The 57,671-nt window shown below is 60.3% G+C and carries 41 protein-coding genes and 4 tRNA genes (2 of these 45 only partly in view); 23 read left to right on the top strand and 22 right to left on the bottom strand.

The window, feature by feature from the left end; all coding sequences use genetic code 11:
- The 3 genes from cycA to ACI7MX_RS14640 form a co-directional block, all read left to right on the top strand.
- On the top strand, positions 1-735 hold the 3' portion of the coding sequence (gene cycA, locus ACI7MX_RS14650; protein WP_405589330.1) for a D-serine/D-alanine/glycine transporter. It extends 675 nt beyond the left edge of the window; only the last 735 of its 1,410 coding nucleotides appear in the window; its start codon lies off the left edge, out of view; it ends in the stop codon at positions 733-735.
- A 91-nt stretch (positions 736-826) separates the two neighbouring features.
- Positions 827-2,233, top strand: coding sequence for an aspartate aminotransferase family protein (locus tag ACI7MX_RS14645; RefSeq protein WP_405589333.1), 1,407 nt, complete (start codon positions 827-829; stop codon positions 2,231-2,233).
- A 57-nt stretch (positions 2,234-2,290) separates the two neighbouring features.
- Complete coding sequence (locus ACI7MX_RS14640) at positions 2,291-2,512, top strand: MbtH family protein (protein ID WP_405589336.1); 222 nt, start codon at positions 2,291-2,293, stop codon at positions 2,510-2,512.
- 131 nt (positions 2,513-2,643) lie between these two features.
- On the opposite strand, the gene ACI7MX_RS14635 is transcribed toward ACI7MX_RS14640, so the two are convergent.
- The 9 genes from ACI7MX_RS14635 to ACI7MX_RS14595 form a co-directional block, all read right to left on the bottom strand.
- On the bottom strand, positions 2,644-3,534 hold the full coding sequence (locus ACI7MX_RS14635; RefSeq protein WP_405589340.1) for a metal ABC transporter solute-binding protein, Zn/Mn family: 891 nt from the start codon (positions 3,532-3,534) through the stop codon (positions 2,644-2,646).
- A complete protein-coding gene (locus ACI7MX_RS14630) occupies positions 3,535-4,434 on the bottom strand; it encodes a metal ABC transporter permease (protein WP_314483487.1) in 900 nt (299 codons plus the stop codon).
- Positions 4,431-5,186 carry a metal ABC transporter ATP-binding protein gene (locus ACI7MX_RS14625; RefSeq protein WP_314483488.1) on the bottom strand — a complete coding sequence of 252 codons (756 nt, stop codon included), beginning with the start codon at positions 5,184-5,186 and terminating at the stop codon, positions 4,431-4,433. The genes ACI7MX_RS14630 and ACI7MX_RS14625 overlap by 4 nt, the downstream gene beginning before the upstream one ends.
- A complete protein-coding gene (locus ACI7MX_RS14620; protein ID WP_405589343.1) occupies positions 5,183-6,121 on the bottom strand; it encodes a metal ABC transporter solute-binding protein, Zn/Mn family in 939 nt (312 codons plus the stop codon). Before ACI7MX_RS14620 ends, ACI7MX_RS14625 begins: the two co-directional genes overlap by 4 nt.
- Before the next feature lie 34 nt (positions 6,122-6,155).
- Positions 6,156-6,710: a DUF6162 family protein gene (locus tag ACI7MX_RS14615; RefSeq protein WP_314483490.1), complete on the bottom strand. Its 555-nt coding sequence runs from the start codon at positions 6,708-6,710 to the stop codon at positions 6,156-6,158.
- Positions 6,707-7,000 (bottom strand): hypothetical protein, encoded by a 294-nt coding sequence (locus ACI7MX_RS14610; RefSeq protein ID WP_208727526.1) that lies wholly within the window; start codon positions 6,998-7,000, stop codon positions 6,707-6,709. The genes ACI7MX_RS14615 and ACI7MX_RS14610 overlap by 4 nt, the downstream gene beginning before the upstream one ends.
- A 41-nt stretch (positions 7,001-7,041) precedes the next feature.
- A complete protein-coding gene (locus tag ACI7MX_RS14605; protein WP_146386528.1) occupies positions 7,042-7,581 on the bottom strand; it encodes a thiamine pyrophosphate-binding protein in 540 nt (179 codons plus the stop codon).
- A complete protein-coding gene (locus tag ACI7MX_RS14600) occupies positions 7,578-8,783 on the bottom strand; it encodes a PepSY-associated TM helix domain-containing protein (RefSeq protein WP_405589349.1) in 1,206 nt (401 codons plus the stop codon). The genes ACI7MX_RS14605 and ACI7MX_RS14600 overlap by 4 nt, the downstream gene beginning before the upstream one ends.
- Positions 8,784-8,911: 128 nt before the next feature.
- Entirely contained in the window at positions 8,912-9,862 is a 951-nt protein-coding gene (locus ACI7MX_RS14595; RefSeq protein WP_405589352.1) for a siderophore-interacting protein, read from the bottom strand.
- A 344-nt stretch (positions 9,863-10,206) separates the two neighbouring features.
- On the opposite strand from ACI7MX_RS14595, the gene ACI7MX_RS14590 reads away from it, so the two are divergent.
- The 3 genes from ACI7MX_RS14590 (at position 10,207) to ACI7MX_RS14580 (ending at position 34,351) form a co-directional block, all read left to right on the top strand.
- On the top strand, positions 10,207-21,252 hold the full coding sequence (locus ACI7MX_RS14590) for a non-ribosomal peptide synthase/polyketide synthase (RefSeq protein ID WP_405589355.1): 11,046 nt from the start codon (positions 10,207-10,209) through the stop codon (positions 21,250-21,252).
- Positions 21,252-32,966 carry an amino acid adenylation domain-containing protein gene (locus tag ACI7MX_RS14585; protein WP_405589358.1) on the top strand — a complete coding sequence of 3,905 codons (11,715 nt, stop codon included), beginning with the start codon at positions 21,252-21,254 and terminating at the stop codon, positions 32,964-32,966. Before ACI7MX_RS14590 ends, ACI7MX_RS14585 begins: the two co-directional genes overlap by 1 nt.
- Positions 32,967-33,388: 422 nt before the next feature.
- Positions 33,389-34,351 (top strand): alpha/beta hydrolase, encoded by a 963-nt coding sequence (locus tag ACI7MX_RS14580; RefSeq protein ID WP_405589498.1) that lies wholly within the window; start codon positions 33,389-33,391, stop codon positions 34,349-34,351.
- 63 nt (positions 34,352-34,414) lie between these two features.
- Here the strand turns inward: ACI7MX_RS14580 and ACI7MX_RS14575 are convergent, their stop codons facing one another.
- Together ACI7MX_RS14575 and ACI7MX_RS14570 are read right to left on the bottom strand one after the other, a co-directional pair.
- Positions 34,415-35,737 (bottom strand): Nramp family divalent metal transporter, encoded by a 1,323-nt coding sequence (locus ACI7MX_RS14575; RefSeq protein WP_405589361.1) that lies wholly within the window; start codon positions 35,735-35,737, stop codon positions 34,415-34,417.
- A 12-nt stretch (positions 35,738-35,749) separates the two neighbouring features.
- Entirely contained in the window at positions 35,750-36,700 is a 951-nt protein-coding gene (locus tag ACI7MX_RS14570) for a 2-hydroxyacid dehydrogenase (protein ID WP_405589364.1), read from the bottom strand.
- 202 nt (positions 36,701-36,902) lie between these two features.
- Here ACI7MX_RS14570 and gltX point away from each other — a divergent pair, with 202 nt between their 5' ends.
- The 9 genes from gltX to ACI7MX_RS14525 all read left to right on the top strand — a co-directional run bounded on the left by gltX (position 36,903) and on the right by ACI7MX_RS14525 (position 41,768).
- Positions 36,903-38,384, top strand: coding sequence for a glutamate--tRNA ligase (gltX, locus tag ACI7MX_RS14565; protein ID WP_122785636.1), 1,482 nt, complete (start codon positions 36,903-36,905; stop codon positions 38,382-38,384).
- A 311-nt stretch (positions 38,385-38,695) separates the two neighbouring features.
- A tRNA-Ala gene (locus ACI7MX_RS14560) sits at positions 38,696-38,771 on the top strand.
- Positions 38,772-38,846: 75 nt separating this feature from the next.
- A tRNA-Glu gene (locus ACI7MX_RS14555) sits at positions 38,847-38,922 on the top strand.
- Positions 38,923-38,972: 50 nt separating this feature from the next.
- Positions 38,973-39,048: transfer RNA gene (locus tag ACI7MX_RS14550), tRNA-Ala, on the top strand.
- Between the two features lie 77 nt (positions 39,049-39,125).
- Positions 39,126-39,201, top strand: a tRNA-Glu gene (locus ACI7MX_RS14545).
- Between the two features lie 207 nt (positions 39,202-39,408).
- The gene (locus tag ACI7MX_RS14540; protein ID WP_405589367.1) at positions 39,409-39,843 is read left to right on the top strand and encodes an acyl-CoA thioesterase; all 435 of its coding nucleotides are present in this window, start codon (positions 39,409-39,411) and stop codon (positions 39,841-39,843) included.
- Between the two features lie 72 nt (positions 39,844-39,915).
- Complete coding sequence (locus ACI7MX_RS14535) at positions 39,916-40,875, top strand: tRNA dihydrouridine synthase (RefSeq protein WP_405589370.1); 960 nt, start codon at positions 39,916-39,918, stop codon at positions 40,873-40,875.
- Positions 40,876-41,008: 133 nt separating this feature from the next.
- A complete protein-coding gene (locus tag ACI7MX_RS14530; RefSeq protein WP_314488356.1) occupies positions 41,009-41,461 on the top strand; it encodes an Hsp20 family protein in 453 nt (150 codons plus the stop codon).
- A 178-nt stretch (positions 41,462-41,639) separates the two neighbouring features.
- A complete protein-coding gene (locus ACI7MX_RS14525; protein WP_314488353.1) occupies positions 41,640-41,768 on the top strand; it encodes a hypothetical protein in 129 nt (42 codons plus the stop codon).
- A gap of 78 nt (positions 41,769-41,846) precedes the next feature.
- On the opposite strand, the gene pbpG is transcribed toward ACI7MX_RS14525, so the two are convergent.
- Entirely contained in the window at positions 41,847-42,773 is a 927-nt protein-coding gene (gene pbpG / locus ACI7MX_RS14520) for a D-alanyl-D-alanine endopeptidase (RefSeq protein WP_405589374.1), read from the bottom strand.
- Between the two features lie 301 nt (positions 42,774-43,074).
- Between pbpG and ACI7MX_RS14515 the strand changes: the two genes are divergently transcribed.
- Positions 43,075-44,016, top strand: a complete 942-nt coding sequence (locus tag ACI7MX_RS14515; protein ID WP_405589377.1) for a class I SAM-dependent methyltransferase — start codon at positions 43,075-43,077, stop codon at positions 44,014-44,016.
- A 164-nt stretch (positions 44,017-44,180) separates the two neighbouring features.
- Here the strand turns inward: ACI7MX_RS14515 and ACI7MX_RS14510 are convergent, their stop codons facing one another.
- Positions 44,181-44,699 carry a DNA starvation/stationary phase protection protein gene (locus tag ACI7MX_RS14510; RefSeq protein WP_314488345.1) on the bottom strand — a complete coding sequence of 173 codons (519 nt, stop codon included), beginning with the start codon at positions 44,697-44,699 and terminating at the stop codon, positions 44,181-44,183.
- Between the two features lie 203 nt (positions 44,700-44,902).
- Between ACI7MX_RS14510 and ACI7MX_RS14505 the strand changes: the two genes are divergently transcribed.
- Both ACI7MX_RS14505 and ACI7MX_RS14500 read left to right on the top strand, forming a co-directional pair.
- Positions 44,903-45,598: an AzlC family ABC transporter permease gene (locus ACI7MX_RS14505; protein WP_314488342.1), complete on the top strand. Its 696-nt coding sequence runs from the start codon at positions 44,903-44,905 to the stop codon at positions 45,596-45,598.
- Positions 45,595-45,906, top strand: coding sequence for an AzlD domain-containing protein (locus ACI7MX_RS14500; protein WP_314488340.1), 312 nt, complete (start codon positions 45,595-45,597; stop codon positions 45,904-45,906). The genes ACI7MX_RS14505 and ACI7MX_RS14500 overlap by 4 nt, the downstream gene beginning before the upstream one ends.
- Here ACI7MX_RS14500 and ACI7MX_RS14495 read toward each other — a convergent pair.
- The 3 genes from ACI7MX_RS14495 to ACI7MX_RS14485 form a co-directional block, all read right to left on the bottom strand.
- The gene (locus ACI7MX_RS14495) at positions 45,854-46,048 is read right to left on the bottom strand and encodes a hypothetical protein (protein WP_314488337.1); all 195 of its coding nucleotides are present in this window, start codon (positions 46,046-46,048) and stop codon (positions 45,854-45,856) included. The two genes, ACI7MX_RS14500 and ACI7MX_RS14495, sit on opposite strands and share 53 nt — an antisense overlap.
- Positions 46,049-46,145: 97 nt before the next feature.
- A complete protein-coding gene (locus ACI7MX_RS14490; protein WP_314488334.1) occupies positions 46,146-46,340 on the bottom strand; it encodes a hypothetical protein in 195 nt (64 codons plus the stop codon).
- Between the two features lie 149 nt (positions 46,341-46,489).
- The gene (locus ACI7MX_RS14485) at positions 46,490-46,843 is read right to left on the bottom strand and encodes a hypothetical protein (RefSeq protein WP_405589383.1); all 354 of its coding nucleotides are present in this window, start codon (positions 46,841-46,843) and stop codon (positions 46,490-46,492) included.
- A 191-nt stretch (positions 46,844-47,034) separates the two neighbouring features.
- Here ACI7MX_RS14485 and ACI7MX_RS14480 point away from each other — a divergent pair, with 191 nt between their 5' ends.
- The gene (locus tag ACI7MX_RS14480) at positions 47,035-47,853 is read left to right on the top strand and encodes a shikimate 5-dehydrogenase (RefSeq protein WP_405589385.1); all 819 of its coding nucleotides are present in this window, start codon (positions 47,035-47,037) and stop codon (positions 47,851-47,853) included.
- Between the two features lie 37 nt (positions 47,854-47,890).
- Here the strand turns inward: ACI7MX_RS14480 and ACI7MX_RS14475 are convergent, their stop codons facing one another.
- The 6 genes from ACI7MX_RS14475 to ACI7MX_RS14450 form a co-directional block, all read right to left on the bottom strand.
- A complete protein-coding gene (locus tag ACI7MX_RS14475; RefSeq protein WP_314488326.1) occupies positions 47,891-48,562 on the bottom strand; it encodes a DUF480 domain-containing protein in 672 nt (223 codons plus the stop codon).
- A 139-nt stretch (positions 48,563-48,701) separates the two neighbouring features.
- Positions 48,702-50,018 (bottom strand): MFS transporter, encoded by a 1,317-nt coding sequence (locus ACI7MX_RS14470; protein WP_405589388.1) that lies wholly within the window; start codon positions 50,016-50,018, stop codon positions 48,702-48,704.
- Between the two features lie 188 nt (positions 50,019-50,206).
- Complete coding sequence (locus ACI7MX_RS14465) at positions 50,207-50,845, bottom strand: N-carbamoylsarcosine amidohydrolase (protein WP_405589391.1); 639 nt, start codon at positions 50,843-50,845, stop codon at positions 50,207-50,209.
- A gap of 9 nt (positions 50,846-50,854) precedes the next feature.
- Positions 50,855-51,610, bottom strand: a complete 756-nt coding sequence (locus ACI7MX_RS14460) for an Asp/Glu racemase (RefSeq protein ID WP_405589394.1) — start codon at positions 51,608-51,610, stop codon at positions 50,855-50,857.
- Entirely contained in the window at positions 51,607-52,434 is an 828-nt protein-coding gene (locus ACI7MX_RS14455) for an alpha/beta hydrolase (protein ID WP_314488317.1), read from the bottom strand. The genes ACI7MX_RS14460 and ACI7MX_RS14455 overlap by 4 nt, the downstream gene beginning before the upstream one ends.
- The gene (locus tag ACI7MX_RS14450) at positions 52,431-53,579 is read right to left on the bottom strand and encodes an FAD-dependent monooxygenase (protein WP_314488314.1); all 1,149 of its coding nucleotides are present in this window, start codon (positions 53,577-53,579) and stop codon (positions 52,431-52,433) included. Before ACI7MX_RS14450 ends, ACI7MX_RS14455 begins: the two co-directional genes overlap by 4 nt.
- Positions 53,580-53,908: 329 nt before the next feature.
- Here ACI7MX_RS14450 and ACI7MX_RS14445 point away from each other — a divergent pair, with 329 nt between their 5' ends.
- The 4 genes from ACI7MX_RS14445 to ACI7MX_RS14430 form a co-directional block, all read left to right on the top strand.
- The gene (locus ACI7MX_RS14445; RefSeq protein ID WP_405589398.1) at positions 53,909-54,967 is read left to right on the top strand and encodes a 2,5-dihydroxypyridine 5,6-dioxygenase; all 1,059 of its coding nucleotides are present in this window, start codon (positions 53,909-53,911) and stop codon (positions 54,965-54,967) included.
- Between the two features lie 247 nt (positions 54,968-55,214).
- Complete coding sequence (locus ACI7MX_RS14440) at positions 55,215-55,643, top strand: MarR family winged helix-turn-helix transcriptional regulator (protein WP_314488308.1); 429 nt, start codon at positions 55,215-55,217, stop codon at positions 55,641-55,643.
- Between the two features lie 178 nt (positions 55,644-55,821).
- Positions 55,822-56,310, top strand: a complete 489-nt coding sequence (locus ACI7MX_RS14435) for a 2Fe-2S iron-sulfur cluster-binding protein (RefSeq protein WP_314488305.1) — start codon at positions 55,822-55,824, stop codon at positions 56,308-56,310.
- Between the two features lie 13 nt (positions 56,311-56,323).
- Positions 56,324-57,671 carry the 5' end (the start) of a molybdopterin cofactor-binding domain-containing protein gene (locus ACI7MX_RS14430; RefSeq protein WP_314488368.1) on the top strand. The gene runs 2,216 nt beyond the window's last position, so only the first 1,348 of its 3,564 coding nucleotides appear in the window; its start codon is at positions 56,324-56,326; its stop codon lies beyond the right edge, outside the window.

Raw genomic sequence — 57,671 nt, 5'->3', positions numbered from 1 at the left:
ATTGAGCTGGTGGGCACTACCGCCGCCGAAACCAAAAACCCGGAACGCAACCTGCCACGGGCGATTAATTCGATTCCGCTGCGCATCATCATTTTCTATGTGTGTGCGTTGATTGCGATTTTGGCCGTGACCCCTTGGCGCGACGTCGTGGCCAATAAAAGTCCTTTCGTTGAGTTGTTCATGCTGGCGGGTCTGCCAGCGGCGGCGGGCATCATCAATTTTGTCGTGCTGACTTCAGCGGCGTCCTCGGCCAACAGCGGAGTGTTTTCCACCAGCCGCATGCTGTTCGGGCTGGCGGTGGAGGGCGATGCCCCGCGTCAGTTCAAGCATCTGTCCAAACAGGCCGTGCCGTCCAACGGGTTGATTTTTTCCTGCATCTGCTTGTTGGCCGGTGCCCTGGTGATCTATCTGGTGCCCAACCTGATGGAAGCTTTCACCCTGATCACCACCGTCTCGGCCACCTTGTTTATGTTTGTGTGGACCATGATCCTGCTGTCCTACCTGGCGTATCGCAAAAAGAGCGATCACCTGCACCGCGCGTCGAAGTACAAAATGCCGGGTGGCAAGGTGATGGTCTGGGTTTGCCTGGGCTTTTTTGTGTTCATCCTGGCCTTGTTGGCGCTGGAGAACGACACCCGTGAAGCGCTGTACATGGTGCCGGTGTGGTTTGCGGTGCTGGGTCTGGCCTACCGTTCGGTGCGCAAGAGCAAGTTACAGGCCGAATCAGGGCGGTAATTGCCCGCAAGGCTAAATCCTCAGTGCGCTGATGCGTTTCCAAAGCAGGAAAGTTTTGGTCAATCTCATCAGCGTATTGAGGGTCCCGGGAATGTCAGTTGCCACCAGCCTTGTTGAAGATCAGCCGGTCAGGATCAGTCCGGCCGACACCCTGTATGAATTCGAAGAGTCCGCGCTGCTGGCCCGCCAGAGTCGTCAGGAGTCCAACGCCCGTAGCTACCCGCGACGTATCCCGCTGGCTTTGAAACGCGCCTCGGGCTTGTATGTCGAGGACGTAGAAGGCCGTCGTTTCATCGACTGTCTGGCCGGCGCCGGCACCCTGGCGCTGGGGCACAACCACCCGGTAGTGATCCAGGCGATCCAGCAGGTATTGGCGGACGGCTTGCCGCTGCACACCCTCGACCTGACCACGCCGGTCAAAGATCAATTCGTGCAAGACCTGTTTGGCCTGTTGCCCGAAGCGTTGGCTCGCGAGGCGAAAATCCAGTTCTGCGGCCCTACCGGCACCGACGCGGTGGAAGCGGCGCTAAAGCTGGTGCGCACCGCCACAGGGCGTACCACCGTGGTGTCGTTCTCGGGCGGTTACCACGGCATGAGCCAAGGGGCCTTGAGCCTGATGGGCAGCCTGGGGCCGAAAAAGCCCCTCGCCGCGTTGCTCAACAACGGCGTGCAGTTCATGCCATACCCCTACGATTACCGCTGCCCGTTCGGGCTGGGCGGCAAGGCGGGCGTGCAGGCCAACCTGCATTACCTTGAAACCCTGTTCAACGACCCGGAAGCGGGCGTGCAATTGCCCGCCGCGGTGATTGTCGAAGTGGTGCAGGGCGAGGGCGGTGTTATTCCGGCCAATCTGGACTGGCTGCGCGGCCTGCGCCGCATCACCGAACAGGCCGGTGTGGCCTTGATAGTCGATGAAATCCAGAGCGGTTTTGCCCGCACCGGCAAAATGTTTGCCTTTGAACATGCGGGCATTATTCCTGACGTCGTGGTGTTGTCCAAAGCCATCGGCGGCAGCCTGCCGTTGGCGGTGGTGGTGTACCGCGACTGGCTCGACACTTGGTTGCCGGGCGCCCATGCCGGCACCTTCCGTGGCAATCAGATGGCGATGGCGGCAGGTTCTGCGGTGATGCGCTACCTCAAGGAACACCATGTGGCTGACCACGCGGCAGCCATGGGCGAGCGCCTGAGTGAGCACCTGCGCATCTTGCAGCGTGACTTCCCGCAGTTGGGTGATATTCGCGGGCGCGGTTTGATGGTGGGTGTTGAACTGGTTGATCCGGCAGGCACGCCTGACAGTCTGGGCCATCCCCCGGTGTTTGCGCGTCTGGCACCGTTGGTGCAACGCGAATGCCTTAAGCGCGGACTGATTCTGGAGCTGGGCGGCCGACAAGGCGCGGTGGTGCGCTTCTTGCCGCCACTGATCATCACGTCAGGCGAAATCGACGAGGTCGCGGCCATTTTTGGCAACGCGCTGTCCGCGGCGCTTGCTCGCCTGTAATTCCAAGCCCTGACCAAACGTTAGTTGTATATCCCTTTCTGCGACGGAGACCCGCACATGAGTTCAGTATTTGACCGCGATGACATCCTCTTTCAAGTGGTGGTTAACCACGAGGACCAATACTCGATCTGGCCGGATTACAAGGCCATTCCAGAAGGCTGGCGCGCGGTGGGCAAGAGTGGTTTGAAGGCGGAGTGCCTGGCGTATATCGAGGAGGTGTGGACGGACATGCGGCCGTTGAGCCTGCGCCAGAAGATGGACGCGATGGTTGCGCATTAAGCCTGTTGCCCTCACCCCAACCCTCTCCCAAAGGGAGAGGGAGCCGATTTGCGTTAGTACATAAATCTGAGACTTCACCAAAATCAGTCCCCTCTCCCTCTGGGAGAGGGTTAGGGTGAGGGTTTTCAAGCTCAACCCTGACTCAACACCCTGACGATTGAATCAATCGTGCCCTGCAATTCAGCCACCGGATCTTCCCCCTCCGCGCCAACCACCACCAGCTGAGCACCGCCCTCGGCAATCGCAGCCTTCACCTCGGCACTCGGCTGACGATGATCCAGCACCAACCCCACCTCATTGTCTTTCAGCGTCCGGGTCAACGCTTCAAGCGCTTGCGGCGTCCACGGCTCATCGCCAGTGTGTTGCACCTCAACCCGCTCCAGATTCAACCCGCCAATCAAATAATCCAGCCGATCAGACAAACTGACCACGCTCAGGTTATCGGCCTGGGCTAGACGCGCCTCACTGTCGGCCGTGAGCTTGAGCAAGCGTTGCTTGAGGGCCGCCAGATTGGCCTCGATTTTGGGTTTTGCATCCGGCGCCAAGCGCACCAGATCCGCCGCAATTACATCCGCCATGCGCCCCATATTGTTACTGGCCAGCCACGGCTGACTGTTCAGGCCGTCGCGGTTGGCACCCGGTTGCACGGCGATACCCGGCAAGCTGCCATCTACCGGGCGGGCGGCGTCGATTTCAACAATACGGATATTGCTGCGCCGCGCCATCGGGTACAGCGGGTCGTCACTCCATAGCGAACGCACGCCCACCACCGCATCGGCGTTTTGCGCCAGCGGGTGCAGGGCTGATGCGCCGCGACCGCTGAAATAGGCGCTCTGGCGGCTGCCCGGCAGGTTGGCCGGTACGGCACGTTGCAGCTTCACGCCGCTGTCTTTGAGCAGCAGGTCACTCAAGCCATAGGTAATCGGCAGGCTGGCGAGGAGGGTGGTTTCGGCTGCCTGCAACGGTGTGCTTAACAGGCCTGTGATGACCAGAGCGAGGGTCAACTTGCGCAGAGTAATCATTTATCCAATATTTCCTTTCAGGCTGGGCACCACGCCACGGGCGATGGCAGCAAAGGCGAAGGCGATACCCGCCATCAAAATGATTGCCGCACCGGACGGAATCGGCAGGTCGAAGACGATGGGCAGCAAGATCCCGCACAGGGTGCTGACCGTGGCGATGAGCACCGACAACCAGAAAAACCCTTTCAATGACTGACTGAGCAAACGGGCCGCCGCCGCGGGAATGACCAGCAATGCACCCACCAGAATCGCCCCGATGACCTTTACGGCGGCCACGGTAATCAGCGTGACCAGAATCACAAACAGATAGTCCAGAGTCTTCACCGCCACCCCGCGCACCGCCGCCAGTTGCGGATTGAAACTGGCCAGCATGATGCGGTTGTACAGCGGCAGGCTCAGGCCCAGCACCAATGCGCCGACAATCGCCAACACCAGCAAGTCGTTGCCGTTGACCGTCAACACCGAGCCGAACAGCACGTTTTCAAGAATGTGCACGTTGATCTTGCCCGCCAAAATCAGCAGCAGGCTGGCACCCAGCGCCAGCGACACTGACAGAAACACGCCGATCAAGGTGTCCGGCGACAGGCCGGTGCGATTGCGCAGGTAGTTGAGCAAGATGCCGAACAGCAGACAGTAACCAAACAGGCTGCCATAAGGCCCGGTGTAGGGTTCGCCCAGCAGGATGCCGATGGCCACGCCCGTCAACGCGGCATGGCCCACGGCTTCGGAGAAAAACGCGAAGCGTTTGACCACCACCAGCGTGCCCAGCCCGCCCAGCACCGGGCCGATCATCAAACCTGCGATCAGCGCATTGACCACAAAGCCATAGGCCAGAATCTCGGGCAGATACCCGGCGCTGGCCCAGCCCTGAATCATCAAACGAAAGGCTTCATAACTCATGGGTAAACACCTGCGAGGGCCTTGGGATGGGTTGAGAACAGGCTGAGCAAGCGCTCGGGGCTAAGGGTCTGCTCAGGTGAACCATCGAACAAGACTTTGCGGTTAAGCCCGGTGACGCGCTCGGCCAGACGTTTGACCGCCGCCAGATCATGCTCGATCCACACCACGGTCACGCCTGCCTTATGCCAGTCAATCAACAAGCGCTCGAACACCTGTGCCCCGGCTTCATCCAGCGCCGACATGGGCTCATCCAGCACCAGCAATTGCGGGGCCGGGATCAGACCCTGGGCCAGCAGCACACGCTGGCGTTCACCGCCGGACAAAGCGCCCATGCGCCGCTTGCGCTTGTCTTGCATGCCCACGCGTTCCAATGCCTCGCCGATGGCCGGGGCCACCTTGCGCGACACGCCCATAAAGGCCGGGAGACGCTGGCACATGGCGGCCATAAAGTCGTCGACTGTCATTGGCAACCCGCGATCAAACTCCAGCGCTTGGGGCACATACCCGATCAGCCCGGGTTCGCCCGGCCAGTCCAGGCTCAGGCGGCCCTGATGCGGCATTTGCCCCAGCAGGGTCTTGATCAGTGAGCTTTTACCACCGCCGTTCGGGCCGACCAGCGCATGCACCGTGCCGGGGGCAATGCTGAAACTGACCTGATCCAGAATGAGCGTGCGCCCCAGCGTCAGCGTCACCTGATCGAACTCGACAGCGGGGCCGCAGGCTTTCACACACAGCGATTCGGCAGCGGTCATGCGCCGGACTCCTGAATCGCCTTGACCACGGTATTGAGGTTGTTGGTCATCTCTTTTTCGTATTTGTCGGCGCTGTAGTCGCCATAGGAGATATGCGACAGCGGGTACAACTTGACCCCTGACTCGCGCTGAATGGTCTCCACATAAGTCGAAGGGAAGTCCATCTCCGAAAAAATCACCTTCACATCCAGTGCGCGCAGTTGGTCGATGGTTTTTTTCAACTGACTGGGGCTGGGTTCGATGCCGTGCGCCGGTTCCACCACGGCGGTGACTTCCAGGCCGAACTCGCGCAGCAGGTAGTCATACGCAGCGTGCACAGTGGCGACACGCAAGTCAGCGTTGGGAGCTTGAGTCAGCTTGGCCAGGGCATCGGCGCGCATCTGGCGTAGACGTTTGCCGTAGGCGCGGGCATTGGAGGTGTAGGTTTTGGCATTGGCCGGGTCGAGCTTGCCCAGTTCACGGGCAATGTTGTTGACCTGGGCAATGGATGCGCTGATCGACAGAAAGGTGTGCGGGTTAACCACTTTGCCTGCGCCCCGGGCGGCGGTGCCGGTGGCGGCCAGCAGCGGCACATTCTGATTGGCTTCGATCACAGCAATATCAGGTTTTTCACTGGCTTCGATCATGCGGTCGGCAAAATCGTCATGGCCGACGCCATTGAGCACGATGACGTTCAGCGTACCGATGCGTTTGATGTCTTCTGCGCGCGGTTCGTAGGCATGCGGGTTAAAGCCTGCGGGGATCAGCGGCACCACTTCGGCCTTGTCGCCGACGATGTTTTTCACATAGCTGTAATAGGGGTGCAAGGTGATACCAATGCGCAGCGGCTTGGCCAGTGCGGGTGGGGTGTCGGCCAATGCGAGGGGGGAGAGGCAGGCGCAGAGCAGGGCGGCCAGCAACAGGGTGCGGCGGCGCACAACAGATGAAATCGACATGGCGAGCAGTCTTCTCTCAGGTCAAAAAAGGGGTTCAGTGCCGGTGCTGACGAGTCACTCCGGCATCGAATTGCGCGATCACTTGTTGCCAGCCGTGCTGGCTCAAGGCGGCATCGCTTAAATCAGCGGGGGGGCTGACGCCCGGTTGGCGGTTGAGCCAGACGTCGGGCTGAGCGCCGAGGCGCATCAAAAAAGAACCCGCAACCTCAGGGTTGGGGCTGATGCCCAGATAGGCCTGCTCGCCCAGCAACTGCCAGGCGTGATTGCCCCGGCTGACTGAGCTGGCATCGCTGGCAAACGGCGCAAAACCCTCCTCGGCCAGTTGCACCGGGCCCGGCAGGATGTTCGACTCTTCACGCAGTAACTGGATTTCATCCAGCGTGACCCGCAGATCGGCGTAAATGCCTTGCTCGGCGGCGTTCAGATCGCGGCGCGCATCCAGTTGATGGTCGGCCACTGACGTCACCTGCGCGGATTCATGGCGCCAGGCCACAACTGACCCGGCGACGCACAGAATCAACAGGCATAACAGCAACACATACAGGGTTTCATGCCCGGCACCGGCCGGGCGCACGACATGAGTACTCATGAGCCCTCGATATCGGCTTGGTCGATTTCAACGATATGGCCGGGGCCCGCATCGAACAGCACATAAAACTCGGCATCCGGGCGCTTGAAGGTCAGGCTGGAATCTGTGCCCAACTTGCCCGCCACCAGAATGGTTTCGTCGTAGCCGATCACATCCAGTGTCACCCCCGGCGCGCCGCTGCCATCTGAAAAGCCGCCGGAGCAACGGATCAAGCCGCCGCCGATGTCCTTGCACTCACACATGGGGTTATGGGCCAGTGCGCCGGCGCTGAAACCGATCAATGCAATCATCCCGGCCGCTATGACAGGGGTTTTAAACAGGTGTGAACGCATTACTTGCCTCCTCGTTGAGCCAGCCAGGCGACCGTGGCCGGTGACGCCTGACTCAGGGGAATGGATGCCTGGTGCATGGAGCCGTCCCATCCTTCAAGGGTGATCCACAGTTCAGCGTCAGCCTGGGTGCGCTCCGGGATCGGCAGGGTGGCGCCCAGGCGATAGGGCGTGCCGAAGAAGATCACCCCGGCTGCCCGTAAACTGCGCGGCTTGCCGATGCGCAGATACGCGGCCTTGACCTGTTCGATACAGGTCTCACAGAGCGCGGCGTTAAAGCTTTTCATATAGCCGGCCGGGCCATCGGGGGTGGGCGCTTCGTTGCGCATTTCGGCCAGTTGCAGGCTCCAGGGGCCGACCTGCACGGTGCCGATGTCGCGCTCGCCAAGGCCGCTGTCGCCCCGAAATAACGAGGCATCGGCAAAGTACTTGGGCATAAAACCCAGCGGCACCAGCAGCAGCAGGATGTTGATGTGAAAGCGCCATTTGTGCCACAGCCGGCCCAGTCGGGAAGCGGGAGCTGCCGTCACTGCCTTGCTCATACAGTGGCCTCTTCGGTGTGTTCGTGTCGGGCGATGACCGTTTGTTTATTGACGAGCGGCTGTTTGTGGCTGCGCTTAAGCGCGTGAGCGGTGGCCAACGCCGTACGTTTGGTCCAGATCAGCAGGCCGCTGAGCACCATCATGCTCAGGATCAGGCCGAAGAAGAACCAGATCAGCTTGACCCACAACCCGCCAAAATCGCCGGTGTGCAGCGGCCGCATCGATTCGGTGACCAGCTCCAGCCCGGAGCGGTCGGCGATCATCCGCGAACCTTCAATGGCGCCGTTGTACGGGTTGATGTCGGCAGTTTGGTACAGCAGCGGGTACCAGCCGGGGCCGCCGATTTCGATATGGCCGTAGGCATTGCTCGGCAGGCTGACAAAACTGGCCTCAAGGCCGGGGATGTTCTGAGCCGCGATGTTCACGGCTTGATCGAGGCTGATCTGCGGTGCGGGTTTGCCGTCCGGCATGATCGGTACATCCTGACGGGCCACCACCGGCGGATTGCCTGCTGTGGAGATTGAAATCTGGTTGTCGAACAGGATGGCCTGAATCAAAAACCACAGGCCGGTGATGGAAATGACGGCGATAAACCAGATTGACCAGATACCGCACAGGCGGTGAAAGTCGCCCCAAAAAATCCGCGCGCCGTGTTTAAAGCGCAAGTTGGGTTTAAAAAAGCCTTTCCAGAATTTTTTGTAGACCACCAGCCCGGTAATCAGCGAACCGAGCAAAGGCAGGCCGAGGAATGACACCAGGTACCAGCCCCAGCTATAGCCATTGGTAAACGGCACCAGCCACCAGCCGTGCAGGGCGCGGGTAAAAGCCTTGAAATCGAAGCTGGGGCTTTCGCCCTGAATCGCCCCGGTGTACGGGTTGATATACAGCGACGGCGAGCGGCCGTCCGGGTACACCACGTCCGCCACCAGCGCAAAATGCGATTCGTCGGGGCGGCTGATCGACTGCACCGCAAGCTTGGGCTCGGCCGCGTGAATCGCGCTGAGCACCTGATCATAGGTCAGCAAGGGGGCATCATCAGAGGGCTGCGTGGCACGGGCTTGCGGGGTGGCCAGCCAGACGATTTCCTGACTGACCACCGCCAGTGTGCCGGTCACACAGACAATCAACACAAAGAACCAAATGGGCAGTGTCAGCCAGCTGTGCACCAGAAACCAAAGCTTTGAACGGGACTTTTTGGACATGGGGAACGGCAAACTCACGTCTGAGCGGGTGTCTAATCGCCAATGCGAAGCGATTGCTTATCCATGTAGGACGAATCAGACAGACAAAACCCGAAGACGGAGTTGTAAAGAAGTGTTTCCAATTACATTCATTCCAGCGAACGGCCCAGTTTCCAGTAGCCCATCAAGGTCAATCCTTTGCGGTCGAGTCCCAGGTCATTGATAAAAAACTTGCGAATGGCCATGACGGCTGAGGATTCGCCGGCCACCCAGGCATAAAACTCGCTTTGCTTGGCGCTGGCCAGTTCCCAAGGGCGTTGGGTGTCCAGATCCAGCACGTCGAGAGCGATGGCGCTGCGAATTTGCTCAGGTGTGGGAGGCAGGCTGGCCAATTCGCGCGCGGCCATGATCATGCCTGCGCCGTGTGGCTGGCTCAGGCTGGCACGTGGCATCCAGTGCACCTTGGTGTTCAGGCCGCAGATCAATGGCAGGCAGTCGGACTCTTCAGGCACCTCGATAAAGGCCTGCACCTGAGGGGCATCGGGCTGCCCAGCCAACTGCTGGAGAATTCCGGCAATGGCGGGCAACGCCGTTTCATCGCCGATCAAGAGCACGTTGCGTACGCCTTGAGGGGGCAGCCATTCATAGCCCCCGGGATCGTCTTGATAAGTCGCGTTGGGCGCGACGATTTGCAGGCAGTCGCCCGGTTGGGCATGCACGGCCCAGCGTGAAGCCGGGCCGGTTTCGCCGTGCAGGACAAAGTCGATGTCCAGTTCACCGGTGTCGGGGCGCAGATCGCGAATCGTGTACGTGCGCATCGCCGGTGTCTGTTCGGGGCTCAAGCCACGGCGGGCGGCCTGCCAGTCGCCGTGTTTGGGCAACCGGGGTGCGGCGCCGCTGGCAGACGGGAAAAACAGCTTCACGCGCTGGTCCGGCGCCAGCGTGCGCATGAGCGGCACATCCTTGCCGTCAAACACAAAGCGCGTCAACGAAGGGCTCAAGGCAATACGTTGCTTGAGTTGAATGTCGAACAATTGATAACCGGAGGGTTTACTCAGGCGTTTGCGCAGGTGGTTGACCAGCGTGGCGGCGGCAGACATAAGCAGCACCTAAAGAGGCAGGAGTTACTCGGTATAACGAGAAGCCGAGGGCTGAATTTAAGGCGAACAAGAACACTCACGGGCGATCCCTGTAGCCGCTGCCGAGGCACGAAGGCTGCGATCGGCGGCGAAGCCGTCGTGCAACCTCACGACCCGGTGTATCAGATATATCGTGCGTCCAGCGCTTGCGACGACTGCATCGTCGATCGCAGCCTTCGTGCCTCGGCAGCGGCTACAGGATCCATGCAAGCCGGGGGCATTGCTTTAATTTTCCCCCCACCCCATCCGTTCCGTAGGGATAGCCGAGCCAAAGCTCGATAGCCAATACCTACGGAAGCCCCCAGATGAATGCTGAGAAGTCCCTCAAACTTGCCCGCCGGTTCATCGAGTTGCCGTTGGAAAAACGTCAGTTATTCCTCGACGGTCTGCGTGCGGAAGGGATCGACTTTTCGCAGTTTCCCATTCCGGCCGATGTGCCACAGGCCGACCGCCATGCCTTGTCCTACGCGCAGCGGCGCATGTGGTTTTTATGGCAGCTCGATCCGCTCAGCGGCGCCTATAATCTGCCCGGTGCGGTACGCCTCAAAGGTGCGCTGAATATTGCTGCGCTGGAGCAAGCCTTCGCCTACGTGGTGCAGCGCCACGAAACCCTGCGCACGGTGTTTCGCCAGAACCCGGATGACAGCCTCGAACAAGCGCCAATAAGTGCCCCGCTTGTGGTCGAACAGGTGGATCTGAGCCTGTTGCCCGTGATCGAGCGCGAACAGGCAGTCGCCGCTCAGGCTCAGCAGCAATCGCTGCAACCCTTTGATCTGGCCTGCGGCCCGTTACTGCGCATCAAGCTGCTCAAGCTGAATCCGTGCGAGCACGTACTGCTGCTGACCTTGCACCATATCGTCTCGGACGGCTGGTCGATGAATGTGCTGATCGACGAGTTCATCCGCAGCTATGACGCTTTTGAGCGCGGGCATACCCCGCAACTGGCTGATTTGCCCATTCAATACATTGATTACGCCCTGTGGCAGCGCCGCTGGCTGGAGGCGGGTGAGCAGGCGCGGCAGTTGACGTACTGGCAAGCCCAGTTGGGTGATGAGCACCCGGTCATGGCGTTGCCCGCCGATTACCCGCGCCCCGCGATGCCAAGTTATCAAGGCACCCGTCATGAGTTCGCTGTGGCCCCGGAGTTGGTCGAACAACTGCGAGCACTGGCACAGCAGCATCAAGTGACCCTGTTCATGCTGCTGCTAAGCGCGTTCAATATTCTCCTGCACCGTTACAGCGGCCAAACCGATCTGCGGGTCGGTGTGCCGATTGCCAACCGCAATCGCCGCGAGGTCGAAGGGCTGATCGGGTTTTTCGTCAACACCCAGGTGCTGCGCACCCAACTTACTGCGCAGACCTCAGTGGCCGAGCTGTTAAGCGCCGTCAAAGAAACCGCACTCGGTGCTCAGGCGCATCAGGAGTTGCCGTTCGAGCAATTGGTCGAAGCCCTCAAGCTTGAACGCAACCTGAGCCATAACCCGCTGTTTCAGGTGATGTACAACCATCAGCCAAACGTGGCGGATATAGAAGCGGTGAGCACGGCATCGGGTCTGGAACTGGGGCTGATTGAGTGGCAAGGGCGCACCACGCAGTTCGACCTGAGCCTGGACACCTACGAAAAAGGCGGCCGTCTGCACGCGGCGCTGACCTATGCCAATGATCTGTTCGACGCCAGCACCATCACCCGCATGGCGCGTCACTGGAGCAACCTGCTGCGCGCACTGGTAGACAACAGCGAGCGCCGTGTCGGCGAATTGCCGATGCTTGATGCCGGTGAAGTACAGGCTCAGGTGCACGACTGGAACACCACTCAGGTCGATTACCCGACCCACACCTGCCTGCAACAGCTGATCGAAGCACAGGTCTCCCGCACGCCTGAGGCGAGCGCTCTGGTATTTGGCGCACAGGCCATGACCTACGCGCAGCTCAATGCCCGCGCCAACCAACTGGCGTACGCGTTGCGCGAGCAGGGCGTTGGCCCGGATGTGCTGGTGGGTGTCGCGGTCGAGCGCTCGCTGGAGATTGTCATTGGCCTGCTGGCCATCCTTAAGGCGGGCGGAGCTTACGTGCCGCTCGACCCGGATTACCCGCAGGAGCGGCTGGCCTACATGATCGAAGACAGCGGCATTGGCCTGCTGTTAAGCCAGACTGCGCTGCTGACAAAATTGCCGGTGACCGGGATCAAGGTCATCTGCCTCGATCAGAAGACTGAATGGCTCGACGCTTACAGCGACGACAACCTGGTGGTTGCTCAGGATTCGCAGCACCTTGCCTATGTCATCTACACCTCCGGCTCCACGGGCCGTCCCAAGGGCGCGGGCAACACCCACGCGGCGCTGGTCAACCGCCTGAGCTGGATGCAGCAGGCCTACACGCTGACCGCCGAAGACGCGGTGCTGCAAAAGACCCCGTTCAGTTTTGACGTCTCGGTGTGGGAGTTTTTCTGGCCGTTGCTGGCCGGCGCACGGCTGGTGCTGGCGCAACCGGGGGAGCACCGTGAACCGCTGCGCCTGATCGACACCATTCGCGAGCAACGCATCACCACGCTGCACTTTGTACCCTCGATGTTGCAGGCCTTTATTCACGAGACGGGCGTCGAGCAGTGTCACAGTCTGCGGCGCATCGTGTGCAGCGGTGAAGCGTTACCGGTGGATGCGCAGCAACAGGTGTTCGGCAAGTTGCCCAAGGCTGAGCTGTACAACCTGTATGGCCCTACCGAAGCCGCCATCGACGTGACCCATTGGACCTGCGTGGACGAAGGCAGCGCGAGCGTGCCGATTGGCTTGCCGATCGCCAACCTGCGCACGCTGGTGCTTGACGCCGACCTGTCGCCGGTGGCCGTGGGCGTGGCGGGTGAGTTGTACCTGGGCGGTGCCGGGCTGGCGCGCAATTACCACTGTCGCGCGGCACTCACTGCCGAGCGCTTTGTGCCATGCCCGTTCAATCCGGGGCAGCGTCTTTACCGCACCGGCGACCTCGTGCGCCAGCGGGTCGACGGGGTGATTGAGTATCTGGGGCGTCTCGACCATCAGGTCAAATTGCGCGGTTTGCGCATTGAACTGGGGGAAATTGAAGCGCGGCTGGTCGAACAGCCGTCCGTGCGCGAGGCCGTGGTGCTGGTACTCGACGGTAAACAACTGGTGGCCTACGTAGTGCTTGAAGACCCGGCCAGCGCCGAGGATTGGCAAGCGGCGCTAATCGCGCACTTGCAAGCCGGGCTGCCGGAATACATGGTGCCCAGTCATTGGGTCAGCCTTGAGCGCTTGCCGCTGTCACCTAACGGCAAGCTGGAACGCAAGGCATTGCCACGGCCCGACCTGAGTGCGGTGCAGCAAGGCTATGCGGCACCGACCAACACACTGGAGCAGCGCCTGGCCGACATCTGGCGGCATGTGCTGGGCGTGGCGCAGGTCGGCGTTGATGACAACTTCTTCGCCCTCGGGGGCGACTCGATCATTTCCATTCAAGTGGTCAGCCGTGCGCGTCAGGCCGGTATCGCCTTTAGCCCGCGTGATCTGTTCCAGCACCAGACCATCCGCAGCCTGGCCCGTGTCGCTCAATTGAGCAGCCACAGTCAGATTGATCAGGGAGTCGCCACCGGTGCTGTGGCATTGGCCCCGGTGCAACAGTGGTTTTTCGACCAGCCGATGCCCGCTCGCCAGCACTGGAACCAGTCCCTGTTACTGCACCCGCGTCAGCCCATTGGGGCGGCTCAGCTAGAGCAGGCCCTGCACACCCTGTTAAGCCATCACGACGCCTTGCGCCTGCGCTTCGAGCAGCACGACGGCCGCTGGCAGCAAGCCTATGCCGAACTGCCGGGCGATACCCTGTTGTGGCATAAGCAGGCAGCCTCCAGCGATGAATTGCACAGTCTGTGCGAGCAAGCCCAGCGCAGCCTCGACCTGCAAAACGGCCCGTTGCTGCGCGCGCTGTTGGTCGATCTGCCGGATCACAGTCAGCGTTTGCTGCTGGTGGTGCATCACCTGGCGGTCGATGGCGTGTCATGGCGCGTGTTGCTTGAAGACCTGCAACAGTTTTACAGCTCACCCGCTCAACCGCCGCAGGCCAAAACCAGCGCGTATCAAGCCTGGACAGCGCGCCTGTCAGACGCCGCACACGCCCGTGTGGATGAGCTTGCGCTGTGGCAACAGCAATTGGCCGGTGCCTCCAGCGACTTGCCGCAAGACCGGGCCGAGGCCGGATTACGCAGCCGTGACGGTCGCACCCTCGAACTCAAGCTCAATCACGAACTGACCCGCCACCTGCTGCAAGTGGCCCCGGCGACCTATCGCACCCAGGTCAACGACCTGCTGTTGACCGCATTGGCACGGGTTATTTGCCGCTGGAGCGGGCAGGCCAGCAGCCTGATTCAGCTGGAAGGACACGGCCGCGAAGAGCTGTTTGCCGACCTCGACCTGTCTCGCACCGTGGGCTGGTTTACCAGCCTGTTCCCGGTGCAACTGACCCCGACCGCAGACCTTGGCGACTCGCTCAAATCGATCAAGGAACAACTGCGCAGCGTCCCGCAAAAGGGTGTGGGCTATGGCCTGCTGCGTTATCTGGCGGGCGCCGACGTGGGTTCGCAACTGGCAGCCTTGGCCACACCGCGCATAACCTTCAACTACCTGGGCCAGTTTGACCGTCAGTTTGACGAGCAGGCGCTGTTCACCCCAGCCACCGAAAGCGCCGGGCGGGCACAGGATGAACGGGCGCCGCTGACCAACTGGCTGAGCATCGAAGGGCAGGTGTATGGCGGCGAGTTGAGCCTGCAATGGACGTACAGCGAGCAGATGTACGACGCGGCGACTATTCAGGCGCTGGTCGATGACTACCAGCGTGAACTGAGCGCCTTGATCGAACACTGCGTAGACCATGAACAGGGTGGCATGACCCCGTCTGACTTCCCGCTGGCGCAACTGACTCAGGCCCAACTGGACAAGCTCAAGGTACCGGCCCGCGACATCGAAGACATCTACCCGCTGTCGCCGATGCAGCAAGGTCTGCTGGTGCACACCTTGCTGGAACCCGGTTCCGGCATCTACTTCATGCAAGACCGCTACATCATCGACAGTGAAATCGACCTGCCGCGCTTTAAGGCGGCTTGGCACGCCGTGGCCCAGCGTCACGATGCCTTGCGTGCGTCGTTCAGCCTCGACGATGACGGCCGCATGCTGCAAATCATCCACCGTGACGCCGCCCCCACGGTGCAGGTGCATGACTGGAGCGAACGCCCCGAAGCTGAGCACGAGGCCGCGCTGCAAGCCTTGCTGGCGCAAGACCGGGCGCAGGGTTTCGACCTGCTTAACACGCCGCCTTTCAGCCTGCGTCTGATCCGACGCAGCGCCGGGCATTACTGGTTCATCCTCAGCAATCACCACATCCTGATTGATGCCTGGTGCCGCTCGCTGCTGCTGCAAGATTTCTTCGCGTTGTACAGCGGCGAGCGCAGCCTGCCCCCGGCGGCGCGCTACCGCGACTTTATCCAGTGGCTGCAAGAGCAAGGCGAGCGTGAGGCGCTGGACGCCTGGGCCATCGAGCTGGCCGGTTTTGAGCAGCCGACGCCGCTGCCGTTTGACCGTGCGCTGCGCCGTCAGGGCGGTTTTTCCGAGATCGGCGATGTGTATGCCGATCTGGAAGTGGCGCAAGGCCGAGCCCTGCGTGAGCTGGCCCAGCGTTACCAGTTGACCGTCAACACCCTGACTCAAGCTGCGTGGGCGCTGGTGTTGCAGCGTTACAGCGGTCTGGATGAAGTGCTGTTCGGCGTTACCGTGGCGGGTCGCCCGATCAATCGCCCGGAAATGCAGGACACCGTGGGGCTGTTTATCAACAGCATCCCGTTGCGGATGCGTTTGCCCCGTGCCGGTCAGCACGTCAGCGTGCGTGAATGGCTGCAAGGTCTGTTCGAGCACAATCTGGCGCTGCGTGAGCATGAGCATTTGCCGTTGCTGAACATTCAGGCGTGCAGCGCGTTGGAGAAAGGCCAAAACATTTTCGACAGCCTGTTCGTGTATGAAAATGCCCCGGTGGAAAGCGCCGTGGCCAGTGGCGCCGCGCAAATCAACGCCAAGTCCGACACCGCACGCACCCACACCAACTACCCGATGACCGTGGTGGTGTACCCCGGCGATGCGCTCGGCTTGCACCTGTCTTACGACAAACGCTTCTTCGACGACGCCACCGCCGAGCGCTTGCTGGCTGACTTCAAGCGCCTGCTGTTGGCCATTGGTGAACATGCCGAGGGCCAGTTCGCAGACCTGCCGGTGGTCGCCCGTGCCGAGTGCGACGCCTTGCTGCAAGCGGGTAACCACACCGCGCGTGACTACCCGCTGGAGCAGGGCTATGTGCGCTTGTTTGAAAAGCAGGTGGCGGCCCATCCTGACCAAGTGGTTGCCACCTGCCTTGAGCAACAGTGGACGTACAGCGATCTCGATACCCGCGCCAACCGGCTCGGTTGGGCCTTGATTGACGTCGGAGTTGGCGTTGATCAGCCCGTGGCCTTGCTGGCAGAGCGCAGCCTGACGCTGCTCGGCATGATGGTCGGCAGTTTCAAGGCGGGCGCGGCGTACTTGCCGCTGGATCCGCAATTGCCTACCCAGCGTTTGCTCGACCTGCTGCAACTGGGCAAGGTGCCTGCGCTGGTGGCCAGCAGTGCCTGCCGCGCTCAGGCTGTGGAGATGTTGGCGCTGCTGGCACCGGCACAGCGTCCGCAGCTGTTGGTCTGGGACGAGGTGCAGAGCGGTGCCTGTTCAGTCGAACAGCCGGGTATCTATACCGCGCCAAACGCCTTGGCCTATGTGATCTTCACCTCCGGTTCCACCGGCACGCCCAAAGGGGTGATGGTCGAACAGGCGGGCATGCTCAATAACCAACTGAGCAAAAAGCCGTTCTTTGACCTCGCCAGCGCTGACGTGATCGCCCAGACCGCCTCGCAAAGCTTCGATATATCGGTGTGGCAGTTTCTCGCCGCGCCGTTGTTTGGCGCCCAGGTCGACATCGTGCCCAACGCCATCGCCCATGATCCGGCGGCCTTGCTGGCCCATGTCGACGCACGCGGCATCACCGTGCTGGAGAGCGTGCCGTCGCTGATTCACAGCCTGCTCGACGAGGCGCATGGCTCATTGCACAGCCTGCGCTGGATGCTCCCGACCGGCGAAGCCATGCCGCCGGAACTGGCGCGCCGCTGGTTGCAGCGCCACCCGCAGATCGGTCTGGTCAACGCTTATGGCCCCGCAGAGTGTTCGGACGACGTGGCGCTGTTTCGCGTGGATGCAGAGTCGGCGGCCGGGGCTTACTTGCCGATTGGTCTGGCCACCGACAACAACCGTTTGTACGTGCTGGACGGTGGCTTGTCGCCGGTGCCTGCGGGCGTGGTGGGTGAGCTGTATGTTGCCGGCACGGGGGTTGGTCGCGGTTATTTCAGTGACCCGTCGCGCAGTGCGGCGGTGTTCCTGCCCAACCCGTTTGCGCAACAGGCGGGCGAACGGTTGTACCGTACTGGCGATCTGGCGCGGCGCCGGGTCGACGGCCAACTGGAATACGTGGGCCGTATTGACCAGCAAGTCAAAGTGCGCGGTTTCCGCATCGAACTGGGGGAAATCGAATCGCGCCTGCGTGACCTGGAGGGCGTGCGCGAAGCCGCCGTTGTGGTGCAGGACGGGCCGACCGGCAAAGCGCTGGTGGCCTTTGTCGTGCCCGACGATGACGCCCGTGACTGGAGCGCAGTGCGTGACCACCTCAAGGCCGGGCTAAAAGCCCAGCTGCCCGAGTACATGGTGCCGCTGCAATGGCTGGCCTTGCCCGGCCTGCCGCGCAATGCCAACGGCAAAGTGGATCGCAAGGCGCTGCCAAAGGCCCAGGCGGCAGACTGGCAGCGCGAGGTGATTGCCCCGCAGCCGGGGGTCGAAACCGTGATGGCGGCGATTTGGCAGGAAGTGCTCAAACTGGAGGCGGTGAGCCGCGACGATAACTTCTTCGAGCTGGGTGGCCATTCCTTGCTGGTGGCGCAAGTGGTGTCCCGCGTGCGTCAGCAACTGGCCATTGAATTGCCCCTGAGCAGTCTGTTTGAAACCAGCGTGTTCAGCGAATTTGCTGCGCGCTGTGCGGCGCAGCCCCGCGCCGTCAGCCAACCGCCGTTGCAGCGCTTGGCGGCGGATCATCCCGGTGTGCTGTCTTACGCCCAGCAACGTCAGTGGATCCTCTGGCAACTGGACCCGGACAGCGCCGCGTACAACATCCCGACGGCCTTGCGCCTTAAGGGCACGCTGCATCGCGACGCCTTGCTGCGCAGTTTCAACGACCTGCAAGCACGTCATGCCACATTGCGCACCACCTTTGTTCAGGACGGCGAACAGGCCCGTGGCGTGCTGCACGCCCACCTGCCGCTGGCCCTGCGTGAGTTGACGCTGGATAGCGCCGACGCGGCGCAGATCGAGGCGCAGGTGGCCGAAGCAATGCGTCAGCCCTTTGACCTGCGCAATGGCCCGCTGCTGCGGGTGCGGTTGCTTAAGGTCGCGGCCGACGAGCATGTGTTGGTACTGACCGTGCACCATATCGCCGCCGATGGCTGGTCGATGCAGGTAATGGTCGATGAATTCAGTGCGCTGTATCAGGCCCATGTACAAGGGCAGGCGGCCCGGTTGCCTGCCTTGGCCGTGAGCTATGCCGACTACGCGGCGTGGCAGCGTGAGTGGTTGCAAGCGGGCGAGGGCGAGCGCCAGCTCAGCGCCTGGCGCGAGCAACTGGGCACTCACCACACACCGTTGCAACTGCACAGCGAACTGACTCGCCCGGCGATTCGCAGCGAGCGCGGCGCGCGTCTGGAACTGGCGCTTGAACCGGCGTTGGCCGCCGGGCTGCGGCAGGTGGCTCAGCAGCACAATGTGACCCTGTTTATGCTGCTGCTCGCCAGCTATCAGACGCTGCTGCACCGCTACAGCGGCCAGTCGACCATCAATGTCGGCGTGCCCAATGCCGGACGCGGGCGGCTTGAAACGGAAGGTCTGATCGGCTTCTTTATCAACACTCAGGTACTGCGCGCCGAGATCGACGGCCAACAAACCTTTGCCAGCCTGTTGCAGCAGGTCAAGCGCTCGTCGCTGTGGGCGCAGGCCCATCAAGACCTGCCTTTCGAGCAATTGGTCGAAGCCTTGCAGCCAGAGCGCAGCTTGAGCCACAGCCCGCTGTTTCAGGTGCTGTTCAACCACCAGCGGGCCATCGGCGACAGCGTTGAGCGGGTGCTCGAAGGGCTGACCGTGGAGCGCATGGACTGGCAGCAGCACACCGCCCAGTTCGACCTGGCGCTGGACACCGAAGAGCAGGGCGAGCACCTGCGCGCCAGCCTGACCTACGCCCGTGACGTGTATGACGCGGCCACCATCGAGCGTCTGGCCAGGCATTGGCTCAACCTGCTGCGCGCCGTGGTCAGTGAGCCGCAGCAGCGAATTGCCGAACTGGGGCTGCTCGACAGCGCTGAACAGCTGCGCCTGATCGATCAATGGAACCCGGCGGTCGAGCCGCAGGTGCAAGGCCCCAACCTGCATCAGTTGTTTGAAGCACAGGCGGCGCTACAACCGCAGGCCGTGGCCTTGCGCTGCGCGGACGCGGCCCTGAGCTACGGCGAGCTGAATGCGCAAGCCAACCGGCTGGCGCGCAAACTGCGCGAACTGGGGGTTGGTCCGGACGTGCGGGTGGGCATTGCCACCGAACGGGCGATGCCGCTGGTGGTCGGCCTGCTGGCCATTCTCAAGGCGGGCGGCGCCTATGTGCCGCTTGATCCGCAGTACCCGGCGGAACGCTTGAGCTACATGATCGAAGACAGCGGCATTCATCTGTTGCTGACCCAAGAGCACTTGCTGGAAAACCTGCCGCCACGGGTGGGCGTGCAGACCCTGTGCCTGGAGCATCTGACGCTGGACGGTTACAGCGAACAAAACCTTGGCAACCTGACCCATGCCGACAACCTGGCCTATGTGATCTACACCTCTGGCTCTACGGGACGGCCCAAAGGCGCACTGTTGAGCCACGCCAACGTCACCCGCTTGCTCAGCGCGACACAAGGGGTGTTCACTTTCGGCCCGAGCGATGTGTGGACGCTGTTCCATTCCTACGCTTTCGACTTCTCGGTGTGGGAGTTGTTTGGCGCCCTGTGCACCGGCGGGCGTCTGGTGATCGTGCCGTACTACATCAGCCGTGAGCCGCAGGCGTTTCACCAGTTGCTGTGCGACGAACAGGTGACGGTGCTCAACCAGACCCCGACCGCCTTCCGCCAACTGCTGCCGGTTGCCTGCAACAGCCCGCAACCGCTGGCGTTGCGTTGGGTGATCTTCGGCGGTGAAGCGTTGGACGTGTCCAGCCTGCGCCCGTGGTATGAGCGTTTTGGCAGTTCTCAGACCACCTTGGTGAATATGTACGGGATTACCGAAACCACGGTGCATGTGACCTTCCGTGCGCTGAGCCCGAGCGACCTTGATGCCAAGGTGCAAAGTCCGATTGGCCGGCCCCTCAACGACCTCAGCTGGTACTTGCTCGACAGTCAGCTCCAGCCCGTGCCGCAAGGCTGCGCGGGTGAGCTGTATATCGCCGGGGCCGGTCTGGCACGGGGCTATCACGGGCGTGCCGGACTGACCGCCGAGCGCTTTGTCGCCAGCCCCTTTATGCCCGGTGAGCGCCTGTACCGCAGCGGCGATCTGGCCCGTCAGCGGGCGGACGGCAATATCGAGTATCTGGGCCGCATCGACCAGCAAGTGAAAATTCGCGGGTTCCGTATCGAGCTGGGTGAAATCGAAGCCTGCCTCAAGCAGCAAATCGGCGTGGCCGAAGCGGTTCTCAGCGTGCACCAAAGCCAGCTTTGCGCCTACGTGGTGGCGGATCACACGCCGGTCGACCCGCTGCTGTGGCGCGAGCAACTGCGGGCGGCGCTCAAGGTCGACCTGCCGGACTACATGGTGCCGAGCCATTGGCTGCTGCTCGACGAACTGCCCCTGACCGGCAACGGCAAACTCGACCGCAAAGCCTTGCCGCTGCCCGATGCCGAGGTCTGGCAGCGACCTTATCGGGCCCCGGTGGGCGAGCTGGAAACCCAACTGGCGGCGATTTGGGCCAGCGTGCTGGGGGTCGAGCGTGTCGGTCGTGACGACAACTTCTTTGAATTGGGCGGGCACTCGTTGCTCGCGGCTCAGGCCAGTGCCCGGGTCGAACTTGAATTGGGCATCGAAATGGCGCTGCGTGCGCTGTTCGAGGCCGCTGACTTGCACACCTATGCCGCTTTGGCACAGGCCCATACGCCTGCGGATAACGCTGTTCGTTTGAGCGCGCTTGAATCGCTGCTCGACGAGATGGAGATCAACTGATGGAAAACGCAACCGCCTGGCGCATTGCCAACCGTTTCGCCAGCCTTGCGCCGCAGCAGCGCCGCGAATTTCTGCAAAAAATGCAGGAGCAGGGCGTCAGTTTTGGCCAACTGCCTATTCCGCCCACCGCACCCGCCAATGAGCCGTGCGAACTGTCTTATGCGCAGCAGCGCCAGTGGTTTTTGTGGCAGCTTGATCCCGAGGGTGCGGCCTACCATATCCCTGCCGCCCTGCGGTTGCGCGGCACGCTCAACGTCGAGGCCTTGCAACAGAGTTTTGACGCGCTGCTGGAGCGTCATCACAGCTTGCGCACCGGCTTCACCGAAGAAGACGGGCAAGTGCGCCAACAGTTGCACGGCTCGACCTTGCGCTTAACGCAGCATGATTTACGCAATCAACCCGCGCCAGAGCGCATGGCCTGTGCGTTGCGTCAGGTCGAGCAGGACATCGCCCAACCTTTCGATTTGCAACACGGCCCGTTGCTGCGCGTCAGCCTGATGCAGCTGGACAACGGCGACCATGTGCTGGTGTTGACCCTGCACCATATCGTTGCCGATGGCTGGTCCATGGGCGTGCTGATCGAAGAGTTCTCGGCGCTCTACGCCGCCCATGCCCAAGGCCGCACCGCCGAACTGCCAGCGTTGCCGATTCAATACGCCGACTACGCGCTGTGGCAACGGCGCTGGATGGAGGCAGGTGAGCTGGAGCGCCAATTGGACTGGTGGCGCGCGCAATTGGGCACGGAACAGCCCGTGCTTGAACTGCCCGGCGACCGTTCGCGCCCCGCGCAACCGACCCAGCAGGGCGCGCGGCTGGACTTTGCACTGGAGCCCGCACTGGCCAAGGGCTTGATGACGCTGGCGCGCCAACGCGGCTTGACCCCTTTTATGCTGTTGCTGGCCAGTTTTCAGGCGTTGCTGCATCGCTACAGCGGGCAGACCGACCTGCGTATCGGCGTGCCGGTGGCCAACCGCAACCGTGCCGAAACCCATGGCCTGATCGGCTTTTTCGTCAACACCCAGGTACTGCGCGCCGAGCTGGACGGGCGCCTGCCGTTTGCCCGTTTGCTGGAGCAAACCCGCGACCGCTCGCTGGATGCCCAAGGTTATCAGGACGTGCCGTTCGAGTGTCTGGTCAATGCCCTGCAAGGCGAGCGCAGCCTGAGTCACAGTCCTCTGTTTCAAGTGATGTTCAACCACCAGCAAAGCCGTCCCGGCGCGCTGGGCGGGATGCTCGCAGGCCTTGAAGTCGAAAGCCTGGAGTGGCAAGGCCGCACCGCTCAATTCGACCTGCAACTGGACACCCACGAAGAAGGCGAGCGGTTGCTGGCCAGCCTGACCTACGCCACCGACCTGTTTGACGCCGCGCGCATCGACACCCTGGCCCGCCACTGGCGCAACCTGCTGGGTGCGATTGTGGCCAACCCCGAGTGCGCCATTGGCGAGTTGCCGATGCTTTCGGCGGGCGAAAGCGAGGCCACGCTCTATGGCCTCAATGCCACACAACAGGACTATCAAGGCCCCGAGTGCGTGCATCTGCATATCGAAGCACAAGCGGCGGCCACCCCGGATGCCTGCGCGCTGGTATTTGCCGGGCAATGTCTGACTTACGCCGAGTTGAATCAGCGGGCCAACCGTCTCGCGCATACATTGCGCGAGCAGGGTGTCGGCCCCGAAGTTCGGGTGGGAATTGCTTGTGAGCGTTCGCTGGAGCTGGTGATCGGTCTGTTGGCGATTCTCAAGGCGGGCGGTGCCTATGTGCCGCTGGACCCGGAATACCCGGCTGAACGTCTTGCCTATATGTTCGAAGACAGCGGTATCAGCCTGCTGTTGACTCAAGCGCACCTGCTGGCCGCTTTGCCTGTGCCTGCCGGGCTGGCACACCGGTGCCTTGAGTCGTCAGCCCACTGGCTCAGCGATGTCAGTGCGGACAACCTGACCAACACCGCGTGCGCACAAAACCTGGCCTATGTGATTTACACCTCCGGTTCCACGGGCAAGCCCAAAGGTGCTGGCAACAGTCACGGCGCGCTGTACAACCGTCTGGCGTGGATGCAACAGGCCTACGGCCTGACTCCCGCAGACCGGGTGTTGCAGAAAACCCCGTTCAGTTTTGATGTGTCGGTGTGGGAGTTTTTCTGGCCGTTGATGCACGGCGCCACTTTGGTGGTCGCAGACCCTGGCGCCCACCGCGACCCGCAACAACTGGCGGCCCTTATCGTCGAGCAAGCGATCACCACCCTGCATTTTGTGCCGTCGATGCTGCAAGCTTTTATCAGCGCCGACGAAGCCGCCCGCTGTACGTCCTTGCAACGCATCGTGTGCAGTGGCGAAGCCTTGCCGATGACCTTGCAGCGCCAGACCTTCAACTGCCTGCCGCAGGCCCGGCTGTACAACCTGTATGGCCCGACCGAAGCGGCAATCGACGTGACCCACTGGACCTGTGTAGAAGAGGGCCGCGACAACGTGCCGATTGGCCGTCCCATCGCCAACCTGCGCACCTATATCCTCAGCCCCGAATTACTGCCTTTGCCCAACGGTGCGATTGGCGAGCTGTACCTGGCTGGCGCCGGGCTGGCGCGGGGTTACCATGCCCGCCCGGCGCTGACCGCCGAGCGCTTTGTGGTTGATCCATTTGGCCGTGGCGAGCGTTTGTACCGCACCGGCGATCTGGCCCGCTATCGTGCCGATGGCGCCATCGAGTACTGCGGGCGAATTGATCACCAAGTAAAAATCCGTGGCCTGCGCATCGAACTGGGCGAAATCGAAGCGCGTCTGCAAGAACACCCGCAAGTACAGGAAGCCGTGGTGTTGGCGCTGGGCAACCAGCTGGTCGCTTATCTGGTGCCGGTCGAGCCCGTGCTTGATCTGCCGGCATGGCGCGAAGCCCTCAAGGCGCACCTGCTGCACACCTTGCCCGACTACATGGTGCCGACGCACCTGATGTTGATCGACCACATGCCGCTCAGCCCCAACGGCAAGCTGGACCGCAAGCAATTACCGAGCCCTGAGGTCAGCGTCAGTCAGCGTGTTTTTGAAGCGCCACGCAGCGACAACGAGCGGCAACTGGCAGCCATTTGGCAAGACGTGCTGGGTGTCGAACAGGTCGGTCGGCAGGACAACTTCTTCGAGCTGGGCGGGGATTCGATTATCTCCATTCAAGTGGTCAGCCGCGCCCGTCGCGCCGGTTTACGCTTGCAGCCCCGCGACCTGTTTCAACAACCGACACTGCACGCACTGGCCGCCGTGGTCAGTCAGCAGGCCGCGCCGCAGATTGCCCAAGGCCCGGTCGTGGGCACGCAAACCCTGACCCCGGTGCAGCAGTGTTTTTTTGCCAACCAGACCGTGCAGCCCCAACACTGGAATCAGTCGGTGTTGCTGGACGTGCGCCAACCGTTGGACTTGCTGCGCCTGCAAACCGCGCTGCAACGAGTGCTGGCACAGCATGACGCCCTGCGGTTGCAATTCCGCCAGCAGGACGGGCAGTGGACGGCGCGCTATGTGCCACTGGACAGCGCCGCCGCCACGGATGTGCTGTGGACGGCGCAGGTGCAAAGCGACGACACCTTGCAAGGGCTGTGCGATGAAGCCCAGCGCAGCCTGTCGCTGCACGACGGCCCGTTGCTGCGCGCCGTGCTGATCGACCATGAAAACGGCGGTCAGCGGTTGTTGTTGGTGATCCACCATTTGGTGGTCGATGGCGTGTCGTGGCGGGTGCTGCTTGAAGACTTGCAAGCGGCCTACGCCGGTCAGGTCCTGCCAGAAAAAACCAGCGCCCTGCAAGATTGGGCGACGCAACTGAGCGCCTACGCCAGCAGTGAACAACTGGCGGCAGAGCTTGAGTGGTGGCAGCAACAGTTGAACGGCGTCAGCGGCGGGTTGCCCGATGCCCATGCAAACGGCAGTCAGGCGCTGCGTCATCGGCAGGTGGTCAGCCTCGGTCTGGACCGTGAGCAGACCCGCCACTTGCTGCAACACGCACCGGCAGCGTACCGCACGCAGGTCAACGACCTGTTGCTGACGGCGCTGGCCCGTGCCCTGTGCGACTGGAGCGGCGAGGCGTCAGCGCTGATACAACTGGAAGGCCACGGCCGTGAAGACGTGTTTGAAACCCTCGACCTGACCCGCACCGTGGGGTGGTTTACCAGCTTGTTCCCGGTCAAATTGACCCCGGCGGCGGACATGGCCGCCTCGATCAAGTCGATCAAACAGCAATTGCGCGACATTCCCGGCAAAGGCCTGGGCTTTGGCGTGTTGCGCTTTCAGGGCGATGCCCAGGTGCAAGCCAGCCTGGCGGCGTTGCCCGCGCCGCGTGTGACGTTCAACTACCTAGGGCAGTTCGATCAGAGCTTCAGCGACGACGCGCTGTTTGTTCCGGCACAGCAGGCCAGCGGCGCGGCGCAAAGTCTGGACTCACCGTTGGCCAACTGGCTGTCGGTGGACGGTCAGGTGTTTGGCGGTGAACTCAAACTGGACCTGAGCTTCAGTCAGGACTGTTTCGACAAGCCCGTGATTGAAGCGCTGGCGGCGGCTTTTCAAGCGCACTTGCAGGCGCTGGTGGCGCACTGCATTGACCCGCAACACAGCGGCGTGACCCCGGCCGACTTCCCGCTGGCCCGCCTGACTCAGTCCCAGCTCGATCAGCTGCCAGTCACGCCTCGTCAGATTGAGGATGTGTATCCGCTGTCACCGATGCAAAGCGGTCTGCTGTTTCACAGCCTGTATGAGCCGCAGGCGGGGGCTTACGTCAATCAACTCAGCGTTGAAGCCACCGGCCTGGACGCTGCCCGGCTGGCCCGCGCCTGGCAAGCCACGCTGGATGCCCACCCGATCTTGCGCAGCGGTTTCCACTGGCCGCAAGGGGCCAGCGAACCGCTGCAACTGGTGCAGCGTTCATTGCAATTGCCGCTGACCGTACTCGACTGGCGAGGCCGAGCCGATCAGACCGCCGAACTGGAATTGCTGGCCCGCAGCGAGCGCTTGCAATTTGACCCGGCGCACCCGCCGTTGCTGCGTCTGGCGCTGGTGCGCCTCGACGAACAGCGCCAGCAATTGATCTACACCCACCACCATTTATTGCTGGATGGCTGGAGCAACGCCTTGCTGCTGGGCGAGGTGTTGCAGCGCTATGCCGGCGTCGAGGTGGCCCCTCATCAAGGTCGCTTCGTCGATTACATCGGTTGGTTGCAAGGGCAGGATGCACAGGCGGATGAAGCCTTCTGGCGCGCGCAGTTAGCGACGCTGGAGAACCCGACCCTGCTGGCCCAAAGTCTTCCCCATACGGTTTCGGACAACAGCGCTTACGCCGATCATCGGCAGGTGTTCGATGCCGCGAGCAGCGAGGCGTTCAACCGCTTTGCCCGCCAGCACAGCATCACCCTCAACACCTTGGTACAAGGCGCATGGGCGCTGTTGTTGCAACGTTACAGCGGTCAGCACACCGTGGCGTTCGGCGCCACGGTGTCAGGTCGCCCGGTAGACCTGCCGGGGGCTGAAACCCAGCTGGGCCTGTTTATCAATACCCTGGCGGTGATCACTCGCCCGCAGGCGGCCGAAAGCGTGGCGCAGTGGCTGGGCCGCTTGCAGGCGCACAACCTTGAACTGCGCGAGCATGAATTCAGCGCCCTGAGCGATGTACAGCGCTGGGCCGGTCGTGCGGGCGAGCCGCTGTTCGACAGCCTGCTGGTGTTTGAAAACTTCCCCATCAGCGAGGCCTTGCAGCAAGGCGCACCGGACGGTTTGAGCTTCTCGCTGCCGGACAATCATGAGCGCACCAACTACCCGTTGACATTGGCGGCGGTCAGCGAAGGTCAACTGAGCCTGACCTGGAGCTTTTTGCTCAGCCATTTCGAGCCGACCGCCATTGCTCGCATGAGCGAGCATCTGGCCTGCCTGCTGCACGCTATGGTGGCCGCGCCGCAGGTCAGTCTCGGGCAATTGCCGCTGTTGAGCGCTGTGGAGCAGACCCGCCAACTGCGCGACTGGAACCCCGCGCCGGGGGCCGTCACCGAGCAGTGCGTGCATCAACTGATCGAGGCGCAAGCCGCCACCCGGCCCGAGGCGTTGGCGCTGATGTTTGATCACATGCAGTTCACCTACGCTGACCTCAACCAGCGCGCCAACCGTCTGGCTCATCGCCTGCGAGAGCTGGGTGTTGGCCCTGAGGTGCGGGTCGGTCTGGCAGTGGAACGTTCACCGCAGATGATTATTGGCCTGCTGGCGATTCTCAAGGCGGGCGGCGCCTATGTGCCGCTCGACCCGGCTTACCCGGCCGAGCGCCTGAGCTATTTGATGCAGGACAGTGGCATTGCGCTGTTGCTCAGCCAGTCATGGCTGCGCAATACCGTGCCACAGATCGACGGCTTGCCGGTGCTGGAACTGGACCGCGAAGCGGTGGGGCATCTGCCCTCAAGCAACCCGGTCAACCTGACCGATGAACGCAATCTGGCCTACCTGATTTACACCTCCGGCTCCACCGGCCGGCCCAAAGGCGTCAGCGTCGCCCACGGCCCGCTGGCCATGCATTGCTTGTCGATTGGCGCGCTGTACGGCATGACCCCGGACGACCGCGAACTGCAATTTGCCTCCATCAGCTTTGACGGTGCCCACGAGCGCTGGCTGACCCCGCTGGTGTTCGGCTCGGCGCTGATGCCCCGTGACGATGAGGTCTGGAGCGCGCAACGCACCTGCGAAGAAATTCAACGCCACGGCATCACCATTGCCTGCTTTACCCCCAGCTACCTGCTGCAGATGGCCGATTACATCGGCGAAGCGGGGCGCACTCTGCCAATTCGCTCGTATACCGTAGGCGGTGAAGGCATGCCCAAACATGCCTTTGATGAAGTGCAGCGGGTGTTGCAGCCGCCGCGCATCATCAACGGCTACGGCCCGACCGAAACCGTGATCACGCCGCTGATCTGGTGCGCGTACCCCGACACGCAATTTGATTCGGCGTTTCTGCCCATCGGCCGTCCGGTCGGCGAGCGCAGTGCCTATGTACTCGATGCCAACCTGCAACTGCTGCCGGTGGGCGTTGCGGGAGAGTTGTACCTGGGTGGCGAAGGCATCGCCCGGGGCTACCACCAGCGTCCGGAGCTGACCGCCGAACGCTTTGTACCCGACCCGTTTGTACCGGGTGCGCGGTTGTATCGAAGTGGCGATCTGGCGCGGCTGCGTGAAGACGGAGTGGTGGAGTATCTGGGGCGCATCGACCAGCAAGTGAAGATTCGCGGTTTCCGCATTGAGCTGGGCGAAATCGAAGCCTGCCTGCTGGAGCATGAGGGGGTGCGCGAAGCCTTTGTGGTGGATCGTGAAGGCCCGGTCAGCCGTCAATTGGCGGGCTATATCGTGGCCCGCGATCCGTTGGCCGACGAGGCCCACCTGCGCGAAGCCTTGATCGCCCACCTGCGCAGCCGCTTGCCCGCGCACATGTTGCCGGCGCATCTGATGTGCCTGGCGGCATTGCCGCTGACCCCCAATGGCAAGCTCGACCGGCAGGCACTGCCTGAACCCGAAGCCAATCGTCAGGTGGCGGATCGGGTGCCAGCGGCGACACCGGCCGAGGTGTTGCTGGTGGGCATCTGGCAGGAACTGCTGGGGCTGGACACGATGGGTGTGACTGAAAACTTCTTTGAGCTGGGCGGCGACTCGATCATCTCGTTGCAAGCGGTGAGCCGTGCCGGTGCGTGCGGGCTGGCCTTTACCCCCAAGCAATTGTTTGAGGCGCAGACCATCCGTGGGTTGGCCGCCATGGCAGTCAATGCCGAGCCGCAAGCACAGGCCCGCGTGGCTACCGCGCCGTTTGCGCAGGTGCCGGTGACGGTACAAGTGGATCGCAGCGAGCTGGATGACCTGTACCCGCTGTCGCCGATGCAACAGGGCATGTTGTTCCACTGCATCGAGTCGCCGGAACTGAACCTCTATGTCAACCAGCTCAGCGTGGCGGTGGAGGGCTTGCAGGTCGAGCGTTTCAGCGCGGCCTGGGACACGCTGCTGGCACGCCACGAAGTGCTGCGCGCCGCCTTTATGTGGCGTGACGGTTTGGCTGATCCGCTGCAAGCGGTGTATCGACATGCACAGTTACCGATTGTTGAACTGGACTGGCGTGATCACACGGCCCCCGAGGCTGCGCTGCTGGCGTTGGCCGCAGACGATCAGGCCCGTGGCTTTGATCTGAGCTGTCCGCCGCTGATGCGCTTTACTCTGGTGCGTCTGGGCGACAACCAGTTCCAGATGATCTGGACCTACCATCACCTGTTGCTGGACGGCTGGAGTGCCTCGCGCCTGCTGGGTGAAATGCTGCGCCTGTATGGCAAGCAACGCCTGCCTGAACTGACCGGGCGCTATGGTGACTATATCGACTGGTTGCAGCGTCAAGACGCGAGCAGCGCCGAAGGCTTCTGGCGTGAACGCTTGAGCGGACTTGAAACACCGACGATTCTGGCCAATGCGGCCAATACCGAGGGCAGCGGCCACGGGGTGTTGTACAGCTACTTGGACAGCGACGCGACCCGCGGTTTGCAGCGCTTTGCCAGCAGTCAGCGGGTCACGCTGAACACGTTGATTCAGGGCGCATGGCTGCTGCTGTTGCAGCGTCACACCGGGCAGCGCAGCGTGGCTTTCGGCGCAACCGTGGCTGGGCGACCGACCCAACTGGCCGGAGCGCAGGACATGCTCGGGCTGTTTATCAATACCTTGCCGGTCATTCAGACCCTCGATCCGCAGCAAGCGCTGGGCGACTGGCTGCGTCAGTTGCAGGCCTACAACCTGGCGATTCGCGACTTCGAACACACGCCACTGGCGGACATTCAGCGCTGGGCCGGGCAGGGCGGCCAATGGCTGTTCGACAGCATTATCGTGTTCGAAAACCATCCGGTTGACCGCGCCTTACGCGGTGAGCAGGACGGCGAATTGACGTTTGCCGAAGTCGGCAGTGGCGGCGTCACCAACTTCCCGATGGACTTGATGGTCAGCGCTACCGAGCAAGGGCTGGAGGTGGAATACCTGTACCTGCGTGAACGCTTTACAGCCGAACAAGTGGAGCGTATTCGTGCCCAGCTGGAAGGCCTGCTGGCGCAAATGCCGCTGGACGCCGCGTGCCTGATCGGGGATATCGGCCTGCTGGCGCCACAGGTTCAATTGCCGCAGGACACCGCGCCTGTGCGTGATCTGCTGCACAGCTTTGCGGCGCAGGTGGTGCGCCAACCCCAGGCCCCGGCGTTGCTCTGTGATGGCCGCGAACTAAGCTATGCCGCGCTTGACGCTCAAGCCGATGCGCTGGCGATGCAGTTGCAGGCGCAGGGTATTGGCCCAGAGCAAATAGTGGCGGTGGCCTTGCCGCGCTCCGAACAGACCATCGTGGCCTTTTTGGCGGTGCTTAAGGCCGGTGCGGCGTACCTGCCGCTGGATCTCGATTACCCGGCCGAGCGCCTGGGCTTCATGCTCGACGACTCGGGCGCGAGCCTGCTGCTGTGCAACAGCGATGTGGATCAGCGTGTCCGTTTTAGCGCGAATACGCCGCGTCTGTTGCTGGATCAACTCACCGACCTTCAGGGCAAGCCGCAGCGAGTCCAGGCACTGGCCGGGCAGTTGGCGTATCTGATTTACACCTCCGGTTCCACCGGCCAGCCCAAAGGCGTTGCGGTGGCCCGCGAGCCGATTGCGCGGCATTGTCAGGGCATCATTGATCTGTATGAACTGACCTCGGCCAGCCGCGAGCTGCACTTTATGTCGTTCGCGTTCGACGGCGCTCAAGAGCGCTGGCTCAGTGTGCTGTTGGCGGGCGGCAGTTTGGTGATTCGCGACGACACGCTGTGGACGCCAGAGCAGACCTTGCAGGTCTTGCACGAGCACCGGGTGACGGTGGCGTGCTTCCCGCCGGCCTACTTGCAACAACTGGCCGAAGTGGCGCTGACACAGGGCACGCCACCTGCCGTTCATACCTACTGCTTTGGCGGCGATGCGGTACCAGACGTCAGCTTTGAATTGGTCAAGCGTGCGCTGCAACCCCAGCGTCTGGTCAATGGCTATGGCCCGACTGAAACCGTGGTCACGCCGTTGCTCTGGCGTGCCGAGGTGACTGAATGCTGCGAGGCGGCGTACGCGCCGATTGGCCGCAGCGTCGCCGGGCGTGGCGTGTATGTGCTGGACGCCGACATGAATCCGTTGCCGGTGGGCGTCAGCGGCGAGTTGTATCTGGGCGGTGAGTGCCTGGCCCGTGGTTATCACCGCCAGCCAGGGTTGAGTGCCGAGCGCTTTGTGCCCGATCCGTTCAACGCCCAAGGCGGGCGCATGTACCGCACCGGAGATCGGGTGCGCCTGCGCGAGTGCGGGTTGGTCGATTACCTGGGGCGACTTGATCAGCAAGTGAAAATTCGTGGTTTCCGGATCGAACTGGGTGAAATCGAAGCGCGCTTGCGTCAATGCGAGGGCGTGCAGGATGCCGCGGTCAAGGTGCTGGAAGGTGTCACCGGCAAACACTTGGTGGGTTATGTGGTGGCGGCCCCGAATGCCGGACTGGAGCGGGCGCTGAAAGAACACCTGCAAGGGCAATTGCCGGATTACATGGTGCCGACGCAGATCGTTGTGCTGGCCCGTTTCCCGCTGTCGGCCAACGGCAAGCTCGACCGTCGCGCCTTGCCCGAGCCGCAGCTTGCGCAGGGTCAGTACCGGGCACCGCGTAACGCACTGGAACACGCCTTGGCCGTTATCTGGCAAGAGGTGCTGGGGCTGGAGCAGGTGGGCATCGACGATAACTTCTTCGAACTGGGCGGTGACTCTTTGCAGGTGCTCAAGGTGATTTCACGGGTGCGCAATCAGCCGCAGCTGGGTATCAGCTTGAAACTGCGCGATCTGATGCAAAAACCCTGTATTGCCGAACTCAGCGGTTTTGAGCCGCTGATCAGTGCGCGGGCCCCTGATCCCTTGTTGGCCCTCAACAGCCGGGTCAACCACGTGCCGCCGTTGTTCTGTCTGCACGCCGGCTTTGGCACGGTGTTCGACTATGAGCCGCTGGCGCGTCGACTGGACGGGCGCCGCAGCGTCTATGGCGTGCAATGCCGCATGTTGCTCGACCCGCAGTGGCAGGACGACTCATTGCAGGCAATGGCGCAGGCATACGCTGAGCGCATTCGCCAGCAACAGGCCAGTGGGCCGTATCACCTGCTGGGTTGGTCGTTGGGCGGGGCGTTGACCCTGTTGGTGGCGCAAGCGCTGGAGGCCCAGGGCCAGACCGTTGCGTTTGCCGGTCTGGTCGACAGCTACGTGGCGGGCACCGCGCAAGCCAGTGATGAGCGCGAAGACTTGCAGGATTTCTTGCGTTTTGTGCTGGGGCTGTCGCATGACGAAGCGCAGACGGTGGTGGACGAAACGGGGGCCGAAGAGGCCATTGCCGCAGCAATGGCCAAGCCGCGCAGCCAACTGGGCGAACACGGGCTGCTGGACGCGGCCGAATTGAGCCAGATATTCGCCGTGGGCACCCGCCTCAAGCAATTAGCGTTGGGGCAATGCGCCTTGCCGCACACACGAGTGGCGGCGCACCACTGGTGGGTGGCCGGGCGTGAAGACGAACGTCGGGTGCATGCGGCGCAAATCGGCGCGGGTGCCAGTCATGGTGTGTTGAGCGGCGGGCATTACGACCTGCTGCGTAACACGACCTTACTGGGGGAGTTAGATGACTTATTGGCCGTACACGCGGTTGAACGTCAATCCTCGTAGCCGCAGACGAGGTACGAAGGCTGCGACCGGGCAACGCCTGTAAATCCGTAGCCTTCTGTTCGTCTGATACACAGAGGCGCTGGATATACGACGGCTGCGCCGCCGGACGCAGCCTCGCAGAGCTCGTCAGCTGCTACGGAGTGTGTGTTGATGCAATCGTCGCAAACGCTAAGAGCACGGTGTGGCAGGCAAGCACTGTTTACGACGGCTGCGCCGCCGATCGCAGCCTTCGTGCCTCGGCAGCGGCTACAGGTCGTGTGTTATTGGACGCACAGCTCTGCTGTTGTAGCCGTTGACGAGTAGAACGAGGCTACGTTCGACGATGCAATCGTCGCAAACACTGTGAGCACGGTGCGGTTGGCAGCACCGGATTGAATGGTTTTACGATGGCTGCGCGCTGCATTGAATACAAGGAAATCGAAATGTCGGTATTACCCGAACTGGAAGCGTTTTTGGAACTGGCTGAATTCAGCCGCATGACCGGCAAGAGCCAGCCGATGCATGAAATGACCCCGGCGCAGGCCCGCAGCGAGTTTGAACTCAGCTCGCCCGTGTTTGACGTGCCGGTGCCCGAGATCGACAGCTACGACGTGCGTATCCCGGCGCGGGACAACTTCAGCCTGGCGGCGCGGCTGTATCGGCGCCCCGATCTGGAGATCAATCCCTTGCCGGTGGTGGTGTACTTTCACGGCGGTGGCTATGTGATCGGCAGTCTCGACAGCCATGATGCCCTGTGCCGCCGGTTAACCGCGGCGGGGCAATTTGCTGTGCTGGCCGTGGAGTACCGGCTTGCTCCGGAATGGGTGTTCCCCACCGCCGTGCATGACGCCTGCGATGCGGTCAACTGGCTGCTGCATGATGGCGCCAAACACGGGCTGGATGCATCGCGGGTGGCCTTTGCTGGCGACAGCGCGGGCGGCACCTTGAGCACCGTCTTATCGATTCTGGCAGTGCGTGACCCGCAGGAAGTGGCCATCGTACCGCGTGCGCAAGTGCTGCTGTATCCGGTAACCGATGGCAGCTGCAAGCGCGGCTCCCATGCCGCGTTTGCAGAAGGTTACTTGCTGGAAACCGCGAGCATGGACTGGTTCTATCGACACTACACCCGTCATGAAGCTGACCTGCATGACTGGCGCATCTCGCCGTTGCTGACGCCAGACCTGAGCGGGTTGGCCCCGGCGCTGGTCTACCTGGCAGGGTATGACCCGTTGTATGACGAAGGGTTGGCGTATGCCGACAAACTCATGGCGGCGGGCAATGCGGTGTTGTTGCTGCAAGAACCCGGCATGACCCACGACTTTATGCGCATGAGCGGGCTGCTGGAGGAAGTGGCAGGCATTCATGGGCGGGTGGCGGGGTGGCTGGATGAGCAGTTGTCTATATGACCTTGTGCTTCCCCCCAATCCTCTTCGCGAAGGTGAGGATTGGGGGCGGTTTCCTCAGGGGCTTTAGTTGAACGTGATCTGCGCAATCAACCACACATTGGCCGTGCTGATCACAGCAAACAGAAACCACGCCAATAAACGTGTTGGCAGGCGGTTGGCAAACGGCCCCATCAGTTTTTTATCGCTGGTCATGCGGATCAACGGGTACAGCGCAAAGGGCAGTTGCAGGCTGAGAACTACCTGACTGAGGATCAACAGTTTGCCCACGGCATCGTCACCCATCAGCCATACCCCCACAAAGGCGGGTATCAACGCCAGCCCGCGGGTAATCAGGCGTCGTTGCCAGCAGGGTATGCGCAAGTCCAGATAGCCTTCCATGATCACTTGCCCGGCGATGGTGCCGGTGAAGGTCGAGCTTTGTCCGGAGGCCAGCAGCGCCACGCCGAACAAGATGCTGGCCATGGCCCCGCCTACCAGCGGGTCGAGCATGCGGTATGCGTCCTGAATTTCGACAACGTCGGTGTGGCCCGTGTGGTGAAAGGCGGCGGCTGCCAGTATCAAGATCGAGGCGTTGACCAGCAGCGCTAGTGCCAGTGAACCCATGGTGTCGATGCGCGACAGGCGCACGGCGTCCAGTTTGCTGGCGTAGTCCTTGCCCGTCAGGCGGGTTTGCACGATGGAGCTGTGCAGGTACAGGTTGTGTGGCATGACGGTGGCACCAATGATGCCGATGGCGATGTACAGCGGCGCCGCGTCGTTGATGGCTGACAGTGAGGGTTTGAACCCTTCGAACACGTCCGGCCAGTACGGTTTGATCAGCACCAGTTCGACAAAGAAGCACGCGACAATGGTCAGTACCAGCGCCAGCATAATGGCTTCCAGGCGACGGAACCCTTTGCCCTGCAAGGCCAATATAAGCAGGGTGTCGAAGGCTGTCAGGGCGATGCCGAAGGTCATCGAGCACCCGAGTAACAAGTGAAAGGCCAGTGCACAGCCGAGCACTTCGGCCAGGTCGGTGGCGATGATCGAAAACTCTGCCAGCAGCCATTGCACCCGCGCAGAGCGCTTGCTGTAGCGCTCGCGGCTCAGTTGCGCGAGGTCGCGCCCAGTGGCAATGCCCAGTCGCGAGCACAGGCATTGCACGGTCATGCCGGCCAGGCTGGCGAGCAATACGACGAACAGCAGGTTGTAGCCATAACGCGATCCCGCTTCGATCGCCGTCGCCCAGTTGCCGGGGTCCATGTAGCCGATGCTGATCAGCAGGCCGGGCCCGGCAAAGCGCAGAACGCGTTTCCAGAATGGCGCGCTGGGGTCGACAGGGATGCTGCCGCTGACTTCGGGAGGGCAGAAGGGCGCGGTGGCGATTTTCGGCAGGCTGAATTTCAAGCGCGTGCTCCGTTACTGAGGGGCGGGTAAGCGCACGGGCGTGAGCAGCGGTTGGCCGCTGAAGAACGCTTGCAGGTTCAAGACCACGAGTTGCACGGTGTCTTGGGCCGCTTGCGGCGACTGCCCGGCGATGTGTGGGGTCAAGACCACATTGCTCAGCAGTTTGAGCGCGTCGGGCACGCGCGGTTCGTCATCGAATACATCCAGTCCGGCACCGGCGATGCGGCCTTCGGTCAAGGCTGCAACCAGTGCGTGCGTGTCGACCACGCTGGCACGGCCAATATTGATCAGGTAGCCCTGTGGCCCTAACGCTTCAAGTACCTGCTGGTCTACCAGATGGTGCGTCGCCGGGCCACCGGGGGCGGCCACGATCAGAAAATCTACCGCTCCCGCCAGTTCGCGCACACTGGGCTGGTAGGTGTAGGGCACATCGGACCGGGGTTGGCGGTTGTGGTAGCTGACGCTCATGTCAAAGCCGTTAGCGGCACGACGGGCAATGGCCAGCCCCACGGCGCCAAGGCCGACAATGCCCAGCCGCTTGCCTTCAAGGGTAGGGCACATGGGCTTGAGCCATTCGCCACGCCGAACGCTGGCGTCTGCCTGGGGGATGCCGCGTACCAGTGCCAGCAGCAGCGCCATCGCATGGTCAGCAACCGTCGGGGCATTGGCACCCGCGCCATTGGTCACGGTGATTGAACGATTGCTGGCGGCCTGCAAGTCGACATGTTCATAACCGGCGCCAATCACGCAGATGATTTTCAAGTGGGGCAGGGCGGCGATTTCAGCGGCGTACAAGCCCAGCGGGCCGCGGGTCAGTACGGCGTCAATACGCTCGCCTTGAGTAGCAATGGCTTCGGCGCGACTGGCCGGGGTCGGCGCGCGAATCAGTTCAAAACCGGCCTGCTCCAGCAGGGGCAAGTAATCGTTTACCGCTTCAACCAGCACCAGCACAACGCGGGACATACCTGTCTCCAGCCAAGAAAAGTCGAGAAAGGCCTGAGATTAACACTGCTGTCGGCAGCTTTTCCCTGTATCAACTCGATACAAGTACGCTATTTCTGCTTTTTTCAACCGTGTGGCAGTTGGGTCAAGTCTCGCGCTGGAGCCAAGCCGGGTCGGCCTGTTACCATTCGCCCTTTGTTTTATCTCCAGTTCGAGACCGCCCATGACCACCGTTCGCACGCGCATCGCGCCATCGCCTACCGGCGACCCTCACGTCGGCACCGCTTACATCGCTTTGTTCAACTACTGCTTTGCCAAGCAGCATGGCGGCGAATTTATTCTGCGTATTGAAGACACCGATCAGTTGCGTTCGACCCGCGAGTCCGAGCAGCAGATCTACGACGCCTTGCGCTGGTTGGGTATTACCTGGAGCGAAGGCCCGGATGTTGGCGGCCCGCACGGCCCTTACCGTCAAAGCGAGCGCAGCGACATCTACAAAAAGTACACCCAGCAACTGGTTGACATGGGCCACGCCTTCCCGTGCTTCTGCACGGCCGAAGAGCTTGACCAGATGCGCGCCGAGCAAATGGCCAAGGGCGAAACCCCGCGTTACGACGGTCGTGCCTTGTTGCTGTCCAAAGAAGAAGTTGCCCAGCGTCTGGCGGCAGGCGAACCCCACGTGATCCGCATGAAAGTGCCGACCGAGGGCGTTTGCGTGGTGCCTGACCTGCTGCGTGGCGACGTTGAGATCCCGTGGGATCGCATGGACATGCAAGTGCTGATGAAGACCGACGGCTTGCCGACTTACTTCCTGGCCAACGTGGTCGATGACCATTTGATGGGCATCACTCACGTATTGCGTGGCGAAGAATGGCTGCCGTCGGCACCCAAGCTGATCCTGCTTTACGAATACTTCGGCTGGGAACAGCCGCAGCTGTGCTACATGCCGCTGCTGCGTAACCCGGACAAGAGCAAGCTATCCAAGCGCAAGAACCCGACCTCGGTCACGTTCTACGAGCGCATGGGTTTTATGCCCGAGGCGATGCTCAACTACTTGGGCCGCATGGGCTGGTCGATGCCGGACGAGCGCGAGAAGTTTTCGTTGCAGGAAATGGTCGATAACTTTGACCTGAGCCGTGTGTCGCTGGGCGGGCCTATCTTTGACGTCGAGAAGCTGTCGTGGTTGAACGGTCAGTGGTTGCGTGATTTGCCGCTGGACGAGTTCGCCAGCCGCGTTCAGCAATGGGCCCTCAACCCTGAGTACATGATGAAAATCGCACCGCTGGTGCAGGGCCGTGTCGAAACGTTCAGCCAGATTGCCCCGCTGGCCGGGTTCTTCTTCTCGGGTGGCTTGCAGCTGGATGCTAAGCTGTTTGAGCACAAGAAGCTGTCCAACGAGCAAGTGCGTCAGTTGATGCAATTGATCTTGTGGAAGCTGGAGAGCTTGCGTCAGTGGGAAAAAGACGCCATCACCGGCTGTATTCAGACGGTGGTTGAGTCCCTTGAGTTGAAGCTGCGTGATGCGATGCCACTGATGTTCGCTTCGATCACGGGCCAGGCCAGCTCGGTGTCGGTACTGGACGCGATGGAGATTCTGGGGCCGGACCTGACCCGCTTCCGTCTGCGTCAGGCGCTTGACCTGCTGGGTGGTGTGTCGAAGAAAGAAAACAAAGAGTGGGAAAAGCTGTTCAACGCAATCGGCTGATACGCGTTGAAACACCCGTAGCAGCTGCCGCAGGCTGCGTCCGGCGGCTTAGCCGTCGTAAGTTCTAATTCCGGGGTTTTACTGAAAGTCCGCGAGTTCAGGGTTTGCGATCGCTGCGCAATCGGACGCAGCCTGCGGCAGCTGCTACGGGTGAGTAGGTCTGCGAAAGTCCGTGTTTTCGGGGGTGTGAGGGTAAGTGGTTGTTCTCACGGTGATTTTTTTCAAAAAACTTTGAAAATAAGTTTGACAGCCTACCGATCCGGTCTTAATATGCGCCCCGTCCACACAGCAACACGCAACACTGACTGTTTGGGGCTATAGCTCAGCTGGGAGAGCGCTTGCATGGCATGCAAGAGGTCAACGGTTCGATCCCGTTTAGCTCCACCAAATTTACAGTTCAATGCTTGGCCACACCGGCATTGAATCGATCAGCACTCAGCGCTGATCAGTTAGAAGGTTTATGTCCCCTTCGTCTAGTGGCCTAGGACACCGCCCTTTCACGGCGGTAACAGGGGTTCGAGTCCCCTAGGGGACGCCAGTTTCACAGAAGCAGCATTTCGATGTTGCTCCGCCGCCAGGCGATAAATCGGGGCTATAGCTCAGCTGGGAGAGCGCTTGCATGGCATGCAAGAGGTCAACGGTTCGATCCCGTTTAGCTCCACCAATTTACAGTTCAATGCCGGGCCACACTGGCATTGAATCGATCAGCACTCAGCGCTGATCACTGTTAGAAGGGTTTGTGTCCCCTTCGTCTAGTGGCCTAGGACACCGCCCTTTCACGGCGGTAACAGGGGTTCGAGTCCCCTAGGGGACGCCACGATTACCCGCTCTGCGGGATTTTAAAGGGTCATTCAATTATTGAATGGCCCTTTTGTTTGTCTGGTGCTTTTTGAAGCAGCTGCATGCGGTAAGCTTCAAGCTTCAAGCGTGCAGACAAACACATGCCGCTTGTAGCTTATGGCTTGCAGCTTGCAGCTTGCAGCTTGCAGCTTGCAGCTGCATCCAGCTACCTCGGAGACGGCTCATGTCGTGGGATCTACCAACACCATTCATCATTGATCTGCAAGTGCAGGCCGAGGACATTGACGGATTTGGTCATGCCAATAACGCCGCTTATGTGGTCTGGCTTGAGCGTTGCGCCTGGCGTCACTCGCAGCGCCTGGGGCTTGATCTGACCGAGTATCGGCGACTGGATCGCGCCATGGCCGTGGCCCGCCATGAGATCGACTACCTCGCCAGCGCCTATGAGGGCGATGAGTTGCAGCTGGCCACCTGGATTGTTGAGTGCGATGGTCGCTTGCGCATGACCCGTCACTTTCAGTTGATTCGCCCCCGCGACGCTAAAACCTTGCTGCGGGCACAAACCACGTTTGTTTGCATCGAATTGTCCAGCGGCAAGGCCAAGCGCTTACCGGCCGAGTTTCTGGAAGGCTACGGGCCGGCTGTCGTAGGTCGCTGACCCGAGCAAGTCGCTGATTCCGAATCGCGGCAGAACCCCGTAAACTGCCGCATGTTTTTTATGAGAGTCCCCATGCAAATTGCCTTGGCGCCGATGGAAGGGTTGGTCGATAACATCCTGCGTGATGTGTTGACCCGCACCGGTGGTATTGATTGGTGCGTGACCGAATTTATTCGCGTCACCGAGCGGCTGCTGCCTGAAGCCTATATTCACAAGTTTGCCCCTGAGTTGCAGCACGGTGCCAAAACCCGTGCCGGTGTGCCGCTGCGCGTACAGTTGCTGGGTTCCGATCCGGCGTGTCTGGCCGATAACGCAGCGCTGGCCTGCCAGTTGGGCAGCGAGGTGATCGACCTCAATTTCGGCTGCCCGGCCAAAACGGTGAATAAATCCCGCGGCGGTGCGGTGTTGCTCAAAGAGCCGGAATTGCTTCACGCCATCTTGCTGCAAGTGCGCCGCACCGTGCCTGCGCATATTCCGGTCACGGCAAAGATGCGTCTGGGCTTCGACACGCCTGACAGCGCTAATGAATGTGCGATTGCCCTTGCCGAAGGCGGTGCCAGCCAGATCGTGGTGCATGCGCGAACCAAGATGGATGGCTACAAGCCCCCTGCGCATTGGGAGTACATCGCCCAAGTGCAGGACGCGGTCAAAGTGCCGGTATTTGCCAACGGCGACATCTGGTCGGTTGAAGATTGGCGCCGTTGCCGCGAAATCAGTGGGGCCGAAGACATCATGCTGGGTCGTGGTCTGGTGACGCGCCCCGATCTGGCTCGCCAGATTGCGGCGGCACGTGCCGGTGAAGAGGTGGTGCCGATGACGTGGGCCGATTTGCAGCCCATGATTCGTGATTTCTGGGCCCAGGCCGAGGCGCAATTGACCCCGCGCTCAGCGCCGGGCCGTCTCAAGCAGTGGCTGGCGATGTTGACCCGCAACTACCCCGAAGCGGTGGTGTTGTTCAATGCCATGCGCCGTGAAACCGACTGCGAAAAAGTCCGTCATATGGTCAACAATCCGCCCCAGGACGCTGCCTGAGGCGGGCAAAAAAAAATTAAAAAAAATTGAAAAAAAACCCTTGAAATGGATTGGGTGGTCCCTATTTAGGGGTTAAGCGATGCCGAAACCGGGTCGCAGAAACAAAATCTCGCTGAAATCAGGAGGCTAAATTATGAGCAACGCATTTTCCATGGCGCCACTGTTCCGTAATTCTGTCGGCTTTGACCGTTTTAGTGACTTGTTTGAAACCGCGCTTCGCAATGATTCGAGCGGTGGGTACCCACCTTACAACGTTGAAAAACGCGGTGAAGACAGCTATCGCATCGTCGTAGCCACCGCAGGCTTCCAGCAAGAAGATCTGGACCTGCAAGTAGAGAAAGGTGTGCTGACCGTGAGCGGCAGCAAACGCGAAACCAGCAGTGAAGAAGGCGTGACCTTCTTGCATCAGGGCATTGCGCAACGGGCATTCAAACTGTCCTTCCGCCTCGATGACCACATCGAGATCAAAGGCGCAAACCTGAGCAACGGCTTGCTGAGCATTGACTTGCAGAGGGTCGTGCCAGAAGAAGCGAAAGCAAAACGCATTCCTATCAATGGGGGTCAACAAGCCACTCTGGAAAACTGATCTGAGTGAGCGTCTGACAGGAACCCCGTCCTTGGGCGGGGTTCTCTTCCATAGGGCGAAGGGAGCTGACTGAACTGCAAGCGCTTGTTTCAAGAGAGGTTAACGCTGTTTTTTCTCAACTACTCTTTTGACATTGGCCTGAACACAGCGGTGTTCGGGGTTATCTCAGGAGTCTCAAATGAAAAACAAGCGTGCTCGCGATTCAGTCACTGGTCTGTTTATTCCGTTGGAAGAAGCAAAGCGCAGGCCGAGAGAAACCACCGTCGAAACGGTTAAGAAGGTCCCCTCCAAGCCTGTGAAATCATAAAGAGCAGCACGCAGGCATCTGTTTTGATCCCTCTCCCCAAAGCGGGTGCCTGCTTTTATATTTCGCCTCCCTTATTCATCACTTACCTGCTTCGTGGCGGGATTTCAGGTTCTTGTCCGCTTTATAGCGCAGGGCCACATCGGGCACGCTGCCGCTTTTTCCTGTTTCTACCCAATTACGAATACGCCCGGCATCAGCAAAGTGGGTGTATTTGCCAAACGCATCAAGAATGACCAGCGATACCGGGCGGTTGCCCATTTCGGTAACCAGTACCAGGCAGTGGCCTGCCTGATTGGTAAAGCCGGTTTTGGTGATCTTGATGTTCCACTTGTCTTTGTTGACCAAGTGATCGGTATTACGAAAACCCAGCGTGTAGTTAGGTTTACGGAACGCCACGGTTTTTTCTTTGGTGGTGCTCAACTGGCTCAGCATCGGGTATTTGCGCGCCGCAGATAGCAGCTTGCTCAAGTCCCGCGCCGTGGACACGTTGTGCATCGACAGGCCGGTCGGTTCGACGTAATGCGTATTCATCATGCCCAGGCTTTTTGCCTTGGCATTCATCGCGGCAATAAATGCGACATAACCACCGGGGTAGTGGTGGGCGAGGCTCGCGGCGGCGCGGTTTTCCGAAGACATCAAAGTGATCAGCATCATTTCATGACGCGACAGCTCGCTGCCCAGTTTGACGCGGGAAAACACGCCCTTCATTTCCGGTGTGTCGCTGATATTGACCGAAATGTACTCGTCCATCGACTGCTTGGCATCCAGCACCACCATGGCCGTCATTAACTTGCTGACGGAAGCAATGGGGACGACGACGTCGGGGTTGCTGGCAAAAATGACTTTATTGGTTTGCAGGTCAACCAGCATGGCGCTGCCAGAAGCAATGTGCAGTTGTGAGGTATCGCGTGGCGCTAATGTGCTTTCAGTCGCTGCGGCAACTGAAGAAGCGGCGGTGCCTGTCAGAACTAGAATCAGGCTCAACATAGAAAGATAAATTTTCACGCAGTTTGACTCAAAAAGGGTGGGTGAGTGCTGCGACCCGAAGGTTGATTTACACATCGGGTTACATTTGCCGAGTATGGACCAAGATTGTTTGAAATTCCTGTATTTGCGGGGGTTTACACGATGTATTTGATGTAAATAATCTTTTTTTGGGCGTTAGGTCGATGGCTGTTTCTCGCGCAGACCGCGGCGCGGTAGAAGGGTAGCAGTTTGAACCTGAGCGCTAACTGAACGGTCGTGCAGCACTCAGTGCCTGGCAATTGTGTAAAATGCCGGCCCTTTGAATTGACCGGCCAGCCCGATGACTCCTGAAGCGCTAAGCACTCTTAACCAGCATTTATCGATCGCTCTGGAAGCTGCGCCCGCAGAAACGCGGCGCTTGTTCCATGGGCGTGGGCGGTGCTGGCCGGGGCTAGAGCAATTGACGGTGGACTGGCTGCAAGGCGTGGTATTGGTTTCGCTGTTCAAGGAGCCTGAACCTGAACAGCTTGACGCGCTAAAGCAGTTGTTGCTGAATCTTGCCCAGCAGCCTGTGTGGCAGGCCAGCGGCGCGCATACGCTGGTATTGCAGCATCGCTATACCCTGCAAAGTGACACCGAATGGCTGGTGGGGGAGGCGATTGATGAATGGACGCTGACCGAAGGGGGTTTGCGGTATTGCGTCGACCTGGGCCGCAAGCAGAACAACGGTTTGTTTCTGGACATGCGCTATGGCCGCGACTGGGTGCGGCAACATGCCGAGGGCAAGCGGGTCTTGAATTTGTTTGCCTACACCTGCGGTTTTTCGGTCGCGGCCATCGAAGGGGGCGCGCAGCATGTGGTCAACCTCGATATGTCCCGCGCCGCGCTGAGCCGGGGTCGGGATAACCACCGGCTCAATGGGCATGACATGAGCAAGGTGAGCTTTCTTGGGCATGATCTGTTCAAGTCCTGGGGCAAGGTCAAAAGCATGGGGCCGTATGATCTGGTGATCATTGATCCGCCGTCCTTTCAGAAAGGCAGCTTTTTGTTGACCAAGGATTACCAGCGCGTGGTGCGCCGCTTGCCGGAACTGCTGACTGACAACGGAACAGTGCTGGCCTGCATGAATGATCCGGCCTTGGGGTCGGACTTCCTGATTGAAGGCGTCACGGTGGATGCACCTGCCTTGAGGTTTGTTCAACGTCTGGACAACCCGCCGGAATTTCCTGATGCCGATGCTGAATGCGGTTTGAAGGCACTGGTATTCAAACAGGGTATTTGACAGGCAAAAAAAAGCCCGCGGGGGAGGGTGCGGGCGAAGGGTTCATTAAATGAGCAACCCGAATATAGCGTGCGTTACCTGCAAAGACTGTGAAACAAATTTCATGCGCGTGTAGCCGCTGCTAAAGGCTTTTTGCCCATGCGCAGGGCTACACGAATCGAGTGTTACTTGGTGCGTGACGACTCGAACAGGAACCAGACGCGCTCTTCAGCTTCGTCGATCCAGTTTTCCAGCAGGCTGGTGGTGGCAACGTCGCCCAACTCCGAGCACATGTCGTGGGTTTCACGCATGTAGCCGGCCAGCTGGATATTGTCTTCGCGCAGCTCTGCCAGCATGTCTTCTGGGGTTACAAATTCGGCGTCGTTGTCCAGCAGGCGCTGGAGTCGTTTGATATGGCCGATCGAACGAATGGTGGTGCGACCCAGCTTGCGCACGCGCTCGGCAATGGCATCGGTCGTGGCGTAAATCTGGTCGGCTTGTTCGTCCAGTAGCAGGTGGAAGTCACGGAAATGCGGGCCGGACATGTGCCAGTGGAAGTTTTTGGTTTTGATGTAAATGGCAAAGGTGTCTGCCAGTAGAGCATTCACTTCAGCCGCAATGTTGATGCAGGCTTCTTCGCTCAGCGCCGTAGGTGTCCGCAGATCGGCCTTTCTGCTTTCCTTGGCGGATTTCAGGTCTTTCATGGTGGTTCCTCGTGATGGCTGTGAATGAAAACAGGTGGGGTATGCCCGCTGACTAAAGACTACGATCAGTTTTCCGTCAAACCTGTCAGACCGCTGCACCTCAGCGGTTACACTCATCGACTCGTTGAATAACCCGATCGTTCAAGACTTTTTTAGCTCGAGCTGCGACCCTTTGACGCTGCTGACTGTCCGGATGCATTTAGATGCCTACTACTGTTCCTCGCATTGCATTTACCCGCGGTGCGATTGCCTGTCTTCCTTTAACGTTGGCGTGCGCGCCCTGGGGCTTGCTTGCAGGCTCGACGGCGATTGATGCCCAACTGACCCCGATGCAAAGTCAGGGCTTGTCCTTGTTCGTGTTTGCCGGCGCTGCCCAACTGGTGGCCATTGGCATGATCAAGGGCGGTGCCAGTGTGATTTCGATTTTGGTGACCACGCTGCTGTTGACCTCGCAACACCTGTTGTACGCCATGCACCTGCGCCCGCTGGTGGCGCCTATGCCTGGCAAGTGGCGTTTTGGCCTGGGTTTTTTGCTGACTGACGAGTTCTTTGCGCTGGTCAGCCCGTTTGACCGCCAGACCTTTAATCGCTGGTACGCGCTGGGCGTGGGACTGTGCATGTACGTAGGCTGGAATATCTTCACCCTGCTAGGCGTAGTGCTGGGCAAAAGCATTCCGGGGCTGGATCAGTTGGGGCTTGAGTTCTCGATTGCGGCGACCTTTATTGCGCTGATTACCCCAATAGTGCGCAACCTTCCCACCGTCGTGTGCGTGGCGGTTTCACTGCTGTGCGTGGTGCTGTTCAGTCATTGGCAGTGGGAATCGGCCATTGTGCTCGCGGGCCTTGCGGGCATGTGCGCGGGTTATGTGTGCAAGCGCGTGGGAGGGTACTTGGCATGATCTGGGTGATTATTGGCGGGATGACGTTGATTCTGTTTTTCAACCGCTACCTGTTTCTGGAGCCGCGTTTGCCGATTCGCCTGAATCGAGGGGTCAAGGAGTTCCTGGGGTTTGCGGTGCCGGGAATGCTGACGGCGATTTGTGGGCCGATCATTTTTATCAAGGATCACACCCTGAATCTCAGTCCCGCTAATCCTTACCTGCTGGCCGGGCTGTGCGCGATAGGGCTGATGCTCTGGAGTCGCAACGTGCTGCTCAGTGTCGTGTTAAGTGTGGCGTTGTTTTACCTGTTTCGCTGGTGGCTATGACCTCGGCGGCAGCGCGGGTAGAGAAGGGGCCACTGACGGTAACGCCGTCGATAACCACGTACCAGCAGGCGAGCAGACCGTCAGCCCTGAGTGGGGCGGGAACGGCACTGCCAATGACTGACATCACATGAACGTTGGGCATACACACCTCCGACTAATTGAGCTTAGCTTACGGCCGTGGCCGCCCTTCAAAAAATCATTGCGGGTGATAGTCGCCATTGATGTCAGTGGGGTGATCCTTAGTCGACCACTTGATCGAGCATGTGCATGACGTCCTCTTCGCTCAACAGGCCCTGATGGACAAGATGCTGGGCCAGCAGCGACACCATTTTTGCGGTGCGGTGGCCTTCAAGCTGCTTGAGTTCTGTCAGGGTGTTGTAGACCTTGTTGGAGGTGCACAAGCCGACAATGCGGTGCGGGTTTTGGGTTGGCATACCAGGCGTCCTTGTTTTTATAGCGTCTCGTGGTCTGAGTACATGCCGCTGCATGGCGTTACTTTATGCCGCAATTGCAGCGGGTTAGCAGATTCACAAGCGACTTTCATGCCAGTTTTTTGGGCCTTTGCCCTTAACCCGCGTGCCGATTACCAGCGAGGCGGGCCGTAATAGCCCCGTGGCGGGCCGTAATACACTGGCTGCGGCCGACCGTAATGACCTTGATAGTAGACCGGCTGCGGAGCCTGTACATACACCGGCTGTGGCTGGTAATACACGGGTGGAGCCTGCACATAGACCGGTTGCGGCTGAACATAGACGGGTTGTTGTTGCACATACACCGGACGTTCTTGCTGGCCGGCAATCACCGAGCCGATGACGGCAGCACCCACCACTGCGCCTACGATGGCCGGGCCGGCACCCCAGCCGCCATGGGCTGAAGCCGGGCCTGTGACAGCCAATGCGCCAATAAGTAAAGCGACTGCGGGGAGAGAACGCATCATGACGATTCCTCGAACTTCAGCACGGCCCGCATAAAGCGTGCGGGGATAACCATCAGACAGCGGTTTCGAAAAAACTGCGAAGCCCGTGAGTAAATTTTGTGTAAGGTCTTGCGGGGGCTGACACGTTTAAGCGCAGCGCCTCACGTTTCAGTCAAACCTATCATTAGAAAACATTCAGCAAGGAGATGGGCATGCAAATGAATCCGGACAAAGACACCCGGTTGTGCATATCGCTGTCAGGTCGACCGGGCAACTTTGGACTGCGTTTTCATAATCATCTGTACGAGCAACTAGGCCTCAATTTTTACTACAAGGCCTTTACCACCAAGGATCTGACGGGCGCCGTGACCGGCATCAGAGCGTTGGGGATTCGCGGGTGCGGCGTGTCCATGCCGTTCAAGGAAGCCTGCATCGCGCTGGTGGATGAGCTGGATGCGTCAGCGCAGGCGATTGCGTCGATCAACACCATCGTCAATACCGACGGGCACCTTAAGGCCTATAACACCGATTACATCGCCATCGCGCAATTGCTTGAGACCCATCAGGTTCCTAAAGACACGACCTTTGCTCTGCTGGGCAGCGGTGGCATGGCCAAGGCCGTAGCGAGCGCCTTGCGCGATGGCGGTTATCACAACGGCCTCGTGGTTGCACGCAATCAGGGGACCGGTACGGCGCTGGCGACAAGTTGCGGCTACACGTGGCAAGTGCAATTGGGCGCACACAGGCCGCAAATGCTGATCAATGTGTCGCCGGTGGGGATGGCGGGCGGGGCCGAAGCAGATGATTTGGCCTTTGAGGAAGATGCGGTGGACGGTGCCGAGATTGTCTTCGACGTGGTGGCCATTCCTGTCGAAACACCCTTGATCAAACGTGGGCGTGCGCAGGGTAAGCAGGTGATCACCGGGCTGGAAGTGATCGCGATTCAGGCGCTGGAGCAGTTTGTGCTGTACACCGGCGTTCGCCCCACCCCTGAGCAGTTTCAGGCGGCTGTGGCCTTTGCTCGCAGCTGACAAGGTGGCGGGCGAGTCACCTCGCCCGTTTGCGGGTTTACTCCAGCTCTGCCAAGCGCGCTTCCAGCGCGGCAATGCGCGCCTCCAGCGCTTCAAAACGCTCCAGCGAAACCCCAGCACTGCTGCTGCGTTCGGCGGGTTGCTGACGGGCAGCCATCAAGGTGTCGATGTCGGCCGGGTCGCCCAGTGCATGCATGTAGCGATCTTCGCGCTGGCCGCTCTGGCGTGGCACCAGTAGTGCCAGATCGCGCGCTATCAAGCGTTCGAGCTGGTGCTGCACTTGCTCAGTGTCTTCAAAGTCGTGCATGCGCGAACTGCGGGTCAAAAGCTCGTTGAGGGTTTGTGGGCCGCGCAGAAACAGCAGGCCCAGCAGGATCACTTGGGCGGGCACCAGCTCCAGCGCCTTATCCACTCGATGTTCCCAGCGGTCTGCCCGGCTGCCCATTACCAGACGGGTAAAGCCGCGGCCTTCCAGTGCGCGCAAGCTGTGCCCGACTTGCCCTTGGGTCAGGCTCATCACCGGTTCACGGCTGGTTTTCTGGTTGCACGCCAGTACCAGCGCATTGAGCGTCAGCGGGTAGGTTTCAGGGTTGGTGGCTTGTTTCTCGATCAGCGAGCCGAGAATGCGAATCTCGATGGCGTCGAGCCGGGGTTCGCTGTGGGCGTCGAGAAGGGTGCTGTCTGGGGATTGACTTGAAGGGGCTTCCATTTTTTCTTCTCCATTTTTAGCCAGCGGCCATTGTGGAGTTTTTTGTGCGCCAGAGCGACTGTCACGCACAGGAAAGACAACGCTCGTCGCAGCAGCCTCGCAGAGCTCGTCAGCTGCTACGAGGTTTTGGCGTGTTGTTTCAGCGGTTAACCAGCTTCGCCGGTAAGGCGATCACCAGCAGGCTGCTCAGCAGCAGGCAGAGCGCGAAGAACCACAGCGCGCCGTTGCCGCTGCCGGTGACGTCGATGGCAATACCCATCAACGAGTTGCTCACCAGTCCGGCAATATTGGCCAGTGAGCAGGCCAGGGCAAAGCCGGTGGCGGCCGCTCGGCCTTTGAGAAAGGTCGCCGGCAAGCTGAAAAACACCGGCACGGCGCCGATGATGGCCGCCGAAGCAATACCAAACAGCAACACCGTGGCAAACACGTTGTGGCTGAAAAAGGTGGTGCCAGCCATCGCAGCCGCGCCAATCAGAAACGGCACAATGATATGCCAGCGGCGTTCGCGGCGACGGTCAGAGCTGGCGCCGATCATCAGCATGCCAATCACGGCGGCGGCGCTGGGCAGGGCGGTCAGTACGCCGATATGGAAGTTGTCCGCCACCCCCGCATTGCGGATAAAGGTCGGCATCCAGAAGGCCATCGCGTAGGCGCTCAGCAGGATGGAAAAATCGATCCCGCCCAGCATCCAGACTTTCAGGTTGAAGAAACCGTCACGAAAGCTGTGTTTGCTGTGCTTGCCTTCGGCGTCGTCCAGGCGCAGCTCTGTTTCGAGCAGGGACTTTTCCTCGGGGCTCAACCATTTGACCGAGTGATGACTGTTGGGCAATGCCCAGAACGTCAAGATACCCAACAGTACGGTGGGCACCGCTTCAAGGATGAACAACCATTGCCAGCCGTGAAGGCCCGCCGTGTTGTCGAACGCGCCCATGATCCAGCCTGACAGCGGCCCACCTATAACGCTGGACAGGGGCATGCCGATCATAAACAGGGCGATGATGCGCCCGCGCCGATGGGTCGGAAACCAGGTGGTCAAGTAATACAGCACGCCCGGCAGAAAGCCCGCTTCTGCCGCGCCCAAGAGGAAGCGCACCACATAGAACTGGGTCGGGGTGGTGACGAGCATGGTGCAGGCCGACAACAGCCCCCAACTGATCATGATGCGGGCGATCCAGACTTTGGCCCCGACTTTTTCAAGGGCCAGGTTGCTCGGTACTTCGAACAGGATATAGCCCACAAAAAACAGGCCCGCACCCAGGCCGAACGCCGTTTCACTGAACTGCAAGTCGCCGAGCATTTGCAGCTTGGCAAAGCCGATGTTGATCCGGTCCAGATAAGAGGCCAGATAACAAAAGCAAAGAAAGGGAATGAGCTTCCAGGTGATCTTGCGATAAAGCACCTGTAACGGGTCTGCGACAGTGGTCGCAAGGGTTGTACCAGCATTTGCAGAGGGCATGTGTGTCTCCTGGCGGTGACGTATTGTTATGGGTGTAGCCGCGATCAGTGCTTTGGCAGGCTCGTACAGCGGCTTCCAAAGGCAGAGTCAGAAGACTGGGCAGGCCTCGAATCAGGCCCTTGCTCAGTAGTGGCGACCAGTGCTCTGTGGCCTGGTTCTGGGGCGGACTACCCTGTCCGCCGGTCAATCTATTGGCTAATTTTGAACTGTTTGATGGCCTCCTGCTTGCTGACAACGTCACCGTATTTATTGTCGATATCGAACAAATTGGCTTCATGGGGTGCGCTATGACGATCACCGACACATTCGCGCACAACGATGGTTCGAAAACCGTGTTGCACCGCATCCACCGCCGTGGCCCGGATGCAGCCGCTGGTCGAGCAACCGGCCAGCACCACGGTGTCGACCCCTTGAGCGTGCAACAGGGATGCCAGACTGGTGCCGAAAAACGAACTGGCGTATTGCTTGCTGATCACGACTTCGTCCGGGTTGGGCTGCACGGCCTCGCAAAAGGCGGCCAGTGGATTGCCCTCAACCATGTCTTTCATGACCGGGGCTTTTTTAACCCAGATGCCACCGTCGATAAAATGCCCCGGGTGATAGCGAATGTTGGTGTGCACCACCAGTATCTGCTGATCGCGGGCGCAAGCCAGCAGTTCGACGCTTTCGGCTACGGCACTGACGACGCCGGGAGCGAACAGAGGCGCGCCCTCAAGGGTGTAGCCCTGCATAAAGTCGATCATCAGCAACGCCGATTTTTTTCCGAAACCGATTCGTTGGCCCCATACGCCCTGATAGTTGGCGTCGGCACTCAGTTCTTCAGACATGTTCAGCTCCTATTGATACGCGCCTGAAAGTAATGCCCCGGCACCCGGAACAATCGGCTCCAGATTGAGGGCCTTAAGCATGGCGTAAGTGGTGGCGATGGCAGCGGTCAGTACGGGCTTGCCGGTTTGCGCTTCAACGTGCGGCACCACGGGCAGCGACTGCATTTGCACGCAGGCCGACAGCACAATGACGTCCACGCCTTCAAGGTTCATGCCGTTGACAATACCGGGCAGGTTGGCCGGGTCATGCTGGGCCACTTGCAGGTTGTCGGGTATCTCCAGTGCACGCCAGTCCACCACCTCGAAGCCTTCCTCGCGGATGTAATCCACCACCAATTCGGTCAGCGGCTTCATATAGGGCGCGACAATAGCGATCTTTTTCGCGCCCATCACTTTCAATGCGTCAATGAGAGCGCCCGCGCTGGTGATCACGGGGGCGTTGCCGTCATTTTCAGCCGTGGCCCGAGTCAGGCGCTGCTCGGATTGACGGTGGTACCCCAAGCCCATCGCCATGATTGCCACCAGACAGGCGTAACCCAATACGTCGACTCGGGCGTCGGACAGTTCGATGGCGCAGCGGTCGGATTCACCGTCCATGGCGGCCAGTTCTTCTTTGCGCACCTGTTTCATGCGCATGCGGCTGGAGTGAAAGGTAAAGCGCTCGGGGCGGATCAACTGGCGCGCCGTCAGCATCGCCGGAATCTCGGTTTCCATGGTGGTGTTGGAGCTCGGCACAATCTGGCCGATACGGTAAGGCTTGATCACGGGTAACTCCTTTGAGGGTGGGCGAGGAAGGCGATGCAGGCAGTCAGGAAGCCTTCAAGGTCATCCCACGGGATCATGTGCCCGGCGTTTTCGACGCGTGCGATCTGAATGCGCGGTTGCAGGTCAAGTATTTCGGCCTCGTCTTCGGGCTGAATCACGCCGCCACGCCCGGCCACCATCAACAGTGTCGGCACACTGAGTGCGGGCAGGTCTTGATGAAAGTCCACGTTATGGAAGTCGTTGAAGGCGCGAACAATGGCGGGTTCATAACAGGTGTGCAGCCATTCGGCGCGCAGTTGCAATTGCTCCAGCGTCCAGGTCGGACAGAAGGCGCGCATGGCCTGTGCGTCCATGCCTTGTTCGGCAAGGCGGATCGAGTCCACGTACCACGGCAGTTTGCTGGGGTACTCGCGCCGCCCCGGCCCGGACACGGGCGGATCGATCAGTACCAGGCTTTTCACGCCTGCGGGGTGCTGCGCGGCACTGCGCACGGCAAAGCGCGCGCCCATCGAGTGACCGGCCAAGTGGTAGTGGTCAAAGCCCATGGCTTGAGCAAACGCGTTGATGTCGTCGGCACAGGTATCGCTGCTGTAATCAAGTTCAGGCCCGCTGGAAGACAACCCGCGACCGCGCACATCCAGCACGTAAGTGTCGAATTGCGCCCCCAAACGCTCAGCGACAAACCCCCAGGTAATCGCCGGGCTGGTGATGCCGGGTATCAGCAGCAGAACCGGTTTGCTGCCGTTTTGCTGGCCCCCGTAGCGCAAGTAGTGTTGACGAATGCCATTGGCTTGAACGTTGCCGCCCTCTATAAACGTGCTCATGCGACCACTTCCGATTCAAGCGCGTGGCTGTAGATGTCGTAGCCATAGACCCAGGCCGGATCTTCCTGGGTGCGCAGCCAGGTGTTGGCATTGGAGACGGCTTGTACCCGCGAGGCGCGGTTTTTGCGGTTGGCTTCATACAGGTTGAAAGCGGTGCGGTAGTCGCTCAGCCCGGTTTCCTCCAGGCAGCGGGTGAGCATGGCGGCATCTTCAATGGCCATGCCGGCGCCTTGGGCCATGTGCGGCTTCATCGGGTGGCAAGCATCCCCCAGCAGTACCAGTCGGCCACGGCTCCACAGCGGCAACGGGTTGCGATTGAGCAACGGCCATTTAGTGACACTTTCGCTGGAGTGGATCAGGGCCTGAACGGTCGGGTTGTAACCCTGGAAGGCGTCAAACATTTCTTCGCGACTGCTGTCGACGAAATTGCCCTGAAAATCCCAGGCGGCGTGAGGAACGCCGGTGACGTAGTAGTACTCATCGCGCTTGGCGGTGGTGTGGTAGACCATCATGTGGCGGTCTTCGCTCCACCACTTCACGCAGTTCTCGAAGTTCAGGTTGTAGCGGGTCAGGTCTTCGCTGCGAATCAGGGCGCGGTGGGCGACCCAGCCGCTGTACAGCGGTTTTTCTGCGCCGAGCAATTCTTCACGAATTTTCGAATTGATGCCGTCCGCACCGATGACAATATCGGCTTGGGTGCGGGTGCCGTCGCTGAAGAACAGGTTGACGTGGGTGTCGGTTTCTTCGAGGCGGGTCAGGCATTTGTTGAAGTGAGTGGTGCCGGGGGCGATGGTCGACATTTGCAGTGCGTGCAGGTCACCCCGGTGCACGGTGATGTAGGCCGCACCGTATTCCTTGCGGGCAAACTCACCCAGCGGGATGCGCGACAGGTAGTCGCCGCTGGCGCCGTCCCGGCTGAACCAGAAGTCAGGGTGCGAGCCCATCTCGCTGAGCTGTTGCTCAATGCCCATACGGCGAAAAATCTTCATGATGTTGGGGCCCATGTGAATCCCCGCACCGATGCGGGAAAACGCCGGGGCCTGCTCATAAACATCGACCTGGAATCCAGCTTTCTGCAGCAGCGTGGCGGCGGCAGCACCGCCCAGGCCGGCGCCGACGATGGCGATTTTCTGTTGTGTGGGCATGCAAGGCTTCCTTTTATTCTGAAAATGACTGGCGCTAGGCGTTCGGCTTCGTCCAGATATTTACAGTGTATACGCTATATATTTTTATTCTGTATAGTCCTTTTTATCAAAATAAACTTGAGCGCTGAGACAAGTATTCGCCTGATTTAGCCTTTATTCATTGAGATTTAAGGTGATTTTGAGTGTTTAAACGAACGGCAAAAATAATCTACGCTCAATTTAAAATAGCGTGTACGCTCTAGTTTCGAGAGGTTGCCGCCTTGCTTCATTTTTGTGGAGCGAGCGAGGGTGTTGCCTGTATGCAGCCAGTCTATTGAGAGGATGAGTGAATGCCGGTAAGCGACTGCGAGTTGACTCAAATGTTTGAGCACGTGTTGTCACTGTCAAAAGTGGATGCGACCCAAAGTGTTGCAGTGCTCAAGAGCCACTATTCCAACCCGCGCACTGTGCGGGCGGCGATGGAGGCCGCTCAGCGGCTGGGGGCCAAGGTGTATGCCGTGGAACTGCCATCGTTCAACCATCCTATGGCCATGGGCAATGACATGACCGCCTACTGTGGCGATACGGCACTGACGGGCAACATTGCCGCCCAGCGCGCGCTGGAAGCGGCTGACCTGATTGTGGACACCATGATGCTGCTGCATTCCCCAGAGCAGGAGCAGATTCTCAAAACGGGCACGCGCATCTTGCTGGCGGTTGAACCGCCGGAAGTGCTGGCGCGCATGTTGCCCACCCTGGCGGACAAGGCCCGTGTGCTGGCGGCTGAAAAGCTGCTCAAGCAAGCGCGCTCGATGCACGTGCGCTCTAGGGCGGGCAGTGATTTCAAGGCGTTGCTGGGGCAGTACCCGGCGGTGACTGAATATGGTTTTGCCGATGAGCCGGGCCGTTGGGATCATTGGCCCAGCGGTTTTCTGTTCTCCTGGCCCAACGAAGAGACCGCCCAGGGCGTGCTGGTGATCGACGTGGGCGACATTGTGCTGCCGTTCAAAAACTACTCGCGTGAGCAAATTACTCTGGAAATCGACAAGGGGTTTATTACCGCTATTCACGGGGGCTTCGAAGCCGAATACCTGAGTGATTACCTGAAATATTTCAATGACCCCGAGGTGTATGGCATCTCCCACATTGGTTGGGGCTTGCAGCCGCGTGCGCAATGGACCGCCATGGGGTTGCACGACAAAAATGATGGCATGTGCATGGACGCACGGGCATTTGAAGGTAATTTTCTGTTTTCAACCGGGCCCAATACCGAAGTGGGGGGTACTCGCAAAACGCCGTGTCACCTCGATATTCCGCTGCGTCATTGCGATGTGTATCTGGATGACGTGGCCGTGGTCACGGGCGGGGTGGTTAACGAGATGCCAATGCCGCGACCGCAAATCTCGTAGCAGCTGACGAGCTTTGCGAGGCTGCGTTCGACGATGCAATCGTCGCAAGATCTATGCGCGCGATGTATCTGAATTCCCAAGCCCGGGCTTTGTATCTGCCTGACGTTTGGGCTTGAGCGGTTTCACGACGGCTGCGCCGCCGAACGCAGCCTCGCAGAGCTCGTCAGCTGCTACGCACTATGTGTAGGAGCCTGCGCAGGTTAAGGTCACACCCCATTTCCCAACAGACATGCAACCTGAGAGCCTCATGAATTACGATTTTTCCGAGCAGGTGGGCCATTTATTGCGCAAAGCCTACCAGCGCCATATGGCCATATTTCAGCAAAATATTGGTAATTCACAATTGACCGCCGTGCAGTTCATTACCCTCTGTGCAGTCCACAATCATGGCCCCAGCTCGTTAAGTGAGCTGATCAAAGCCACTGCGGTCGACCAGGCCACGATTCGTGGCATTGTCGAGCGCTTGCAGGCACGCAATCTGATCAGTCTGGCGCCTGCCGAACACGACAAACGCAAAGTGATCGTCAGCCTCACTCGGGAAGGTGAGCAATTGGTGCGCGAAACTCAGCCCCATGCACTGCAAGTGAGCGAACTGACGATGGCCAATCTCAATCCGGCTGAGCGGGTCGCCATGCTGTATCTACTGCGAAAAATGGTCGACGACAGTAGCGAATAAGCTGACTGACTGCCCTGGCATCGTTCTTGCTCCCGGTTTGATTAAGTAGTTACTTCATCAAACCGATGAACCTCTTTTATCTGCGCGTGCAGCGCTTTGGTCCGCCCGTTTCATGAAGTAAACACTTAATAAGATCCGCTCAACACAGTGCGGACATTGCTACTTGGGGAAGCCTTGAATGAGCGATCAAACCCTTGCGCCGCTGAAAACGGTAACACTTGACGTCAACGGCCAGCGCGTCGTCGTCAGCGCGATGGCCGATACACCGCTATTGCTGATATTGCGCAACGATTTGCTACTCAATGGCCCTAAATACGGCTGTGGTCTGGGCGAGTGCGGGGCGTGCACTGTGATCATCGACGGGGTGGCCGCCCGTTCTTGTGTCTTCCCGCTATCAGGTGCCGAGGGCCGAAGCATTACCACCCTTGAAGGTATTGGCAGTCGCGAGCGGCTGCACCCGGTGCAGCAAGCCTTTATCGATGAGCAGGCCGCGCAATGCGGCTATTGCATGAACGGCATGATCATGACGGCCAAGGCGCTGCTTGATCGCAATCCCCATCCCAGCGAAGAGCAGGTGCTGAACGAGCTGTCAGCCAACCTCTGCCGTTGCGGCACCCATATCGAAATTGTTCGAGCGGTCATGCGTGCCGCCCGTCAAAAGCCTTGAACGGATAATGACTATGACCCTTACCACGCTCACCCGTGATCAGTTGTTGGCCAAGTCTGGCGTTTTGCTGGTGGTGGATCAGATTCAACCACCTTCCGGGCCGGTTGCTAAAGGCGGCGTGCCGGAGCTCAAGCCCAAGGAGCAGGCGCTATTCATTGCGGTCAACGATGACGGTCAGGTGTATGGCTTTAATGGCCACGTCGATCTGGGCACAGGGATCCGCACTTCACTGGCGCAAATCGTCGCGGAGGAGCTGGATCTGGCGCTGGAGCAGGTGTGCATGGTGCTGGGCGACACGGACAATGCACCCAATCAGGGCGCAACCATCGCCAGTGCAACACTGCAAATCACCGCCGTGCCTTTGCGCAATGCGGCAGCTGAAGCACGCCGTTTTCTGCTGGCCCGGGCGGCCCGGGTGTGGGGTGTCGAAGCGCAGTCATTGCAGATTGAAAACGGCGTGGTCAACAACAGCGATGGCCGTCACCTGAGCTTTGCCGAACTGGTCGCAGGCGAACGCCATGTGGTGAGTATCACCGGCGATGCGCCGCTCAAGGCGGTGCAGGATTATCGGCTGGTGGGCCAATCCTCGGCGCGGGTAGACATTCCCGCCAAAGCCACTGGCGAGTTGACCTACGTGCACGACATGCGTCTGCCCGACATGCTCCACGGGCGGGTGATTCGCCCGCCCTATGCCGGGCTGGACAGTGGCGACTTTGTCGGTAAAAGCTTGTTGCACGTGGACGAATCATCCATTGCGCATATTCCCGGCGTGGTCAAAGTGGTGGTGATCGGCGACTTTGTGGGCGTGGTGGCGCTGCGTGAAGAGCAGGCTATAAAAGCCGCACAGGCGCTCACGGTGACGTGGAAACCCTGGAATCAAAAACTCCCCGACATGACGGATGTCGAGCAGGCTATTCGTGACAACCCGCGTATCCAGCGTGTTGTTCTGGACAAGGGCAATGTGCAGCAGGCATTGGAGCAGGCCACTGAACGAATGCCTCGCAGCTACCTGTGGCCTTATCAGATTCACGGTTCCATCGGCCCGTCCTGCGGGCTGGCGGACTATCAGCCCGAGCACATACGCGTGTGGTCGGGCACGCAAAACCCGCACTTGTTGCGCGCTGACCTGGCCTGGCTGCTGGAGTACCCGGAAGCACAGATCGAAATTATTCGCATGGAAGCGGCAGGATGTTATGGGCGCAACTGTGCCGATGACGTGTGTGCCGATGCGGTGCTGTTGTCCCGTGCTGTGGGCTTGCCTGTGCGGGTGCAACTGACCCGTGAACAGGAGCATGTGTGGGAGCCCAAAGGTTCGGCGCAACTGATGGAAGTGGATGGCGGTCTCAATGCCGAGGGTGGCG

Source organism: Pseudomonas sp. 2024-210 (assembly GCF_045062345.1).
GTDB lineage: Bacteria > Pseudomonadota > Gammaproteobacteria > Pseudomonadales > Pseudomonadaceae > Aquipseudomonas.
This window is presented reverse-complemented; position numbering and strand designations above follow the sequence as displayed.

Bases quoted from the DNA above. Each gene is read 5' to 3' on its own strand.
- ACI7MX_RS14645 (WP_405589333.1), top strand. From the start codon at position 827: ATGTCAGTTGCCACCAGCCTTGTTGAAGATCAGCCGGTCAGGATCAGT.
- ACI7MX_RS14640 (WP_405589336.1), top strand. From the start codon at position 2,291: ATGAGTTCAGTATTTGACCGCGATGACATCCTCTTTCAAGTGGTGGTT.
- ACI7MX_RS14635 (WP_405589340.1), bottom strand. From the start codon at position 3,534: ATGATTACTCTGCGCAAGTTGACCCTCGCTCTGGTCATCACAGGCCTG.
- ACI7MX_RS14630 (WP_314483487.1), bottom strand. From the start codon at position 4,434: ATGAGTTATGAAGCCTTTCGTTTGATGATTCAGGGCTGGGCCAGCGCC.
- ACI7MX_RS14625 (WP_314483488.1), bottom strand. From the start codon at position 5,186: ATGACCGCTGCCGAATCGCTGTGTGTGAAAGCCTGCGGCCCCGCTGTC.
- ACI7MX_RS14620 (WP_405589343.1), bottom strand. From the start codon at position 6,121: ATGTCGATTTCATCTGTTGTGCGCCGCCGCACCCTGTTGCTGGCCGCC.
- ACI7MX_RS14615 (WP_314483490.1), bottom strand. From the start codon at position 6,710: ATGAGTACTCATGTCGTGCGCCCGGCCGGTGCCGGGCATGAAACCCTG.
- ACI7MX_RS14610 (WP_208727526.1), bottom strand. From the start codon at position 7,000: ATGATTGCATTGATCGGTTTCAGCGCCGGCGCACTGGCCCATAACCCC.
- ACI7MX_RS14605 (WP_146386528.1), bottom strand. From the start codon at position 7,581: ATGAGCAAGGCAGTGACGGCAGCTCCCGCTTCCCGACTGGGCCGGCTG.
- ACI7MX_RS14600 (WP_405589349.1), bottom strand. From the start codon at position 8,783: ATGTCCAAAAAGTCCCGTTCAAAGCTTTGGTTTCTGGTGCACAGCTGG.
- ACI7MX_RS14595 (WP_405589352.1), bottom strand. From the start codon at position 9,862: ATGTCTGCCGCCGCCACGCTGGTCAACCACCTGCGCAAACGCCTGAGT.
- ACI7MX_RS14590 (WP_405589355.1), top strand. From the start codon at position 10,207: ATGAATGCTGAGAAGTCCCTCAAACTTGCCCGCCGGTTCATCGAGTTG.
- ACI7MX_RS14585 (WP_405589358.1), top strand. From the start codon at position 21,252: ATGGAAAACGCAACCGCCTGGCGCATTGCCAACCGTTTCGCCAGCCTT.
- ACI7MX_RS14580 (WP_405589498.1), top strand. From the start codon at position 33,389: ATGTCGGTATTACCCGAACTGGAAGCGTTTTTGGAACTGGCTGAATTC.
- ACI7MX_RS14570 (WP_405589364.1), bottom strand. From the start codon at position 36,700: ATGTCCCGCGTTGTGCTGGTGCTGGTTGAAGCGGTAAACGATTACTTG.
- gltX (WP_122785636.1), top strand. From the start codon at position 36,903: ATGACCACCGTTCGCACGCGCATCGCGCCATCGCCTACCGGCGACCCT.
- ACI7MX_RS14540 (WP_405589367.1), top strand. From the start codon at position 39,409: ATGTCGTGGGATCTACCAACACCATTCATCATTGATCTGCAAGTGCAG.
- ACI7MX_RS14535 (WP_405589370.1), top strand. From the start codon at position 39,916: ATGCAAATTGCCTTGGCGCCGATGGAAGGGTTGGTCGATAACATCCTG.
- ACI7MX_RS14530 (WP_314488356.1), top strand. From the start codon at position 41,009: ATGAGCAACGCATTTTCCATGGCGCCACTGTTCCGTAATTCTGTCGGC.
- ACI7MX_RS14525 (WP_314488353.1), top strand. From the start codon at position 41,640: ATGAAAAACAAGCGTGCTCGCGATTCAGTCACTGGTCTGTTTATTCCG.
- ACI7MX_RS14515 (WP_405589377.1), top strand. From the start codon at position 43,075: ATGACTCCTGAAGCGCTAAGCACTCTTAACCAGCATTTATCGATCGCT.
- ACI7MX_RS14510 (WP_314488345.1), bottom strand. From the start codon at position 44,699: ATGAAAGACCTGAAATCCGCCAAGGAAAGCAGAAAGGCCGATCTGCGG.
- ACI7MX_RS14505 (WP_314488342.1), top strand. From the start codon at position 44,903: ATGCCTACTACTGTTCCTCGCATTGCATTTACCCGCGGTGCGATTGCC.
- ACI7MX_RS14500 (WP_314488340.1), top strand. From the start codon at position 45,595: ATGATCTGGGTGATTATTGGCGGGATGACGTTGATTCTGTTTTTCAAC.
- ACI7MX_RS14495 (WP_314488337.1), bottom strand. From the start codon at position 46,048: ATGCCCAACGTTCATGTGATGTCAGTCATTGGCAGTGCCGTTCCCGCC.
- ACI7MX_RS14490 (WP_314488334.1), bottom strand. From the start codon at position 46,340: ATGCCAACCCAAAACCCGCACCGCATTGTCGGCTTGTGCACCTCCAAC.
- ACI7MX_RS14485 (WP_405589383.1), bottom strand. From the start codon at position 46,843: ATGATGCGTTCTCTCCCCGCAGTCGCTTTACTTATTGGCGCATTGGCT.
- ACI7MX_RS14480 (WP_405589385.1), top strand. From the start codon at position 47,035: ATGCAAATGAATCCGGACAAAGACACCCGGTTGTGCATATCGCTGTCA.
- ACI7MX_RS14475 (WP_314488326.1), bottom strand. From the start codon at position 48,562: ATGGAAGCCCCTTCAAGTCAATCCCCAGACAGCACCCTTCTCGACGCC.
- ACI7MX_RS14470 (WP_405589388.1), bottom strand. From the start codon at position 50,018: ATGCCCTCTGCAAATGCTGGTACAACCCTTGCGACCACTGTCGCAGAC.
- ACI7MX_RS14465 (WP_405589391.1), bottom strand. From the start codon at position 50,845: ATGTCTGAAGAACTGAGTGCCGACGCCAACTATCAGGGCGTATGGGGC.
- ACI7MX_RS14455 (WP_314488317.1), bottom strand. From the start codon at position 52,434: ATGAGCACGTTTATAGAGGGCGGCAACGTTCAAGCCAATGGCATTCGT.
- ACI7MX_RS14450 (WP_314488314.1), bottom strand. From the start codon at position 53,579: ATGCCCACACAACAGAAAATCGCCATCGTCGGCGCCGGCCTGGGCGGT.
- ACI7MX_RS14445 (WP_405589398.1), top strand. From the start codon at position 53,909: ATGCCGGTAAGCGACTGCGAGTTGACTCAAATGTTTGAGCACGTGTTG.
- ACI7MX_RS14440 (WP_314488308.1), top strand. From the start codon at position 55,215: ATGAATTACGATTTTTCCGAGCAGGTGGGCCATTTATTGCGCAAAGCC.
- ACI7MX_RS14435 (WP_314488305.1), top strand. From the start codon at position 55,822: ATGAGCGATCAAACCCTTGCGCCGCTGAAAACGGTAACACTTGACGTC.